Here is a 57,671-nt window from a genome sequence, read left to right as displayed (position 1 = left end):
AATGCCTCAACCTACCATTCAGCCCATCAATGCTCAAGCTCCCACTAATCAGTGATAACGAGGTCAAGATGGCAAATTCCGCGCTAAACAAACCGACGCACTCTGCGCTGGCAGGCTGGCTCAACGGCCTGCTGGGGGTAGTGATTTTCAGCGGCTCGTTACCCGCCACGCGCATCGCCGTGCTGGAGATGTCGCCCTTTTTCCTCACTTTTCTGCGCGCCTCGCTCGCCGGATTGCTGGCGATTCTCCTTGTTTGTGTTTTGCGCGAACCGCGCCCGCAGCGCGCGCAGCTTTTCCCCCTGCTGATCGTCGCCTGCGGCGTGGTGATTGGTTTTCCGCTTCTGACGGCGCTGGCGTTACAGCATGTCACTTCCGCCCACTCGATTCTCTTTCTCGGCCTTCTGCCGCTCTGCACGGCGATTTTTGCGGTGCTGCGCGGCGGCGAGCGGCCAAAGCGCGCCTTCTGGCTCTTCTCACTGCTTGGCAGCCTGCTGGTGGTGGCCTTCGCGCTGGCGCAGAGTCATGCCGTTTCGCTGACCGGCGATCTGCTGATGCTGGCAGCAGTGGTAGTGTGCGGGCTGGGCTATGCCGAAGGAGCAGCCTTAACCCGCACGCTTGGTGGCTGGCAGGTGATCTGCTGGGCGCTGATCCTGTCGCTTCCGGTGATGCTGCCCGCCGCCTGGCTGACGCAACCCGCAACGCTTGTTGATATCAGCGCGCAAGCCTGGTGCGCACTAGGCTACGTCTCGCTCTTCAGCATGCTGATCGGCTTCATCTTCTGGTACAACGGCCTCGCCCGCGGCGGGATTGCCGCCGTCGGCCAGCTACAGCTGTTGCAGCCCTTTTTCGGTCTTGCCCTCTCCGCCCTGCTGCTCAACGAGCGTGTCAGCCCGCTAATGTTACTGGTGACGCTGGGGGTTATCCTCTGCGTAATTGGATCGCGAAAGTGCGCCCGCTAATTCAGGCAGCTTATGCCGGGCGTCGATGATGGGTATAACGGTAGGGAAAGAGGTATACACCAGGAGAAGTAAATGATTTCAAAAGAGAATGCCGAGCACTATAACTGGGGCGAGGGGTGCGACGGCTGGTACCTGGTGAAGCGGCCAGAGATGATGATCATTCATGAGAAAATGCCCGCAGGGACACAGGAGCAGCGCCATTATCACTCCGTCTCGCGGCAATTTTTCTTTGTGCTCAGCGGCGTGCTGACAATGGAGCTGGAAGGTGAAAAGCAGCACATTGCTGCCCAGCAAGGGATTGAGATCCCGCCATTAGCGAAACATCAGGCGCGAAATGATTCTGATGCAGCGGTTGAGTTTATTGTCTTCTCTCACCCGACCCCGCGCGGTGACCGCACCGATGTCGCGGAGCAGTAAAAGGGTCAATGATGAACCAGAGCGCGGAAGCGATACGTATTCTTACTGCAAATATTCACGTGCAGTATGGCATTTTCAGCATCATTGACGGCAGCGGTTACTTTCCCCCGCAGGCCTTTCTGAATGCGTTCTTTTTACAAGGCTGCGATCCCTGCGACCAGGATTGCCGGATGGGCACCTGGCGCCCCTTTGCGCTCACTTCTGAGGAGTATGCCACCGTTAAAAAGTGGTGGCTGGAGACCAATGAAAACGCGGTGGTCGCAGACCTTGGCTGTGCATGCTGGGATGACTGGGTACAGGAGATTCTAAATAATTGAGTGTTTGGGTTACTCTTTTTTCAAGTTAAGGTATAAACATGATACGGAACTGAAGAGTAAGTGACCACCAGGAATAATAACGATGCTTGAACCGAAAAATATCAAATACATATTAACCGTCGGGCTAATTATTATTCTTACGTTCGTTATATTCCGCTCAAATACGTCCTCTAACAACAGCCAAATCATGGCTGTATTCAATGGTACTGTATTTATAAAAAACCCACCAACCACAGCAAAATCCAGGCTGGAGTGGTGGAGAGAAAATCAAACTAATCTTAAAGAAAAATATAAGGTAGTTCCGCAGAGCGGATTCTTCAGAGTTCCAGTGATGGATTTTGGCGAGGGTTACGTTGAATTACCTCATGCTAATTTCATAACCGGCGAAAGCGAAGATGATTATATTTGCAATAACGAAATCAAAACGGCTAAACGGTGCATAAAGAAAAATACACTCTTTGCAATTTCAGGAGATAGTAAAAATAAAATATCTTTCGATGTGGATGATGGCGGCCAATCTAACTAAAAACCATATAACCTTCCATTTAGGAATGAGCAAACCACGCACAGAGTATTATTTATAGAAATTAAATATCACATAATCACAGCAATGTAAGACTACTGTGATTATATTAATGGTTATCGGAGCTGCTTTATTGGGTAACTGTTTTCAGTAGCTGAACCATCACCATAGGCCTCTGTGATAGTTATGTTTTTTCCTTCAATAGAATATTTCACTACACTATCTAAAGGATCATCACGCCAGCGACCTGAGCTGTCCGGATTATCAGAAGCCCACATTACCTGATCACCGATTAGCTTGCACTTGATCGCCCAACGCGAATTGTCTTGCGGTCGAAAATAATGAACGTAGGCGATACCTGATTCAATTTTGTCGAGCTTCATGATTTTGTGATCGCGCCCAAACATCGAAGCCGCTGAGGCTTTACAAATTTGACCGACATCAACTTCTGCTGCATATACTGATGAACAGAACAGTAATGGTAAAAGTAGAATTCTTTTCATATCCCATTCCTTTTTATCTAGGTTTCTCCTTTATCGGCAAGTTGCTCGAAAACTTTATAGGTAGCGCATCTAACTTATATATTGCTAAAATTTAAAGTCATCCCTGATAAGATCCAAATAAAAAACATTATATATAATATATACATTACCTTCAATTTTCCGATCAGTAAGACAAAAACCATTACTATAGAGACCGGCATGTAACACAATTATTTTCCCTTTAAAAAACAAGAAAAACATATTCATTATGAAAAATGTAAAACCTGACAGATTCTTCTTATCTAGAACTATTGGTTTAAGCGTAAAAATGGAAACAATAAATGAGGCTATCGAAAATAAAAATTAAATAGAGAAAACATTGCCGCGAACTGCAAACAATGAGTAATTCCAAAAATCATTAACGCCATGCAAGTCAGCTACTCATCTCTGCTTATACCTCTATAAATCCCGCCCGGAACTCTGTACAATCCCTCGCCTAAGATCCTATAACTGATTACTTTTTGAACTATGAGCAATGTGAACCTGCAGCCGAAAATCGGCTTTGTCTCTCTTGGCTGCCCAAAAAATCTCGTCGACTCCGAACGCATCCTTACGGAGCTGCGTACCGAAGGTTACGATGTTGTCCCGAGTTACGATGATGCCGATATGGTGATCGTAAATACCTGTGGTTTTATCGACAGCGCCGTGCAGGAGTCGCTGGAAGCGATCGGCGAAGCGCTGAATGAAAACGGTAAAGTGATTGTCACCGGCTGTCTGGGCGCGAAAGAGGATCAAATCCGCGAAGTGCACCCGAAAGTGCTGGAGATCACTGGCCCGCACAGCTATGAGCAGGTTCTCGCCCATGTTCATCACTATGTGCCGAAACCGCAGCACAACCCCTTCTTAAGCCTGGTGCCGGAACAGGGCGTGAAACTGACGCCGCGCCACTACGCTTACCTGAAAATTTCCGAAGGCTGTAACCACCGCTGCACTTTCTGCATCATTCCGTCGATGCGTGGCGATCTGGTGAGCCGGCCGATTGGCGACGTGCTCTCCGAAGCGAAACGCCTGGTCGATGCTGGCGTTAAAGAGCTGCTGGTGATTTCGCAGGACACTTCCGCTTACGGCGTTGATGTGAAGCACCGCATGGGCTTCCATAACGGCGAGCCGGTGAAAACCAGCATGGTTGGCCTCTGCGAGCAGCTGGCCAAACTCGGCGTCTGGACGCGTCTGCACTACGTTTACCCCTACCCGCACGTGGATGACGTGATCCCACTGATGGCGGAAGGCAAAATTCTGCCCTACCTCGACATCCCGTTGCAGCACGCCAGCCCGCGCATTCTGAAGCTGATGAAGCGCCCTGGCGCGGTCGATCGCCAGCTGGCACGCATCAAGCGCTGGCGCGAAATCTGCCCGGAACTGACGCTGCGCTCCACCTTTATCGTCGGCTTCCCTGGCGAGACCGAAGAAGATTTCCAGATGCTGCTCGACTTCCTGACCGAAGCGCGCCTCGATCGCGTCGGCTGCTTCAAATACAGCCCGGTTGAGGGTGCCACCGCCAATGAGCTGGCGGATCAGGTGCCGGAAGAGGTGAAAGAGGAGCGCTGGAACCGCTTTATGCAGCTGCAACAGCGCATCTCCGCTGAGCGTCTGCAGGAGAAGATTGGTCGCGAAATCCTGGTGATGATCGACGAAGTGGATGAGGAAGGCGCGATTGGCCGCAGTATGGCCGATGCCCCGGAAATCGACGGCGCGGTCTACCTGAACGGTGAAACTAACGTCAAACCGGGCGATATAGTTCGCGTGAAAGTAGAGAATGCCGACGAGTATGACCTGTGGGGCACACGCGTTTAAGCGATAAAAAAACCCGGCGCCCGCCGGGTTTTTTGTGCTTATTGCCAGCGAATGGCTCAACGAACGCGTAGGCCGGATAAGCGTTTACGCGCCATCCGGCATTTGCCCACTTGTATCTGATGTTGCGGGACGTTCTTCGTGCAGGGAGATAAGGCCGAGGGTGAGTACCATGAGAGTCTGGTTTATGTCGGAGATGGACATTGTTGGCTTTGTGTTATGGTGTTAATCGAGGGTGGTTAGCGCGATGTGGGAGCTGCCTGATATCAATCAATAATGGGGAAGATGAATGACAAATGATGTGATCGCGCTTTCTGCTATTGGTGTAGCTATCTTGTTTGGCGCAATGAGCCCAGGAGTGAGCTTTCTTCTTGTTGCCCGAACGGCCATGTCCAGTTCGAGACGAGCCGCATTATCTGTTGCTGCAGGTATGGGTTTTGGTGCGTTTGTTTTTGCTGCCATCGCGTTAGCGGGTCTTCACACCCTGCTGACGTTGATCCCATCACTGTACACAGGACTGAAGGTTGCAGGCGGATGCTATCTTTTATGGCTGGCTTTGAAAATGTTTCGCCGTCCTTCAAATCGTTCTAATGATTTTACCGATGCCGCAGAAGTAAGCGCCTCAAAAGCTTTTATGACTGGCGTATTTACGCAAATCAGCAATCCCCATACGGCACTGGTATTTGCCAGTATTTTTTCTGCAGCGCTTAGCAAAAATATTCCGCCTGTTATGTACATCATCCTGCCAACAATGGCATTCGTTATTGATGTGCTCTGGTATGCCGTCGTTGCATGCTTATTATCAACTCACGGGCCACGCCTGGCTTACATTAAATACCGTAAGTTTATAGATAAACTAAGCGGAGGGATTATGGCCTTGCTTGGAATACGACTGCTGTTGAAGTAGGTCAGTCGAGCACGGGCTCTTCTACTGACACGTACTATACAGGTCCGCTCCTCGCTCAAAGCGGACCTTCTTTAAATTACCTTTTCCTTACTTCATTTCGTTGAATCTCATCTCAACGATTTTGTTGCCCGCGTTAGTTTTATTAACTCCGCCCCCTCACCCCTTAATTTTCGGGTCCAGCGCGTCGCGCAGCCCGTCTCCCAAGAGGTTAAACGCCAGTACCGTGACGAAGATCGCCAGCGACGGGAAGAGCGCCACATGTGGAGCGATGACCATATCCGCGCGCGCTTCGTTGAGCATCGCGCCCCACTCTGGCGTCGGTGGCTGCGCGCCGAGGCCAAGGAACGAGAGGCTGGCCGCTGAGATAATCGAGGTGCCAATGCGCATGGTGAAATAGACCACAATGGATGAGACCGTGCCCGGCAGAATATGGTGGAAGAGGATCACCGCGTCGCTGGCACCGATACTGCGTGCCGACTCGATAAAGGTTTGCTGTTTCAACACCAGCGTATTGCCGCGCACCAGCCGGGCAAACGCTGGCACCGAGAAGACCGCGACGGCGATAATCACATTCGCCATACCACTGCCCATTACCGCAACGACGGCAATCGCCAGCAGAATGCCGGGAAAGGCGAACAGTACATCGCAGATGCGCATAATGATGCGATCCCACCACCCTTCGTAGTAGCCCGCCAGCAGCCCCAGCACCGTGCCGATCGCCGCGCCAATCAGCACCGCGAAGACACCCGCTGCCAGCGAGATCTGCGCGCCCACCAGCACACGGCTAAAGATATCGCGCCCGAGCGAATCGACGCCAAACCAGTGCACCAGCGACGGCCCCTCATTCAGCCGGTCATAATCGAAGTAGTTCTCCGCATCAAAGGGGGCGATCCACGGCGCAATTACCGCCAGCAGGATCAGCAGCAGGACAAACAGCCCGGCGGTCATGGCCACGGGCTGACGGCAGAAGCGCCGCCAGAACTCATGCCACGGAGTGCGCACATGACCCGGTTTTACCGTGGGCATGGCATTTAAAATCGCCTGTCGACGCCAGTTTAACAATCGCATCCTTACTTATACCTGATAGCGGGATTTAGGGCGGCGTAGAGAACATCCACCACTAAGTTGATAAGAATAAACTCCAGCGAGAAGAGCAGCACTTCCGCCTGAATCACCGGGTAGTCGCGCATCTCCACCGAGTCGACCAGCAAACGACCAAGCCCCGGCCAGTTGAAGACCTTCTCCACCACAATCGATCCGCCGAGCAGGAAGCCAAACTGTAGCCCCATCATCGTCACCACCGGGATCATGGCATTGCGCAGGCCGTGCTTGAGGATCACCCACTTTTCGCTGACCCCTTTTGCCCGCGCGGTGCGCATATAGTCCTCATTGAGCACCTCGACGAAGGAGGCGCGGGTGAAGCGCGCCATCACCGCCGCCACCGCCGCGCCAAGAGTGAGCGACGGCAGAATATAGTGTTGCCAGCTCTCAGCGCCGACGGTTGGCAGCCAGCCCAGCTCAACGGAGAAGACCTGCATCAGCAGCATCCCCAGCGCAAAGGCCGGGAACGAAAGCCCCGTGACCGCCACCGCCATCCCCAGATGATCGGGCCAGCGGTTGCGCCACACGGCGGCGGCGATACCCGCGCCCAGCCCAAACAGCATCGCCCACAGCATGCTGGTAAGGGTGAGCAGGAAGGTCGGCATAAAGCGGCTGGCAATCTCTTCCACCACCGGGCGGCGCGACGCCATCGACACGCCGAAATCCCCCTGCAACACGCTGGTGACGTAGTGCAAGAACTGCACCCACAGCGGCTGATCCAGCCCGAGCTGTCGACGCACCAGTTCAATTACCTCGGCGTCCGCTTCCGGCCCGGCAATCAGGCGCGCCGGATCGCCCGGCAGTAGGTGGACAAACAGAAACACCAGCACGGCCACAATCAGCAGCGTCGGAATCAGGCCCAGCAAGCGTTTAATAATATAATTCAGCATCTCATCTTCCCTCACTCCGCCCCCTGTCCTGCAAGGCGGCGTGAGTTATCTATTGCAAATCGGCGTTATCAAAACTAAAGCCGGTATCCGGCATGATGTAAAAACCGGTCAGCTTTTTGTTATGAGCGGAAACCAGCTTCTCAACCACCAGCGGCACCCACGGCGACTCTTTCCAGAGGATATCCTGCGCCTCTTTATAGAGACGCGCTTTTTCATCTGTGCTGGTGGTTTTCAGCGCGTCGGCCAGATCTTTATCCACCTGCGGATTGCTGTAGAAGGCGGTGTTGAACTGCGTCGGCGGCCAGTTCCATGAGGCAAACAGCGGCGAGAGCGCCCAGTCCGCTTCGCCAGTCGAAGAGGTCCAGCCGGTATAGAACATACGCACCCCGCTCTGCTTCTGCCCTTTCGCTTCCACTTCCGCCGCGCGCTGTCCGGCATCCATCGCCGTCACCTGCACTTTGATCCCCACCTGCGCCAGCTGCTGCTGGGTAAATTGCAGTACCTTCTGCGCGGTGCTGTGATTATGGGAAGACCAGAGCGTGGTGGTGAAGCCCTGCGGATAGCCGGCCTCTTTCAGCAGCTCGCGCGCTTTAGCCGGATCGTACGGCCAGGGTTGATAGCTCTGCGAATAGGCAATGGTCGGCGGCAATACGCCGGTCGCTGGCGTGGCAAAACCGGCAAACGCCACTTTCACCAGCGCCTGGCGGTTAATGGCGTAGTTGATCGCCTCGCGCACTTTCGGGTTGTCGAACGGCTTTTGCGTCACGTTCATGCTGATGTAGCGCTGCATAATTGATGGGCTGGTGACCAGCTCAAGCTTACTGTTTCGTTTCAGCACCGCCGCCTGCTCATAGGGGATGGGGAAGGCGAACTGCGCCTCGCCGGTCTGCAACATCGCCGCGCGGGTGTTGTTATCCACCACCGGACGCCAGGTAATGGAGTCCAGCTTCGGCAGGCCTTGCTGCCAGTAGCCAGCAAACTTTTTCACCTTCACAAAATCGGTCTGGTTCCATGCTTCCAGCGTATAGGGGCCGGTGCCGACCGGGTGGAAGCCGATCTCTTTGCCATATTTTTTCAGCGCCGCCGGTGAAATCATCGCCGAGGCCGGGTGGGCAAGGATATTGATAAACGCCGAGAAGGGCTGCTTGAGGGTGATCTTCACCGTGCTCTCATCGACCGCCTCGGTGCTGGCAATATTTTTATAGAGGTTGTAGCGCTTAAGGCTGTTCGCCGGGTTGCTGGCGCGGTCGAGGTTCGCTTTCACCGCTTCGGCGTTAAAATCGGTCCCGTCCTGGAACTTCACCCCTTTGCGCAGCTTGATAGTGTAGACCAGTCCGTCGTCAGAGACGGTGTAACCCTCTGCCAGCACATTGACCAGCTTCATCTCTTTATCGAGGCCAAACAGCCCCTGATAGAAGGACTTAGCGACCGCCTGCGAGAGCGTGTCGTTGGCGTCATAGGGATCAAGGGTGGTGAAGTTGGAACCAACCGCTACCACCACATCTTTCGCGGCAAAAGCCGGGAGGGCGGTCAGCGCGACAACCACGCCTGCAACGGCCCGCCAGTGTCGGGAAATGATCTCTGTCATGCTGCTCTCCTGAAAAACCCTGTCTGTCATCAATTAAAAACGCGACTGCGTGCTGCCGGGCGTCGTTCTGGCGACGAAGTGCCCTGGCCCCACGTTTTGCAGCTGTACGCGCTGCATTGTTTCCCCGCGTTTACGAATATTACTCGGCATATCATCGGATAAGAGCACCCGCTGCGGCGGCTGGTGGGCAGGATCGGCCACCGGCACCGCCGACATCAGCTTGCGGGTATAGGGGTGCTGCGGATTTTCAAACACCGCGCGGCGCGGGCCGATCTCAACAATCTGCCCAAGATACATCACCGCCACACGGTGGCTGATCCGCTCCACGACCGCCATATCATGGGAGATAAAGAGAAACGCGATCCCCAACTCGCGCTGCAGATCGAGCAGCAAATTGATGATCTGCGCGCGAATCGAAACATCCAGCGCCGAGACGGACTCATCGGCAACTACCACGCGCGGGTTCAGCGCCAGCGCGCGGGCGATGCAAATACGCTGGCGCTGGCCGCCGGAAAACTCGTGCGGATAGCGCCAGGCGTGCTCCGGCTTCAGCCCGACGCGCTCCAGCAGCCACTCCACGCGTTGGTGGGCTTCCGCTTTGCCGAGAAGATTGTGCACGCGCAGCGGCTCAATAATCGAATCGCCCACCGTCTGGCGCGGGTCGAGCGAGGCATACGGGTCCTGAAAAATAAACTGAATGTCGCGGCGCACCAGCTTCATCTTGTGATCCGGCAGGGTGTCGATGCGCTCGCCGTTAAAGGTAATCGAGCCGCCCTGGCTCTCCACCAGCCGCAGCAGCGCGCGTCCGGTGGTTGATTTTCCGCTGCCTGATTCGCCGACAATCGCCAGCGTTTCGCCGGGCCAGAGATCGAAGCTGATGCCCTCCACCGCATGCACCTCTTTGGTGATGCGATTTAGCAAGCCGCCGCGCAGGGGGAAGCGCGCCACCAAGTCGCGAACCTGCAAAATCGGCTCGCCGGGCACCACAGTATCCTGCTCCGTTTCCGGCTCCTGCACCTGCGGATTTTTCGCCGAGATGAGTGGGAAGCGGCGCGGCAGATCGCTGCCATTCATCGCGCCAAGCTTCGGCACTGCCGCCAGCAGCGCTTTGGTATAGGGGTGCTGCGGGTTGCGGAAGACGCACTCGACGCTGCCAGTCTCCACCGCTTCGCCCTGGTTCATCACCAGCACGCGATCGGCGATATCCGCTACCACGCCCATATCGTGGGTAATAAAGATCACCCCCATCGACATCTCTTTTTGCAGCACGGCAATGAGTTGCAAAATCTGCGCCTGAATCGTGACATCCAGCGCGGTGGTTGGCTCATCGGCAATCAGCACCGCCGGGCGACATGAGAGCGCCATGGCGATCATCACCCGCTGGCGCATGCCGCCAGAGAGTTGATGGGGAAAACTGGAGAGAATGGATTGCGCTTCGGGAATGCGTACCAGGTCGAGCATACGCCGCGCTTCGCGCATCGCCTGCTCGCGGCCCAGTTTCTGATGGAGGCGAATCGACTCGGCAATCTGCTCACCAACCGGGAAAACCGGGTTGAGCGAGGTCATCGGCTCCTGGAAAATCATCGCGATATCCGCCCCGCGCACGCTGCGCATCTGCGAGGAGGAAAGTGTGTTGATATCGACCTTCTGGCGGTTGCGCCGCGTCAGGCAGATATGATCGCAGTTCACTTCGCCGCCCGCCTGCTCAATCAACTTGAGCAGCGAGAGCGCGGTAACCGACTTCCCGGAGCCAGATTCGCCGACAATCGCCAGCGTTTCGCCCCGTTTCAGATTAAAAGAGAGGTTACGTACCACCGGGGTAAGCTGCTTCTCATGGCTAAATGCGATATTCAGATTGCTGACGTCAAGAACCACGTCTGCCTCTGGTTCAAAGCCTTGCGACACCCCACTCTCCTTTTTTACGATAGCTGCCTTTGGGAAAGACGATTTCTGAATATAGGAAGTCGTTACAACGATGTAAAGCAATGTGATAACAATGAGGTAGACGCAAGTCATATTGACCCCACCCCTTTTCTGCCATAATGGCCGCTTCTCGCGTTGACTGGATAGAAATTATGGAATCTGCAAATGGCCTGATCTCGCTGGAGACGGCGCTGTCGAAAATGCTGTCACGCATTTCACCGCTCACTGAGCATGAAACCCTGCCGCTGCTCGCCTGTTTTGGCCGTGTAGTCGCGCAAAATATTGTTTCGCCGCTGAATGTCCCCGGTTTTGATAACTCAGCGATGGACGGCTATGCCGTGCGCCTGGCGGATCTCAACGGCGGCAACGCGCTGCCGGTGGCGGGCAAAGCCTTTGCCGGGCAGCCCTTTAACGGCGAGTGGCCGCAAGGCACCTGCATACGCATTATGACCGGCGCACCGATCCCGGCGGGCTGCGAGGCGGTGGTGATGCAGGAGCAGACGGAGCAGAGCGACGACGGCATCCGCTTTACCGCCGAGGTGCGCGCTAATCAGAACATTCGCCGCGCGGGCGAAGATATCGCCAAAGGCGCCAGCGTCTTTACGGCGGGCACAAAACTGACCGCCGCCGAGCTGCCGGTGCTCGCCTCCCTCGGCATCGCCGACGTGAGCGTGGTACGCAAAGTGCGCGTAGCCCTCTTCTCTACCGGTGATGAGCTGCAACTGCCGGGCCAGCCGCTGGCTGACGGGCAGATTTATGACACTAACCGCCTGTCAGTCCACCTGATGCTGGAACAACTTGGTTATGAGGTGATTAACCTCGGGATTGTGCCGGACGATCCGCAGAAACTGCGCGACACCTTTATCGCCGCCGACAGCCAGGCGGACGTAGTGATCAGCACCGGCGGCGTGTCGGTGGGCGAAGCGGACTACACCAAAACCATTCTTGATGAGCTGGGTGAAATCGCCTTCTGGAAGCTGGCGATCAAACCGGGCAAACCCTTTGCGTTCGGCAAGCTAACAAATAGCTGGTTCTGCGGCCTGCCGGGCAACCCGGTCTCCGCCGCCCTCACCTTCTACCAGTTGGTGCTGCCATTGCTGGCGAAACTAAGCGGCAATGGCGCGGATGTGACGCCACTGCGTTTTCGCGCGCGCGTTATCGGCGGGCTGAAAAAGTCGCCGGGGCGTCTCGATTTCCAGCGCGGGATTGTCAGCCGTGGCGAAGATGGCACGCTCGAAGTGCGCACCACCGGCCACCAGGGCTCGCACATTTTCAGCTCCTTCAGCCAGGGCAACTGCTTTGTGGTGCTCGAGCGCGAGCGCGGCAACGTGGCGGCGGGCGAATGGGTGGATGTGGAGATGTTTAACCATCTCTTCGGAGGCTGACGATGGCAGAAGAGCTCAGCGACAGCGAGATGATGCGCTACAACCGGCAGATTACTCTGCGCGGGTTCGATTTTGACGGCCAGGAGCGGTTAAAAGCCGCGCGCGTACTGGTGGTCGGGCTCGGCGGCCTTGGCTGCGCGGCAGCGCAATATCTGGCGGCAGCGGGCGCAGGCACCATGACGCTGCTCGATTTTGATACGGTAGCGCTGTCAAATCTGCAGCGCCAGACGCTGCACGGCGATGCGGATATCGGTAGCGCTAAAGTGGACTCTGCCCGCGAATCGCTGCTGCGTATCAACCCGCATGTCGAGTATGTCACCGTTAATGCCCTGCTTGATGAAGCGGCGCTGTTCGCGCAGATTGCCGCGCACGATCTGGTGCTGGACTGCACTGACAATGTGGCGATCCGTAACCAGCTCAACGCTGGCTGTTTTCAGCATAAAGTGCCGCTGGTCTCCGGCGCGGCGATCCGCATGGAGGGGCAGATCAGCGTCTTTACCTGGGCGGACGGCGCGCCGTGCTATCGCTGTTTGAGCCGCCTGTTTGGCGAGAATGCGCTGACCTGCGTGGAAGCAGGCGTGATGGCGCCGCTGGTCGGCGTTATCGGATCGATGCAGGCGATGGAAGCGATTAAGGTGTTGACCCATTACGGCACGCCCGCCGCGGGCAAGATCGTGATGTACGATGCGATGCAGTGCCAGTTCCGCGAGATGAAGCTTATGCGTAACCCGCAGTGTGAAGTGTGCGGCGATGGCGCATCGCCCGCGGCTTAATTGCCGGATGGCGGCGTAAACGCCTTATCCGGCCGACGGGTTTGCGGACCTCTTTTTGCCGGATGCCAGCGTAAACGCCTTATCCGGCCTACGGAATTGCGGACATCTTTTTGCCGGATGGCGGCATAAATGCCTTATCCGGCCTACGGGTTTGCGGGCCTCTTTTTGCCGGATGGCGGCGTAACGCCTTATCAGGCCTACGGGTTTGCGGGCTTCTTTTTGCCGGATGGCGGCGGTTTTGTAGGCCGGGTAAGCGCAGCGCCACCCGGCAATCTCCCTGTCAGGCACAAGGCGTAAACCGCGAACCCCATCACAGCAACTTTCATTCGAAAGTTATTTAATCTCCATATGAAATATGTGGAGATGGTCGATGATTTTTAATATTCAGCGCTACTCAACCCATGACGGCCCCGGCATTCGCACGGTGGTGTTTCTGAAAGGGTGCCCGCTGCGCTGCCGCTGGTGCCAGAACCCGGAAAGCCGTACCCGCTCGCGCGACCTGCTGTTTGACCCGCGCCTCTGCCTTACCGGCTGCGATTTGTGCCAACGCGCTGCGCCTGCGGTAATTCAACGCGCGCAAAATCATCTCTTGATCCAGCGTGAAAAGATCACCGATGCAGCGCTGGATGCCCTCATCGGCTGCTGCCCGACCGAAGCGCTGAGTATCTGTGGCGAAGAGAAATCCGTGGCGGAGATGATGGCGACTTTGCTGCGCGACAAACCCTTTTACGATCGCAGCGGCGGCGGCGTGACGCTCTCCGGCGGCGAGCCCTTTATGCACCCCGAACTTTCAGAAGCACTGCTGCGCGAGAGCCATCAGCACGGCATCCATACCGCCGTTGAGACCTGCCTGCATGTGCCGTGGCGTTATATCGAACCCTCGCTGCCGTGGGTAGATCTCTTTCTCGCCGATCTTAAACATGTCGATGAGAATGCCTTTCGTGCCTGGACGAACGGCTCTGCCGCGCGCGTGCTCGATAATCTGCAACGCCTCGCCCGCGCCGGGAAAAAGATGATTATTCGCGTGCCGCTGATCCCCGGCTTTAACGCCGATAAAGCCTCCATTGAAGCGATTACCAACTTTGCCGCCGACCAGCTGCGCGTCGGCGAGATCCACTTTCTGCCCTATCACACGCTAGGCATGCAGAAGTTTGACCTGCTCGGCGAACCCTATACCGCCCCTGAAAAACCGCTCGACGACCCTGAACTGCTGGCATTCGCCGCGGCATTTGCCCGCCAGAAAGGGCTGGCGACGACACTGCGAGGATAAGATTATGACTCTGATGCAACTCAACACGCTGCCTGAACGCATCCGCGCGCATAAACAGGCGCTGATCTCGGTTGTAAAACCGCCGATCTGCACCGAACGTGCGCTGCACTATACGCAGATTTACCAGCAGCATATGGATAAGCCGCTGCCAGTGCGCCGCGCGCTGGCATTAGCCCATCACCTGGCGCAGCGCACAATCTGGATCAAACATGACGAGTTGATTATCGGCAACCAGGCAAGCGAAGTACGCGCCGCGCCGATCTTCCCCGAGTACACCGTTTCCTGGATTGAGAAAGAGATTGATGAGCTGGCAGATCGCCCCGGTGCGGGCTTTGCGGTCAGCCAAGCGAATAAGCGCGTTCTGCATGAAGTCTGCCCGTGGTGGCGCGGCCAGACGGTGCAGGATCGCTGCTACGGCATGTTTACCGACGAACAAAAAGCGCTGCTTGCGAGCGGCATTATCAAAGCCGAAGGCAATATGACCTCCGGCGATGCGCACCTGGCGGTGAACTTCCCGCTGCTGCTGGCAAAAGGGCTGGATGGCCTGCGTGAGCAGGTGCGCGAGCGCCGCACGCGGATTGATTTGACGCAGCTTGACGATCTGCACGGCGAGCAGTTCCTGAAAGCGATTGATATCGTGCTTGAGGCCGTCAGCCTGCATATTGTGCGTTTTGCCGACCTTGCGCGCACCATGGCGGCTGACGAGTCGCGCGAAAGCCGCCGCGACGAACTGTTGGCTATCGCCGAGAACTGTGAGCTTATTGCCCACCAGCCGCCGCGCACCTTCTGGCAGGCGCTGCAACTCTGCTACTTTATCCAGCTACTGTTGCAGATTGAATCCAACGGCCATTCCGTGTCGTTTGGTCGAATGGATCAGTATCTCTACCCCTTCTGGCGTCGCGATGTCGAGCTGCAACAGACGCTACACCGCGAGCAGGGTATTGAGCTGTTGCAGAGCTGCTGGCTGAAGCTGCTGGAGGTGAACAAAATCCGCTCCGGCAGCCACTCGAAAGCCTCGGCGGGCAGCCCGCTCTACCAGAATGTCACCATCGGCGGGCAAATGTGGCACAACGGCCAGATCCATGACGCGGTTAACCCGCTCTCTTACGCCATCCTCGAATCCTGCGGGCGGTTGCGCTCCACCCAGCCCAACCTCAGCGTGCGCTATCACGCCGGAATGAGTGACGATTTTCTCGACGCCTGCGTGCAGGTGATCCGCTGCGGGTTTGGCATGCCGGCGTTTAATAACGATGAGATTGTCATTCCGGCCTTTATCGCGCTGGGCGTGGAGCCTGCCGATGCTTACGACTACGCGGCGATTGGCTGTATCGAAACCGCCGTCGGCGGTAAATGGGGTTACCGCTGCACCGGCATGAGCTTTATCAACTTCGCCCGCGTGATGCTGGCGGCGCTGGAGGGCGGGCGTGACGCCACCAGCGGCGAGGTTTTCCTGGCGCAAAAAGAGGCGCTGTCGGCAGGCAACTTCCGCCATTTTGATGAGGTGATAGAAGCATGGGACCGGCAGATCCGCTACTACACGCGCAAATCAATCGAGATTGAGTATGTTGTCGACACTATGCTTGAGGAGAACGTGCCGGATATTCTCTGCTCGGCGCTGGTCGACGACTGCATTGAGCGGGCGAAGAGCATCAAACAGGGCGGCGCGAAGTATGACTGGGTCTCCGGCCTGCAGGTGGGCATCGCCAATCTTGGTAACAGCCTCGCGGCGGTGAAAAAGTTAGTGCTTGAGCAGTGCCTTATCGGCCAGCAGCAGCTGGCCGAGGCGCTGGCGGCAGATTTCGACGGCCTGAGCCACGAACAACTACGCCAGCGGCTTATCAACAGCGCGCCGAAGTATGGCAATGATGATGAGAACGTCGATGCCCTGCTGGTGCGCGCGTATCAGACCTATATCGACGAGCTAAAGCAGTATCGCAACCCGCGTTACGGGCGTGGGCCGATTGGCGGCAAATACTACGCCGGTACCTCGTCGATCTCCGCCAACGTGCCGTTTGGCGCGGCAACCATGGCCACGCCGGACGGGCGCAAAGCCCATACGCCGCTGGCAGAGGGGGCAAGCCCGGCCTCCGGCACCGACCATCTTGGGCCGACGGCGGTGATAAACTCAGTGGGCAAACTGCCGGTTGGCGCGATCCTCGGCGGCGTGCTGCTTAACCAGAAGCTCAACCCCTCGACGCTTGAAAATGACGGCGACCGGCAGAAGCTGATGGCGCTGCTGCGCACCTTTTTTGAGGTGCATAAAGGCTGGCATATTCAGTACAACATTGTCTCGCGCGAGACGCTGCTCGCCGCGAAGCAGCACCCGGATCAATATCGTGATTTGGTAGTGCGCGTCGCCGGGTATTCAGCGTTTTTCACCGCCCTGTCGCCGGATGCGCAGGACGATATTATTGCCCGCACCGAACATACGTTGTGATGTTAAGGTTAGAAACCATTCCGCTTTAACCAGGTATTTCGAATCGCAGGAAGGCGGCAAGGTGGCGCATCCCCGGGAGTTTACAAAAAGTAAATGACCGGGGTAAGCCATCGCCGCCAACACACCTGCGGCTCGAAAGAGGACGGTTAAACTTTCGAATGAAATAAAATTTGTGTAACTCATCACATTCTCTCTAGAATGTTGCTCCTCGTTATGACATTCAGGAGCGCTATATATGACCGTCAAAGTTATCGTCACTGATATGGACGGAACTTTCCTTGATGACGCCAAAAAGTACGATCGCACGCGGTTTATGGCGCAATTCGAGCAACTCCAGCAGCGCAATATCGAATTCGTGGTTGCCAGCGGCAACCAGTACTACCAGCTCATCTCCTTCTTCCCGGAGCTTAAGGATCGCATCTCCTTCGTCGCCGAAAACGGCGCGCTGGTCTACGAACACGGCCAACAACTGTTCCACGGCGAACTGACCCGCCACGAATCCCAGGTGGTGATGGGCGAGCTGTTAAAAGGCGGCGGCCTGAACTTTGTCGCCTGCGGGCTTGAAAGCGCCTATATCAACGAAGCCGCGCCGCAAGAGTTTGTCGATCTGATGGCGGAACACTATCACCGCTTAAAGCCGGTGCGCGACTTCACGCAGATTGACGATACGCTGTTTAAATTCTCCCTGAATCTGCCGGACAGCGAGATCCCGGCGCTGGTTGATGAACTGCACACCTCGCTCGACGGGATTATGAAACCGGTAACCAGCGGCTTCGGCTTTGTCGATCTGATTATCCCCGGCCTGCATAAAGCCAACGGTATTTCGCGTCTGCTCAAGCGCTGGAACCTCTCCCCGCAAGCGTGTGTGACGCTGGGCGATAGCGGAAACGACGCCGAAATGCTGCGCATGACCGACTACTCTTTCGCCATGGGCAACGCCACCGACGCGATTAAAGCCATTGCTCGTCACCAGACCGATGACAACAACCACCACGGCGTGCTGAATGTGATTCAGGCGGTGCTGGATAACACTGCCCCGTTCGACCGCTGATCCCCCTGCCGACGCCCCGCCGTCGGCACTCTCCCTCGGCCTTCTCCCGCTTTGTGCAATCCATCAAGTTTTTAAACTTGCATTAACTTATTTTTAACTTAGATTGTCATTTGTAATCTTAATTACTTTCGAATGAAAGAAAGAGGTGCCTATGACGTTTACCCATGAAACCCTTCCTGCCGACCACAAAACCGCCATCCGCCAGATGAAACAGGCGCTGCGGGCGCAAATTGGCGATGTACAACAGCTGTTCGATCAACTCAGCGCGCGTATTAGTGAGCGCGTGGAGGAGATTAAGGCGATAAAAGCCCGCGGCGAATCTGTCTGGCCGCAGCTTAACTATGCCGATCTCGCCAACGGACGCGTGACCGAGGCACAGCGCGCGTTGATCAAACGTCGCGGCTGCGTGGTGATTAAAGGCCATTTCCCGCGCGAGCAGGCGCTGGGCTGGGATCGCGCGATGCTCGACTACCTGGCGGAAAACCATTTTGATGAGGTCTATAAAGGCCCGGGCGACAGCTTTTTCGGCACGCTGGAGGCTTCGCGCCCGGAGATCTACCCGATCTACTGGTCACAGGCGCAGATGCAGGCGCGCCAGAGCGATGAAATGGCGGCCGCGCAATCTTTCCTCAACCGGCTGTGGCGGTTTGAGAGCGAGGGGCGCACGTGGTTTAACCCCGATGTTAGCGTCATCTACCCGGATCGCATTCGCCGCCGCCCGCCGGGCACCACCTCGAAAGGGCTGGGGGCGCATACGGATTCCGGCGCGCTGGAGCGCTGGCTGCTGCCGGCCTATCAGCGCGTCTTTGCCAACGTCTTTAACGGCAAACTGGATCAATATGATCCATGGGATGCGGCGCACCGCACCGAGGTGGAGGAGTACTCGGTTGAGAACACCACCAAATGTTCAGTGTTTCGCACCTTCCAGGGCTGGACGGCGCTGTCGGATATGATCGCTGGTCAGGGGTTGCTGCACGTGGTGCCGATCCCCGAGGCGATGGCCTACATTCTGCTGCGCCCGCTGCTGGATGATATCCCGGACGATGAGCTGTGCGGCGTGGCACCTGGCCGCGTGCTGCCGGTTTCAGAGAAGTGGCACCCGCTGCTGATGGAAGCGCTGAGCAGCATTCCTCCCCTTGAAGCGGGCGATTCCGTCTGGTGGCACTGCGATGTGATCCACTCAGTCGCCCCGGTGGAAAACCAGCAGGGCTGGGGCAATGTGATGTATATCCCCGCTGCCCCGCTGTGTGAGAAGAACCTGGCTTATGCCCGCACGGTGAAGGTCGCACTGGAGCAAGGCAGCTCGCCCGGGGATTTTCCGCGCGAGGATTATGAGCGCGACTGGTCAGGCCGCTTTACGCTCAGCGATCTGAATGCGCACGGTAAGCGCGCGCTGGGGATGGAGAGTTAAGCATCATACAGCCCGTCACCAGCCACGGCGGTGCGTCGCTGCCCCGGGCGTATCCGCCGCACCGACTCGCGCACTGCCAGCGTGCCGTTTAACAGCAGCGAGCCGGTCGGTGCCTGTGGGCGGATCAGGCGCTGCTGCAATAGCTGCACCGCTTCCGCGCCCAGCTCATCGCGCGGAACATGCACCGCGGTGAGCGGCACATCCTGAATTGCCGCGAGGTTAAAGGCGTCAATACTCATCACCGACACATCCTGCGGCACGCGCAAACCCCGCTGCAGCAGCGCCTGCACCGTCCCCTGCGCCATAAAATCGCCGCTGACCAGAAATGCGGTCGGCGGCGTTTTGTTTGCCGGATCGTCCAGCCACTCCGCCACCCGCAGCGCCGCCTCTTTGGCGCTAAAGCTGGGTACGGTGATGAGATCCCGTTTGCTGTTAAAACGCAGGTTCTGCTGCTGCCACGCTGCTTTAATGCCTGCGAGGCGCAGATCCATGGTGTAACGGCGCAGGCACATCACATTCACCACATCGCGGTGGCCCATATCAAAGAGATAGCGGGCAGCAAACTCGCCGATGGTGCGGTGATCCGGCGCAATCGAGGGCAGGCGCATACGCCCATCGCGGCAGTTGATCAGCACGCAGGGTTTGCCGATATCCGCCGCCAGCTCGTGAATATGGGTATCGTCAATGCCGAGCAGGATCGCCGCCTGGGTTTCGGCTGCATTCATACGCGCCAGAAATTCATTGGCATCGCTGTCCAGCTCCTCCAGCGCGCAGTAGCGCAGCCGCACGTCGTGAGGCTCCAGTGCCTTATTGATGCTCTGAATGACACGGTAGTAGAAGATATCGGAGCGCTCATCAAAGGCGCGCTGCGGCGCAAAGACAATCAGGTTATTGAGCAGCAGCCGTCCGGCGGCAATCCCCTCCATCACCCCCAGTTCACGGGCGCAGGCCAGCACCGCCGCGCGCGCTTTTTCGCTGGTGTTGGCTTTTCCCGCCAGCACCCGCGAAACGGTGCTGGTCGACAGATTTGTGCGCCGGGCAATTTCGCTGATTTTGAGCTTTTTATCCATTCTGTGATCTTGCTCCGTTTGTGAAATGGGAAAATTTTCATAGAGCAGAAAGCCTGATATTTATGGCTTCGATTGCAGTCTGCCGCAATATTCGGTCAATTGATGAGAATCCTTGCACAAAATCGACTTTAGCCGCGCTTTTTTCTCCCCTACGGTAAATGTGTCATACAACTTCCATACTAGTTGTGTGTGTTCTTAAGACAAAAACCAAGAAAAAAATCATCACGCGCGCCTGGCGGTATAACAACTTTTCACCCGGCCGCGATAACGCAACGTCCCTACAAAACGATGAGCGGAGAACACCATGAGCCAGGGGATTAACAACGACGTGGCGGCCACCAGCAGTCGCCGGATCTTCAAAAAATTACGCTGGTGGATGCTGGTACTCTTTCTGTTTGGCGTGACGGTGAACTACATCACCCGTAACTCGCTGGGCATCCTGGCACCGGAACTGAAAACCAGCCTCGGTATTACTACCGAACAATATTCATGGATTGTCGGCGCATTTCAGCTGGCGTATACCCTGTTCCAGCCGCTGTGTGGCTGGTTAATCGATGTGATTGGCCTGAAAGTGGGCTTTATGGTCTGCGCGATCATCTGGGCGCTGGCCTGTATGTTCCATGCTGGCGCAAGCAGCTGGATCCATCTGGCGATTTTGCGCTTTACCATGGGCGCGTCGGAAGCGGCGGCAACGCCCGCTAACGCCAAAACAATCGGCGAGTGGTTCCCGAAATCGGAGCGTCCGGTCGCCGCTGGCTGGGCGGGCGTCGGCTTCTCCATCGGCGCGATGCTGGCACCGCCAATCATCTACTTCGCCCACGCCTCGTTTGGCTGGCAGGGGGCATTTATGTTTACCGGCGTGCTGGCGCTGCTGTGGGTGATTTTGTGGTGGGCGTTTTATCACAACCCGGACAAGCACCCGAATCTGAGCCGCGAAGAGCTGGCCTTTATTCAGCAGGATAATGAGCCGCCAGCAGTGAAACTGCCCTTCCTTACCGCGCTGAAAAACGTATCGAAAAACAAACGCTTCTACGGCATCGCCATTCCGGCCTTTATGGCGGAACCGGCGTGGGCGGTGCTGAGCTTCTGGGTGCCGCTCTATCTGGCGAAAGAGCACGGCATGGATCTGAAACAGATTGCGATGTTCGCCTGGCTCCCCTTCCTCGCCGCCGATCTCGGCAGCGTCGCCAGCGGCTATCTCACCAAACTCTATACCCGCTGGTTCGGCTGCTCGCGCGTCAACTCGGTAGTTGCCAGTTCCCTGACCGGCGCGTTCCTGATGATCTCGCTGGCCATTGTTGCGATCACCCGCGATCCCTATATCACCATTGTGCTGATCTCGATTGGCGGCTTCGGCCACCAGATCATCTCCTGCATGTTGAGCGCGCTGGTGGTTGAGTCATTCGACAAAGGCCAGATGGCAACCGTCAACGGCATGCGCGGCTCGGCGGCGTGGATCGCCAGCTTCCTCTTCTCACTGCTGATTGGCGTTACCGCCGACAAGATTGGCTTCAACCCGCTGTTTATTGCCATGGGTTTCTTTGACCTGATTGGCGCTATTTTCCTGGTGGCATTTATTGCTGAACGTCGCGCAAAACGCGCCTGATTGTGGAAGTCTGCTATGAAAACGCTGAAGAACTGGACGTTACAAAAACAGAGCGCTCATCACGTTGAGCTATTGGTTGATGAGCAACATACGCTCTGCCTCTATGTGCTGGAAGCGAACCTGTTTCGCGTGCTGATTAAGCGCAAGGGCGAACTGGCGCTGGCGCGCACCTGGAGCATCGCGCCAGGTGAGGATGTGCCGTGGGAGGGGCGCAGCCGTGAGGATCTGAGCGGTTTTAGCCTGCCTGAGTGGAAGCTTGAACAGCAGCAGGAGACGCTGACCGTTGAGAGCGAGCAACTGCGAGTGACGGTGCACCAGCCGTTATGGCTGGAGTGGCACTACCGTAATGAAGCGGGCGAGTGGCAGTGGCTGGCAGGCGATCGCCCCACCAGCGCTTATCAAATCAATGCTCACGGTGACGGCGTGGCGCACTACCTCAGCCGTAAAAAGGAGGAGCGTTTCTACGGCCTCGGCGAGAAAGCGGGCAACCTGCAACGTACCGGCCAGCGCTATGAGATGCGCAACCTCGATGCGATGGGCTACAACGCGGCGAGCACCGACCCGCTCTATAAACATGTCCCTTTCACCCTCACCCGCCGGGATGATGTCAGCTACGGGCTGTTTTACGACAACCTCAGCAGCTGCTGGCTGGATCTCGGGAATGAGATCGATAACTACCACACCGCCTATCGCCGCTGGCAGGCGGAAGCGGGCGATATCGATTACTACATTTTTACCGGCGCGCGCGCGCTGGATGTCACCAAAGCCTTTGTGCGCCTGACGGGCAAAACCCTCTTCGGGCCGAAGTGGAGCCTCGGCTACAGCGGCTCGACCATGCACTACACCGATGCGCCGGATGCGCAAAACCAGCTGATGAACTTTATTCGCCTGTGTGAAGAGCATGCGATCCCCTGCGACTCGTTCCAGCTCTCATCGGGTTACACCTCGATCAACGGCAAACGCTACGTTTTTAACTGGAACTACGACAAAGTGCCGCAGCCCAAGGAGATGAGCCAGGCGTTTCACGATGCCGGGCTGAAGCTAGCAGCCAATATCAAACCCTGTCTGTTGCAGGATCATCCGCGCTATCACGAAGTGGCGGAAAAAGGGCTGTTTATCCGCGATTCGGAAAACCCCGGGCCGGAGCGCTCCAGCTTCTGGGATGACGAGGGTTCGCATCTCGATTTCACCAACCCGCAGACCATCGCCTGGTGGCAGGAGGGCGTGACCACGCAGCTGCTGGAGATGGGCATCGACTCCACCTGGAACGACAATAACGAGTTTGAAGTGTGGGATGGCGAAGCGCGCTGCGCCGGTTTTGGTCAGGAGATCGCCATCAAGCATATTCGCCCGGTGATGCCGCTCCTGATGATGCGCGCCTCGATGGAAGCGCAGCAACGTTTCGCTCCGGACAAACGCCCCTATCTGATCTCCCGCTCCGGCTGTGCCGGGATGCAGCGCTATGTGCAGACCTGGAGCGGCGATAACCGCACTAACTGGCAGACGCTGCGCTACAACACCCGCATGGGGCTGGGGATGAGTTTGTCCGGGCTTTATAACGTCGGGCATGATGTCGGCGGCTTCTCCGGTGATAAACCCGATGCCGAGCTGTTTGTGCGCTGGGTGCAAAACGGCGTGATGCATCCACGTTTCACCATTCACTCCTGGAACGATGACCAGACGGTGAATGAGCCGTGGATGTACCCGGCGGTGACGCCGGCGATCCGCAGCGCGATTGAGCTGCGCTACCGCCTGCTGCCCTATCTCTACACTCTGCTGTGGCAGGCGCATGCCGATGATGAGCCGATGCTGCGCCCGACCTTCCTCGATCATGAAAACGATGCGCAGACTTTTGAGGAGTGCGACGACTTCCTGCTCGGGCGCGATCTGCTGGTCGCCAGCGTCGTTGAGCCGGGTCAGCGCGAGCGTTCTCTCTGGCTGCCCGCCAATGAGAGTGGCTGGTACGATTTTTATACCGGAGCGTGGTACGCGCCGGGTCAGTGGGTGACGCTGGATGCTCCGCTAGAAAAATTGCCGCTGCTGGTGCGCGCCGGTGCCGGTTTACCGCTGAGCAACCGCATTCGTCATGTAGAGGCGAAAAGCGACACCTTCCGCGAACTGCAACTCTTCCCGCTGAAAGGCACCGGGCGTTCCAGCGGCCTGCTGTTTGAGGATGATGGCGAGTCGTGGGGTTATAAAGAGGGCAATGCGCTGTGGTTAAGCTGGGAGATGGTGTGCGACAGCGAAACCATTAACCTTGAGGTTACCGCGCGCGGCGATTACCGCCCGACGTGGCAGACGCTGAATGTCACCTTGCCCGCCGGGGAAAAACGCCGGTTAATGATTAACGGCGAGCCGGCAACGGCGTGGTCTTTCAGGTAAAAAAATGCCGGATGGCGGCTTACGCCTTATCCGGCCCACAAAAGCAGTAACAATCCCGTAGGCCGGATAAGCGTTTATGCGCCATCCGGCATCTGCTCCTTTGCCGGATGGCGGCTTCGCCTTATCCGGCCTACAAAGCATAGCGATCCCGTAGGCCGGATAAGCGTTTACGCGCCATCCGGCATCTGCTCCTTTGCCGGATGGCGGCTTCGCCTTATCCGGCCTACAAAAGCAGAGCGATCCCGTAGGCCGGATAAGCGTTTACGCGCCATCCGGCAATCCGTTCCTTTATCTGCTCAGCATTTACCTAAGTATTTCGCGTTGCAGGAAGGCGGCAAACCTGAGTATCCCCGGGAGCTTACTGAAGTAAGTGACCGGGGTACGAAGGTGCAGCCAACGCACCTGCGGCGTGAAAGACGACGGTAAAGACGGTAAATTTATTCGATACCTTTGGTACGCAGATAATCTTCATAGTTACCGGTGAAATCGACCACGCGCTGCGGCGTAATCTCAATCACGCGGGTTGCCAGCGAGCTTACGAATTCACGGTCGTGCGAGACGAAAATCAGCGTGCCCTGGTACATTTCGAGCGCCATGTTCAGCGATTCGATCGACTCCATATCCAGGTGGTTGGTCGGTTCGTCCATCACCAGAATATTCGGTTTTTCCATCATCAGCTTGCCGAACAGCATACGGCCCTTCTCGCCGCCGGAGAGTACCTTCGCCGGTTTCTTGATATCGTCCTGGCTGAACAGCAGACGACCCAGGATGCTGCGCACCGCCTGCTCGTCATCGCCCTCTTGCTTCCACTGGCTCATCCAGTCGAACACTGTCAGATCGTTATCGAAATCCGCCGCGTGATCCTGCGCGTAGTAGCCGATGCGGGCGTTTTCCGACCACTTCACCGTGCCGCTCTCAGGCGTAAGCTCGCCGACCAGCGTTTTCAGCAGCGTGGTTTTACCGACGCCGTTAGTACCGAGGATGGCGACTTTCTCGCCCACTTCCATCAGCATATTGAAGTTTTTAAACAGCGGGCCGTTATCGAAACCTTTTGTCACCTGCTCCACTTCCAGCGCGTTACGGAACAGTTTCTTATCCTGCTCGAAGCGGATGAACGGGTTCTGACGGCTGGAGGCTTTCACTTCGTCGAGCTTAATCTTATCGATCTGGCGGGCGCGGGAAGTTGCCTGACGCGATTTAGAGGCGTTGGCGCTAAAGCGGCTGACGAAGGATTGCAGTTCGGCAATCTGCGCTTTCTTCTTGGCGTTATCCGACAGCAGACGCTCGCGCACTTGGGTGGCGGCAGTCATGTATTCGTCGTAGTTGCCCGGGTAGACGCGCAGCTCGCCGTAGTCGAGATCCGCCATATGGGTGCAGACCATGTTCAGGAAGTGACGGTCGTGCGAAATGATGATCATGGTGCTGTCACGCTCGTTCAGCACCTGCTCCAGCCAGCGAATGGTGTCGATATCCAGGTTGTTGGTTGGTTCATCGAGCAGCAGAATATCGGGGTTAGCGAACAGCGCCTGGGCCAGCAGCACACGCAGTTTCCAGCCGGGGGCAACTTCGCTCATCGGGCCGTAATGCTGCTCTACCGGAATACCAACGCCGAGCAGCAGTTCGCCCGCGCGCGCTTCCGCCGAGTAGCCATCCATTTCGCCATACAGCACTTCGAGATCGGCCACTTTATAGCCATCTTCTTCGCTCATCTCGGCGAGGCCGTAAATGCGGTCGCGCTCCTGCTTCACTTCCCACAGTTCGGCGTGGCCCATGATCACCGTGTCGAGCACGCTGAAGGCTTCGAAGGCGAACTGATCCTGACGCAGCTTACCGATGCGCTCGTTCGGATCGAGAGAGACGTTACCCAGCGACGGCTCTAAGTCGCCGCCGAGGATTTTCATAAAGGTGGATTTACCACTCCCGTTCGCGCCGATCAGGCCGTAACGGTTGCCGCCGCCAAATTTGACGGAAATGTTTTCGAACAGCGGCTTACTGCCGAACTGCATGGTGACGTTGCTGGTGACTAACACGGCGATATCCTGAAATATGTGACAAACGCCATAGTATGCCACAATTCCGAATTAGATTCTTGCCCCCTGTCAGGCCGCTACACTGCAAACAACGGGAAAAAAGTGTGATTTCGTCAACATCTGAATTCCCTGGACGGGGGAATGCACATATAATGCGCTTCCTGCATTCTCAACCCAACGGCCAGTGTGGCAATAATCTCGCACAACATGAATATGAAATTAAGAACTCTCTTCGCGGCGGCCTTTGCTGTCGTGGGATTTTGCAATAGCGCGTCTGCTGTGACTTATCCGCTGCCGACTGATGGCAGCCGTCTGATCGGTCAGAACCAGGTCGTAACCATTCCTGAAGGCAATAACCAGCCGCTGGAATACTTTGCGGCTGAATACCAGATGGGTCTCTCCAACATGCTGGAAGCTAACCCGGGCATTGACGCCTATCTGCCGAAAGGTGGCACGGTAATGAACGTTCCGCAGCAGCTGATCCTGCCGGATACCGTTCATGAAGGGATTGTGATTAACAGTGCGGAGATGCGCCTCTACTACTATCCGAAAGGCACCAACACGGTGATCGTGCTGCCAATCGGTATCGGTCAGTTGGGCAAAGATACCCCGATTGCCTGGACCACCAAAGTCGAGCGTAAAAAAGCCGGTCCGACCTGGACACCGACGGCAAAAATGCACGCCGAATATCAGGCAATGGGTCAACCGCTGCCGCCGGTAGTACCGGCAGGCCCGGATAACCCGATGGGTCTCTACGCGCTCTATATTGGCCGCCTGTATGCGATCCACGGCACTAACGCCAACTTCGGTATCGGCCTGCGCGTGAGCCACGGCTGTGTGCGTCTGCGTAACGACGACATCAAATTCCTGTTCGAGAACGTGCCGGTTGGCACCCGCGTACAGTTTATTGATGAGCCGGTAAAAGCGACCACCGAACCGGATGGCAGCCGCTATATCGAAGTTCACAACCCGCTCTCCACCACTGAAGCGCAGTTTACCGGCGGCGAAATCGTGCCGATCGCGCTGACCAAAGCGGTGCAGACGGTGACCAGCCAGGCGGACGTTGATTCAAGCGTGGTTGACCAGGCGATCCAGAACCGTTCCGGTATGCCGGTACGTCTGAACTGATTGGCGGTCGGTTTGAATGCCGGATGGCGCTGCGCTTATCCGGCCTACAACTGATTTAAAAAGCGGAGCTTCGGCTCCGCTTTTTTTATGTTGGTTGCCGGATGGCACAAGCAATCAGTGTTGATGTATCGCGTAGGCCGGATAAGGCGTAGCCGCCATCCGGCAATAATAAAAACAGCGCTTTTATCCGTGGTTAACCACAATCACCCCGCCGTGATCGTAGCGGTAATGGCAATGGGCATACTCCAGCGGCGTGCCATCCTCCAGGTAGATAACCTGCTCCACCTCCAGCACCGGATCGGTCTCGTCACAATTGAGGTACTGCTTATCTTCCTCGCACGGCTTCAGCGCGCGAACAATGCGGTACGACCCCATAATTTTTAGCGCCAGATCGTCCTGCACATAGCGAAACACCGAGCTTTCGAGATGGCTGCGATTGAGCCCCGGCACCAGGTTTACCGGCATCAGTGTGAACTCCAGCGACACCGGTTCGCCCTCCAGCAGACGCAGGCGTACAAAGTCATACACCGGCTCATCCGGCCCCACCAGCAGCGAAGCCTGCTCCTTTTCGCTGGCAAAACGCAGATCGAAGCGCACGATCTTGCTCGTCACTTCGCCAACGTTCTCCCAGGTTTTGGTGGCACCAAAATAGTCGCTGCCCGGCAGATCCCAGCGCGACAGCTGAAGGAAATTTTTGCGGATAAAGGTGCCCTGCCCCTGGCGGGTATAGACCAGCCCCTCAACAATCAGCTGACGCATCGCCTGCTGGATGGTCATGCGGCTGGTATTAAACTCTGCCGCCAGCGCGAACTGGTCCGGCAGCGGCGCGCTGGCAGGATACTGCTGGCTAAGAATGCGCCGCTTAATTTCCCGCGCGATGGTGATATATTTTGCCGCCATGACCCGTCCCGGTAATTTAGTCTATCCCATTGTTTCTTAAGGCCACTCTCTCGGCAATTTTGAGGAAAGGCAGGTAGAAGAATACACCAAAGATGATGATTATCAACTGAACCACCACCGCCCGCCAGTCGCCCGCCGTCGCCAGCCAGGCGCTTAAAATTGGCGGGGTAGTCCACGGGATCATTACCACGCAGCGCGCCATCCAACCCATCGTGGTGCAAAACCAGGCAAACCAGATACCCAGCGCCGGCAGCAGCACAAAGGGGATCATCAGCGGCAGGTTAAAGACAATCGGCAGGCCGAAAATCACCGGTTCATTGATATTAAACAGCCCCGGCGAAATGGCCAGCCGCGCCACCTGCTTTGCCGACTGCTGCTTTGCGAAGATAAAGATAGCGATCAGCAGCGAGAGCGTGCTGCCAGTCCCGCCAATCATGCCAAAGGTCGGAACAAAAATACTGTTGATGATATGCGGGATCGGCTGGCCGTTGGCAAAGGCGAGCATATTCTCATTGGTGTTAATCAGCAGTAGCGGTTCGAGGATCACGCCGTTGACCACCGTCTGGTGAATACCGAGCGTAAAGAGGAAATTGCCGAAGCTGTAGATAAACAGCGTGCCCGGCAGGCTGGTGTTGATCTGGCGCAGCGGCTGCTGAATCAGGGTGGTGATGAGATGGATCAAATCCGTATGCAGCAGGTTCGCCAGCAGTGCCGCCACCATCGCGAAGAGCGACAGGGTAATGATCGTCGGGATCAGCGCCGAGAAGGATTGCCCCACCGCCGACGGCACATTGTCGCCGAGAGAAATGGAGAAGCGCTTCACGCTGGCAACGCGGATAAACAGCTCCGTCGAGAGCAGGCCGATAATCACCCCGGCAAAGATGCCGGTGGTGCCGATATTGGCAAACGACAGCATCTGCACGACGCTCACCGTCGTTTTACTCCCCACCGGCACCACGTCCAGCTGCATTGGCATCATGATGATAAAACTGGCAATCGCAATGACTACCGCTGAGACCGGGTTCCCGAAGTTCTTATTGCGCGCCAGCGACCAGGCGGTCATTGGCGCAATCAACAGAGCCGCGATATTCAGCGTGCCGTTAATGACCGCTTCGCCCCACACCTTAAAGCGTGCCAGCGTCTCGCCCTCCAGCACCCAGGGGAAAATGACGTTATTGATCAACACCGCCAGCCCGGCAAGGATGAATATCGGCATCACCGCCGCGAACGCGTCGCGCAGGGATCGCAGATGCACCTGGTTTGCCAGGCGGGCGGAGAACTCCACGAACTTATCGACGAATAACTGCATTTTCGGCGTGATTTTTGTCTCAGACATTGCGCTGCCCTCTTATCACTGCGTTACATGTCACGCCCGTTGCTACGGATCACCCGTTGCAGCCAGCGGTAGCTCTTTTTCGGTACGCGTCGCATATCTTTCAGGTCGTGGTTATCGCGGTTGACGTAGACCACGCCGTAGCGTTTACGCATATCGCCCTGGGAACTGAGAATGTCGATAAGCCCCCAGCCGAGATAGCCAATCACCTGCGCGCCATCTTCAAACATCGCATCCTGCATCGCCTGCAGGTGATCGCGGTGATAGGCAATACGGTACTCATCATCAATCGGGTTGACGCCGTCCCACTCCTCAATCACACCGATGCCGTTCTCAATCGGGAAGACCGGCAGCCGCCAGTCGTTGTAGTAGCGGGTAATGATGGCGCGAAAACCGAGCGGATCGATCTGCCAGCCCCACTCCGTCGCTTCAAGGTAAGGGTTAGGCTTGTCGCCTTCGTGCAGGTAGTAGTTGACCGGCGTATCCGTGCCAATGGCGTCACTATCCAGCGTTTTGCTGGCGTAGTAGCTAAAGGCCATAAAGTCGTTTTTAACGCGCGCAATCTGCGCCAAATCCTCATCACGGTAGATATCGCCGAAGCCCTCTTTTTCCACCACCGCCATCACCGCCGGGCTGTAACCCTGCCCGGCGTAGACGCGCAGCAGGTTCTGATTGAGGAATTCGTCATACTGCATGGCACAGAAGATATCGCGCGGTTTGCAGGTAGCCGGGTAGATCAACTGGTGCGCCAGCATGCCGCCCATCAGTTTGCCGGGCTGGGTATCGTGCAGATAGTGCGTCAGCAGCACGTGCGCCATCATCACGTGGTGCTGGATCTGGTAAAGCTCACGCAGGGTTTTCTCGCCCTGCATATAGCCGCCAACCTGAAACGCGCCGGGCATATGGTAGATATTCTGCTCGTTGAAGGTGAGCCAGTACTTCACCTTGCTGCCGAAGCAGTCGATCATCTTCTGGCCGTAGCGCACAAAGGCGTCCAGCACGTGGCGATCGACAAAACCGTTATACTTTTCCGCCAGCGCCAGCGGCATATCGAAATGGTAGAGGCAGACCATCGGCTCAATGCCGCGCGCCAGCAGACCATCAATAAAGCGCGCGTAAAAATCGATGCCCTCCTGATTGAATTCACCATCGCCCTCAGGGCAGACGCGGCTCCAGGCGATCTGAAAGCGGTAGCAGTTCATGCCCAGATCCTGCATCAGGTCGAAATCTTCCTCGTAACGGTGATAGGAGTCGGTGGCGACTTTCCAGTCGGAGGCAAATTCGCTGGCCTCGCGGATATCGTAGACCGACATCCCTTTTCCGCCCTCATTCCACGCCCCTTCGGTCTGCATGCTGGAGACAGAGTTGCCCCATAAAAAACCGGTCGGTAATGTTCTGCTCATTGCGCTTTCTCCATGACTAGTCATTTCGTGTATATGACTAGTCATATAGCGAATGGCGAAAAAACAGGCAAAGAGAGAAACGCGGTTTTGTGACGCTTTTCGAAAGAATTGTGCGAAACGGGGAAGATGAAGGGTGGAAGAGGCAACAGGCCGGATAGCGCGAACGCTACACTGGCCTGTGATTTATGCTTGAAGGGAAATTACTGCTGATTCAGTTGATTACGGCGATACTCGCCCTGACGCTCCAGCATCCAGCCGGGGTATTCGCCTGGCAGCGCGCTGACGGCATCAAGCTGTTTAAGCTCCTCGTCGCTCAACTGCACGGTGGTTGCGGCGAGGTTATCATCCAGCTGTTCCGGGCGTTTCGCGCCGATAATCACGCTGGTCACCGCCTGCTGATGCAGCAGCCAAGCCAGCGCGATTTGCGCCACGCTAACGCCTTTGCTGTCGGCGATAGTTCGCATCACATCCACGCAGTCGAAGGCGCGATCTTTATTCACCGGCGGGAAGTCAAACTCCACCCGGCGACCGCCCGCTTCGGCTTTGCCGTCGCGGCTATATTTGCCGCTCAGCAGGCCGCCTGCCAGCGGGCTCCAGACCATCAGCCCGACATTTTCGCTCTGCATCATCGGCACCAGCTCGCGCTCCAGATCGCGCCCAGCAATGGTGTAATAAGCCTGTAGCGAAGCAAAACGCGCGAGGCCCAGGCGCTCAGAGATGCCCAGCGCTTTGGCAATCTGCCACGCCGCCCAGTTGGAGACGCCGATATAACGCACATGCCCGTGCTGCACCAGCGTATCGAGGGCGTAAAGCGTCTCCTCCATCGGCGTCGCCGGATCAAACCCGTGCAGCTGGTAGAGATCGATATGATCGAGTTGCAGGCGCTTGAGGCTCGCTTTCACGCTCTGAATAATGTGAAAGCGCGAACTGCCGCGCGAATTGACGCCTGCGGTGCCGGTTTCGCCGAAGACTTTGGTGGCCACTACCACGTTCTCACGCGGCACCTTCAGGTTTTTTAACGCCTGCCCGGTGATCTCTTCCGAACGTCCACCGGAGTAAACATCAGCGGTATCAATAAAGTTGATCCCGGCATCGAGAGCGCGGCCGACCAGCTCTTCAGCCTGTGCCTGCTGTAGCTGGCCGATTTTGCCCCACATATCCTCCTGACCGCCGAAGGTCATGGTGCCGAGGCAGAGTTCAGAAACAAACAGTCCGGTATTGCCCAGTTTTTTGTAGCGCATGGTAGCGTCTCCTCATCGGTTGTTTGACGCAATCAGTTATACGCTCCGTACCTGCGCGGCGAATGTGGGGATCCTGCCTGTTTCTTGCCCAATCCTCTGATTATCCGCGCGGCGCGTCGCCAAAGACTTTGTAATCAGGCAGTTGCACGTTCTGGTACGGCTCCCAGCCGCCGCCGAGGGCTTTGTAGAGCGCGACGAGATCGAGGCTGCTCTGCACCCGCGCCTGCTCGCGCTGCTGGCTCGCCTGCGCCAGCTGGCGCTGGGCGTCGAGCACATCGAGGAAGCTGGCAATCCCTTTGCGGTAACTGTCGCTGGCAAGCGAAAAGGCGTTCTGCAACGCTTCCAGCGTCTTATCGAGGCTCGCTTCACGCTGCTGATCGGCACGGTAGCTGACCAGCGCATTCTCGACATCGTTCAGCGCGCTGAGCACCGTCTGGCGATAGTTGAGCACCGCGGCACCCTGCTGCGCGCGCGCCAGCTTGACGCTCGACACCAACCGTCCGCCCTGGAAAATAGGGATTGAGACCTGCGGGCCAAAGCTGTAGAAGTGGCTGCTCCAGTCCGTCAGCCAGTTGGTTTCGCTATTGCGCAGACCAAACTGGCCGCTAAGCGTCAAGCTCGGGAAGAGCTGCGCGACGGAGACGCCGATTTGCGCGGTCGCCGCATGCAGCGTCGCTTCCGCTTCGCGCACGTCCGGGCGACGGCGCGCTAAGGTGGAAGGAATGCCGGTTGGCACCACGTCCGGCAAGGCCGGGAGCGGCTGCGTGCCGCGCAGTTCGCTATCCAGCGCGCCCGGCGTTTTGCCGAGCAGCACCGCCAGCGCATTCATCGCCTGGCGCTCCTGTGCCTGGTACTGCGGCAGCTGCGCTTCGAGGTTCGCTGCCTGGGCGCGGGCATTCTCCACATCCAGCTGCGGCGATAGCCCGCCCTGCTGGCGGTTTTGCGTCAGGGTGAATGTCTCCTGCGCACTCTGAATCTGCGTATTCAGTGAGGCGATGATGCTCTGCGCGCCGCGCAGTTGCAGCCAGGCGCGCGCCACTTCCGCTTCCAGCGACACCAGCGCATCGTTGCGCTGCTCAATCGCCTGCTGCTGCTGGGCGGTGGTGGCCTCGACCTGACGGCGCACTTTGCCCCACAAATCCAGCTCCCACTGGGCATCAAAGCTGCCCTGGTAGAGATTGACCGGCTGGGTTAAGGCACCCAGCGCGCCGCTGACCGCCGGGTCGGCATTCTGCAACTGGCCGTAGACATCATGGGATTTCAGCTCCCCTTCCAGCCCCAGCTGCTGCCGCGTCGCCTGTAGCGAGCCATTCACCGCTGGCAGAAACGCGCCGCCCGCCTGGTTGATCTGCTCACGGGCACCGGCAATGCGCAGCACCGTCTGTTGCAGGGATAGATTCCCGGCAATCGCCCGTTCAATCAGGCTGTTAAGCTGCGGCGAGTTAAAGGTCGTCCACCAGCGCGGGTTGACCGCCTGCGGCGTCGCCCGGGATTTTACCGACGCATCACCCGGATCGTTCCAGCGCGCCGGGGTTTGCGGCTGCGCGGGCTGGTAATCTGGCCCGACCGCGCACCCGGCAAGGCACAGTGATAGAAAGGTAACGGGAAAATGACGCCATGCCATATTAATGTGCTCCTGCGCTGCCTTCGCTCTTGATCGGCGAAAGCAATAGACAAAATGGGATCAACAGAACCGCCACCACACTGAGGATGGTAAAGACATCGATGTAGGCCAGAATGCGCGACTGGGCGACCATCGCTTTGTACATCTGTCCGGTGGCGTTAGAGAAGGGATCGCCCGCCAGACTGGTAAAGTTGCGCACCGACTCCGCCATTGACCGCAGCGCCAGCTGAAACTGCTCATTAAAGGGCGACGTGTGTTCGGAGAGGTGCGACATATGCGCCTGCGAACGCTCGGTGATCGCCGCCGTTGAGAGCGAAATGCCGATCGATCCCGCCACGTTACGGAACATGGTAAACAGCGCTGCCGCATCGGCATTGAGTTGCCGCGGAATGGTGATAAAGGCGATGGTGGTGAGCGGCACAAACAGGAAGCCCAGACCAATCGACTGCGCGCTGCGGAACAGCACCAGCGTTTCAAAATCGACATCAGGCGTCAGCGAGCGCGTCCACCAGAAGGAGGCCGCCAGGCAGAAGAAGCCGAAGGCGATGATCCAGCGCGTCTGCACCACCGGCATCAGCTTCAGCACCAGCGGAATGGTTAACACAATCAATATGGCCCCCGGCGAGAGCACCAGCCCTGACCAGGTAGCGGTGTAACCGAGATCCTGCTGCGCCAGCTGCGGGATCACCACCGAGCTGCCATAGAGGATCATCGCCATCCCGGCCATCAACAGGCTGGAGACGGTAAAGTTTTTATCGGCCATGCAGCGCAGATCCACCACCGGCTTTTTGGCATACATCAGCCAGTAGATCGCGCCGACAATGCCTACCGCCGTCAGCACCGCAAAGATGCGGGTGAAGTCGGAGTTAAACCAATCCTCATCTTCCCCGCGATCGAGCATCACCTGCAGGCAGCCAAGACCGAGGGCGATCAGGCCAATGCCTGGCCAGTCGATGGAGAGTTTCTGTTTTGATTTACGCTCCCACGGCGGATCTTCCAGCAACTGGTAGATCGCCAGCACCGTAACGATGCCCACCGGGATATTGATAAAGAAGACCCAGCGCCAGGAGTAGTTATCGGTGATCCAGCCGCCCAGCGTCGGGCCGAGCACCGGGGCGACGATAATGGCGATGGAGGAGAGACCAAAGGCTTTGCCGCGATCCTCCGGTTTAAAGTAGTCCAGCAGCACCGACTGCTGCGTCGGTTGCAGGCCGCCGCCGAAGAAGCCCTGCAAAATACGAAACAGAATGATCTCCCACAGCTCGGTGGCGATACCGCACAGGAAGGAGCAGACGGTGAACATCACAATGCAGATAAGGAAAAACTGTTTGCGGCCAAAGGTACGGCTAAGAAATGCCGAGATGGGCAGCACAATACCGTTCGCCACCAGGTAGCTGGTCAGCACCCAGGTGGATTCGTCATAACTGGCGGAGAGCGACCCGGCAACGTGCGGCAGCGCCACGTTGACGATGGTGGTGTCGAGGATCTCCATAAACACCGCGAGGGTGACGACCCACGCCACCGCCCACGGGTTACTGGCCGGACGCCAGTTTTCATGACTGTGGTCGGTCATTCCAGCGTAACCTTCGGTTCAACTGAGAGGCCGAGCGGCAGCGGTTTGTTCGGGTCCAGCCCCTTATCGATAACGATCTTTACCGGCACGCGCTGAACAATCTTCACAAAGTTACCGGTGGCGTTTTCCGACGGGAAGGCGGCGAACTTCGAGCCACTCCCCTGTTGGATACTGTCGACATGCCCTTCCAGCTCCAGATCCGGCCAGGCATCGACGGTGACTGTCACTTTATTACCCGGACGCATGCGCTCCAGCTGCGACTCTTTAAAGTTCGCCGTCACCCACACCTCCTGGGAGACCAGCGAAAAGAGCGCGCTTCCGGCCTGCACCAGCGTACCGGTTTGCACGTTACGCTTGGTGACATAACCATCGAACGGCGCGCGGACGTTAGTCCACGAGAGGTTAAGATTGGCGGTTTCCAGCTGCGCCTTCGCCTGCGCGACCTGCTGCTCGCGCGCCTCGACGTTGGTCTCCTGCTGGCGGATCTGCAACTGCACCTGCTCGGCTACTTCCAGCTGCGCCTGCGCGCTGGCAAGCTGCGCCTGGGCACTGCGCAACTGGGCATTAGCGGTATCAATGTTTTGTTGGGTGGTCGCGCGGGGATCGACACCGCGTTGACGTTTATAAGCGGCTTCGGCGTTAGCCAGGTCGGCCTTCGCTTTCAGTACCTGCGCGCGGGCTTCATCCCGCTGCGCCGGGTACTGCACTTTGGAGAGCGCGAGCTGCGCCTGCGCCTGGTGAAGCTGCGCGGTCGCCAGCCCAAGCTGGGCCTGCGCCTGATCGCGCTGAGCGGTGGCATCGCGCGGATCGATCACCACCAGCAGATCGCCCTTTTTCACCCGCTGGTTATCTTTCACCCGCAGATCGGTGACGTAACCCGCCACTTTTGGCGCAATGGTCACCGCATCGCCGTCGGTGAAGGCGTCATCGGTGGTCTCCTGGTTGCGGGTTAATAACCACCACACCAGCGCCACAACAACCATCACTACGACGACAATGCCGAGAATAATCAGCGGCTTCTTTCCGGGGCGTTTGCGGGGTTTGTCGTCTTGCTGCTCTTTTTCGTCGTCCTGAACGTCGTCAGGTTGAGTTCTCTTTTCTGCCATAATCTCGCAACGTTCCTGTCAGGTAACGGCGCCGAGGGTGCGCCGTTTACTAAACTTAGGCGGTTGCTATACATTTGCCAGGATAAACTGACAAATCAGCACTATATGACTAAGAGTAATCCGTATCCCACCAGCGCAGCCCACACCAGCAGCGGCATGGAGTAGAGATGGAAGCGCCACCAGATGCGACGATTATTCGCCATACGCAGGGCGATCAGGTTCGCCAGCGATCCCGGCAGCAGGCCAAAACCACCGACGTTAACCGCCCAGGCGAGCAGCGTATCGGGCGGCACATAGTTGAGCAGCAAAATGGTCGCTGGCACATTGCTGATAAATTGCGACAGGCCAATCGCGGTCAGCCATAGGCCCGGCTGTGAGAGCTGGCCGGTGCTGGCAAGCGTCGCGTGCAGCGCGGGCAGCTGGGTCAGCAGATGGACGTCGATAAACATGGCGATAAAGACCAGCAGCAATGTCCAGTCGACACTGAACACCACCCGGCGCGCCAGGAAGAGGAAGCCGACGGCGATTATCGCCAACCCCCACAGCTCCTGCTTCAGCTCAAGCGCGGTGATAAAGACCAGGTAGAAGCCAAGGCAGCTCCAGACCAGCTTCGGTTTCCACTCGCTCGAACTCTGCCCGCTATGGTAAGTCAGCGCTTTCGCGGAGAAGCAGAACCAGCACAGCACCAGCAAGGTGATCATCATGGCCAGCGCCAGCGGTGCCATCTGCCAGATGAAGGCCGGGAAAGAGAGCCCCGAACGGCCCCAAATCAGGATGTTCTGCGGGTTACCGATGGGCGTTAAAAGCGATCCGGCGTTGACCGCCAGCGCTTCGAAGATGATCAGCCGGTTAACCGGGATTTCGCACAGCTTCTTTAGCGTGATGGTCAGCGGCACGACAATAAAGAGCGCCACATCGTTAGTCAGGAAGGTAGAGAGCACCGCCGCCGCCAGCACGAGGAAAATAGCCAGCTGACGCTCGTGCTGAAAACGGCGCACCATGCGTCGGCCAATTACATCAAAATAGCCGCTCAGCTCCACCCCTTTGGTCAGCAGCATTAACCCACTGAGGGTAATAATGGTGTGCCAGTCGATGGCACCGGGCCACTTCTTTGGCGCAAAGGGCACAAAGAAGCATAAGGCGACGCCAATTAACAGTAACAGGTGGAGAAAGCGGTCACGCGCCAGGGCGCGAATAAAAGGGAGGTTCATTCAGATGGCGTCTCGTGTTGCTGCGTGAAACGACGGAAACATTCAAGGGTCTCTTCGCTGACGTGGTGCTCCATCCCTTCCGCATCGCGCCGGGCGATATCCGGGCTGACGCCTAACACCAGCAGGAAACTCTCAACGATTTGGTGACGCTCGCGGCTCTCCTGCGCCAGCCTCTCCCCTTCGGCGGTGAGAAAGACGCCGCGCCATGGGATCTGCTCAATAAGACCGACCGAGGCGAGCCTTTTTAACATCTTCGCCACCGTCGGCTGCGACACGCCGAGGCGCGCAGCCATATCCACCTGGCGGGCTTCCCCCACTTCGCGGATCAGATCGGAGATGAGTTCAACATAGTCATCAATCAGTTCGCGGCGGTGCGCTTCGCGGACCTGGCGGAAACCTTCGACATGCTCTTCGACATTAACCAGCGTCACTTTTTTTATTGTTTGCTTACCTGCGCGACGGTTCATAGTGCTTCCCCTGACGGTGAGACGCTGTGCAGCATCATATAAGAGAGGCGCATTGTAAACCATCCGTGAATCAGTACAAAAAATTAACGTATTAGCCGTAGCTATGTAATATAGCCTGTGCTATATCTGTATGTAATGCGTTCACCTTTCATGGATCGAAGGGGTCCTAATCATCAGGAGGTGACAATGAATGAGTTCAAGAGGTGTATGCGCGTGTTTAGCCACTCTCCCTTTAAAGTCCGTTTAATGCTGCTCAATATGTTGTGCGATATCGTCAACGGTAAGCCGCAGCCGAACGAAGATAAACCTACCCACTGATGCGGCGTCGCGGTACGCCGCTTCATTTTTCTGTCATCTTATCGCTTCATACTGACCTGTTTTCCCCAAAATCCGCGTAATTTTGCTGGATTTGCAATCACTCTCGCAAAACAATCTCTTAGCTGCTGTTGACCTTAAACCCGCCGCGCTTTATCTTTGCGCAGCCCTGCACTCAATGCGCACCGCAGACGCGGATCCCCTCCCCCTCTCAGCGCGCTGTCCGGCAGGTTTTGACCCTTACGCCAGGGTGAGCACATGGCGTTTCACGAAATCATCTATGAGCGTAATCCTTAAAGAGTCCGTTGCCCTGCGCGGTCAGTCGATCAATCCGTGGATTGGTTTCTATTTCCTGCAGTCACTATTAATTAACTTTGCCCTTGGCTACGAATTCAGCGTGCTCTATGCAGTGGTCTCCACCTGCGCGCTCTGCGTGCTCTGGCGTCATGCGCCGCGTGCGCAAAAAATCTTTCTGACCATCACCACGCTGGTCGCCGCCAGCTACTTTCCGTTTGGCCAGGCTTATGGCGCGCCCAACTTCAACACCCTGCTGGCGCTGCGTTCGACCAATATCGAAGAGTCGTCAGAAATTCTGACCATCTTCCCGTGGTATCACTACGTTATTAGCGTTGGCATCCTCGCGCTGGGTGTGATTGCGCTGCGCCGTCGGGTGTTGGTGCCTTCGACGCCGTGGCTGAAGTGGGACACGCTGGGTGTGCTGTTTTGCGTCGCCTCCTACTTTATCGGCCCGGTACAGAACCACTTTCGCGGCTTTGAGTTCCGCCTGATCGACACCGGCGTGCCGGTGCTGCGCTTTGTGCGCGATGTCGCCTATAACTACCACGAAGTGAAGGTAGAAGAGGAGAACATGGCGCAGCTCTCCGGGATGAAAGATACCTGGACGGTCACCGCAGTTAATCCGAAGTATCACGTCTATGTGGTGGTGATTGGCGAGAGCGCGCGCCGCGATGCGCTAGGCGCTTTTGGTGGGCACTGGAACAATACGCCGTTTGCCAGCCAGGTGAATGGCGATCTCTTTACCGACTATATTGCCGCCAGCGGATCGACACAGAAGTCCCTCGGCCTGACCTTAAACCGTGTGGTCAACGACAAGCCGCAGTATCAGGATAACTTTGTCACGCTGGCGAGCCGCGCTGGTTTCCAGACCTGGTGGTTCTCAAACCAGGGGCAGATTGGCGAATATGACACCGCCATCGCCAGCATTGCGAAGCGCGCCGATGAAGTGCAGTTCCTGAAACGGGGCGACTTTGAAGCGGATAAAAACACCCGCGATGAGGATCTGTTAAAGCTCACCAACCAGGTGCTGAGCGTGCGGCGTAATCAACCGCAGCTGATTGTGCTGCATCTGATGGGGTCGCATCCGCAGGCGTGCGATCGCACCGGCGGCAAGTACAACGAGTTTGTGCAGTCGAAAGAGACCTCCTGCTACCTCTACTCCATCACGCAAACCGACGATCTGCTGGGCAAGATCTACTCCCAGCTGCGCAACAGCGGCGAGAGCTTCTCGATGGTCTACTTCTCCGATCATGGCCTGGCGTTTAAAGAGCGCGGCAAAGAGGTGCAGTATCTCGCGCATGACGACCATTTTCAGCAGAACTTCCAGGTGCCGTTTATGGTGGTCTCAAGCGATGCGACAAAACATCGTCTGATTAAAGCGCGCCGCTCCGCCAACGACTTTTTGAGCTTCTTCTCGCAGTGGACCGGAATTACCGCCACGCAGATCAAAAATGCCTACCCGTTTATCTCGGGGAAAAAAGCGGGGCCCGTCTACGTGACCAACTTTAAGTTACAGAAAGTGGACTATAACCATCTAGGGACCGACCTGTTCGACACGCGCAGCACCCGTTAACGGTCTATGCTTTTTGCAGGCAAAAAAAAATCCGCCCCTTGAGGCGGATTTTTATTATCGCAAAAGCGATTAGAAGCGGTAACCAACACCAGCGATCCAGGTGCCAACGTCAACGCTACGGATACGGCTCTGCTCGTAGGAGAAGTCCAGAGCAACGTTTTCCATCGGGTTGAACTGCAGACCAGCACCGTAAGAAACGCCGTAGTCGCTGGTGTCAGACACTTTAGCAACGTCAGCAGTCTGCTGGAATTTACCGTAACCAACACCAACTACACCGTAGATGCTCGCCCAGTCATTGATGCGGAAAGCCGGACCAGCAGTGATGCCGTAGTACTGAGCTTTGTTATAAACGCCTTCACCGGTAGTACGATCTTTTTCGGTGTAGGTGAAGGAACCGATAACGCCCAGCGGGTTGTTATCCTGCTCGTAACGGTATTTCAGGTTGAAACCGTTGGTTTTGTTAGCAATACCCTGAGCGTCGCTCTGAGCATAACCGCCGGAAACAGTAGAAGTTGATGCTACTGCGGAACCTGCAGAAACCGCCAGAAGAGCGGCCAGTGCTGAAAGACATGCAATTTTTTTCATAATCCACCTCAAATGTGCTTCAAGAAATCCTGGGTACTACGCATTTAAATATATCAAAAATTATAAGGAAACTCTTTGAGAGAAATAGAGTCTAAAGCGTTCTTTCATGTAACAGAAAGTTTCCGCTCCTTAACAACCCATTCATTAAAAAGCACTTTTCTCAAGAGTCGGACTATTATGGTACCTGTTCTGGAATTCGTTCATCCAGATTATTCTTAAATAAACAGGCCAATAATCGACCGCCCGACGGCCATTATACGGATTTTTTCAGCCTTTTTTACAACCAACCATCAACCGTCTGAATACTATTTCAAGTAGACTGACGGCTCTGCCTCATTTGACACTTAACGGAGAAGGGATGCCTGTTTTGCCGCGTAAACTGCCGGTGTGGGTACCGGTTATCATTCTGCTTATCGCGATGACCTCGATTCAGGGAGGGGCGTCGCTGGCGAAATCGCTCTTTCCTCTGGTTGGCGCGCCCGGCGTCACCGCGCTGCGTCTTGCACTCGGCACGCTTATCCTGGTGATTGTTTTTAAACCCTGGCGTTTGCGCTTTACCCGTGAACAGCGATTGCCGCTGCTCTTTTATGGCCTGTCGCTCGGCGCGATGAACTACATGTTCTATCTGGCGATCCAGACCGTGCCGCTCGGCGTGGCCGTGGCGCTGGAGTTCACCGGTCCGCTGGCCGTCGCCCTCTTCGCTTCGCGACGGGCGGTCGATTTTATCTGGGTGATCCTCGCCGTGCTCGGGCTGTGGTATCTGCTGCCGCTGGGCCAGGATGTGGCGCATGTTGATTTAACCGGCGCGGCATTTGCACTCGGCGCGGGGGCCTGCTGGGCTATCTATATTCTGAGCGGGCAACGCGCGGGCGAGGATCACGGCCCGGCGACGGTGGCGCTGGGTTCGCTGATTGCCGCAATCGTCTTTGTCCCCCTTGGCGCGTTCCAGGCGGGCGACGTGTTGTGGCACTGGTCGATTTTACCGCTCGGCATTGCGGTGGCGATTCTGTCGACTGCGCTGCCCTACTCCCTTGAGATGATCGCCCTCACCCGTTTGCCGACGCGCACCTTCGGCACGCTGATGAGCATGGAGCCGGCACTCGCGGCCGTCTCGGGCATGATCTTCCTCGGTGAGACGCTTGCGCTCCAGCAGGTGCTGGCCTTAATGGCGATTGTGATTGCCTCGATGGGGTCGACATTAACCCTGCGCCGCGAGACCACAATAAAAGAAGTGGATATAGGTAAATAATAATTATTCAGCATGAGATTTCGCTCATGCTGAATATTCATTCAGACCTTTGACATTATTTTTTACGCTTTAAGTAAATTCTTTATTAATTAGAATTATTCTTAGTTATCTGCTGTCTCTTTATTAGATTTATCTTACATTTCATTCGATTAGTTGCGCGTTTTCGAAATCGTGACCTATATTTAAATCACGCTATCGAACTGATAGGCATAGCCAAAACCGACGACGGTTAATCTGGTGCTATACTTAGTCCCGGTAATTACCTGGGACACAAACATCAAGAGGATATGGATTATGAGTACCGCTAAACTGGTAAAAACGAAAGCGTCTAATCTGCTTTATACCCGTAACGATGTATCGGACAGCGACAAACAAGCGACCATTGAGCTGCTGAATCGCCAGGTGATCCACTTCACTGACCTGTCTTTGATCACCAAGCAGGCCCACTGGAACATGCGCGGCGCGAACTTTATTGGCGTGCACGAAATGCTGGATCAGTTCCGTACTTCGCTGGTAACGCACCTTGATACCATGGCAGAGCGCGCGGTTCAGCTGGGCGGTGTTGCACTGGGTACCACTCAGGTGATCAACAGCAAAACGGCACTGAAAAGTTACCCGCTGGACATTCATAGCGTGCAGGATCACCTGAAAGAGCTGGCCGATCGTTACGCGGTTGTCGCGAACGACCTGCGTAAAGCCATCACCGAAGCGAAAGATGAAGATACCGCAGATATCTTTACCGCCGCCTCCCGCGATCTGGATCAGTACCTGTGGTTTATCGAAGCTAACATCGAATAAGCCAGATCTTTTTGTTATCGCTCTGACCCCTGCGCCTCTGGTGCGGGGGTTTGCACTTTTATGGTGCAACACTTCTCCCCCTTCCCGCCAGAAAGTTACCGCTTCGTAATTATCTCATCACAAAATTGTTAATAAGTGATTGTTTATCGCCCACGTTGTGCGCTAAATAGCAGCACTGCCGACAATCGCGCGCGAGCGCACCAAAAGAGTGACTCAAAATGGTGCATTGCGGTGTCATTGCTACACTTATTGTGCAACCGGTTAAAGCTTCGCCTTTACAAAACAATAGGTTGTAAACCTGGCATGATTTTTTCATACTGCGTTCATTCTCGCAGGGGCTCGCTCCCCCGATACAAAAGGAAACACTATGAAGTCTGTATTGAAATTCTCCCTTGCCGCACTCGCTCTCGCCTTTGCTGTTTCTTCTCAGGCTGCTGATAAAAAACTGGTTGTGGCTACCGATACTGCATTCGTTCCTTTCGAATTCAAAAAAGGCAATGAGTACGTTGGTTTCGACATCGACCTGTGGGCTGCCGTGGCGAAAGAGCTGAAGCTGGATTATGAACTGAAGCCGATGGACTTCAGCGGCATCATCCCTGCGCTGCAAACCAAAAACGTTGATGTTGCACTGGCGGGCATCACCATTACTGAAGAGCGCAAAAAAGCGATCGACTTCTCTGACGGCTACTACAAAAGCGGCCTGCTGGTGATGGTGAAAGCCGACAACAATGACGTTAAAAGCGCGAAAGATCTCAACGGTAAAGTGATCGCAGTTAAGAGCGGCACCGGCTCCGTGGATTACGCGAAAGCGAATATCAAAACCAAAGATCTGCGCCAGTTCCCGAACATCGATAACGCCTACATGGAACTGGGTACCGGTCGCGCTGACGCGGTTCTGCACGACACGCCAAACATCCTCTACTTCATCAAAACTGCCGGCAACGGTCGTTTTAAAGCGGTAGGCGACTCTCTGGAAGCGCAGCAGTACGGCATCGCCTTCCCGAAAGGCAGCGACGATCTGCGTGAGAAAGTGAACGGCGCGCTGAAAACCCTGCGTGAGAACGGTACGTACAACGAAATCTACAAAAAATGGTTCGGTTCTGAGCCTAAATAATTATTAAAAAGTAACAGGTTAAACGTCGGGGGCGGCTTTCGTCCCCGCGCTATTTGTCTCTTCTACGGTATACAGGAATTAATCACATGCAGTTTGACTGGAGCGCCATCTGGCCCGCCATTCCGCTTCTACTGGACGGGGCCAAAATGACCTTGTGGATCTCGATCCTCGGTCTGGCTGGCGGTATCGTTATCGGCCTGATGGCTGGTTTAGCCCGTACCTACGGCGGGTGGATCTCAAACCACGTCGCCCTCGTGTTTATTGAAATTGTCCGCGGCACGCCGATTGTCGTGCAGGTGATGTACATCTACTTCGCCCTGCCGATGGCGCTGCCGGATCTGCGCATCGACACCTTCACCGCCGCGGTGGTGACGATCATGATCAACTCCGGCGCCTATATTGCCGAGATCACCCGTGGTTCGGTGCTATCGATCCATAAAGGCTTTAGCGAAGCGGGCATGGCGCTCGGTCTGTCGCGCCGCGAAACCATTCGCCACGTCATTATGCCGCTGGCACTGCGCCGTATGCTGCCGCCGCTTGGCAACCAGCTGATCATCAGTATCAAAGATACCTCGCTGTTTATTGTTATCGGCGCGGCTGAATTGACCCGCCAGGGCCAGGAGATCATCGCCGGGAACTTCCGCGCACTGGAGATCTGGACCGCCGTCGGGGTTATCTATCTCATCATTACCCAGGCACTGAACATCGTGCTTCGCCGTCTTGAAAAAAGGATGAAAATCCTGTGATTGAATTTAAAAACGTTTCCAAGCACTTCGGTAAAACCCAGGTGCTGCATGATATCGACCTCAACATTACCCAGGGCGAAGTGGTGGTGATTATCGGGCCGTCCGGCTCCGGTAAATCGACCCTGCTGCGCTGCATCAACAAGCTGGAAGAGATCACCAAAGGCGATCTGATTGTTGATGGTCTGAAGGTCAACGACCCGAAAGTGGATGAGCGCCTGATCCGCCAGGAAGCGGGCATGGTGTTCCAGCAGTTTTACCTCTTCCCGCACCTGACGGCGCTGGAGAACGTGATGTTTGGCCCGCTGCGCGTGCGCGGCACCAACAAAGCGGAAGCGGAAAAGCAGGCGAAAGCGCTGCTGGCGAAAGTGGGTCTTGCCGAGCGCGCCCATCACTACCCGTCAGAGCTCTCCGGCGGCCAGCAGCAGCGCGTGGCGATTGCCCGCGCGCTGGCGGTCAAACCGAAGATGATGCTGTTTGATGAGCCGACCTCGGCGCTCGATCCGGAGTTGCGTCACGAAGTGCTGAAAGTGATGCAGGATCTGGCCGAAGAGGGGATGACGATGGTGATCGTGACCCACGAAATCGGCTTTGCCGAAAAAGTGGCCTCGCGTCTGATTTTCATTGATAAGGGCCGCATTGCCGAAGATGGCAACCCGCAGCAGCTGATTGAGAATCCGCCCAGCCAGCGTTTGCAGGAGTTCCTGCAGCACGTCTCCTGACAGCCAACCCCTCCAGCCGGAGGGGTTTTTCTTTTGCGGATTGTGCGCAATTTTATCCCGCCCTCCCCCGGCACCTATACTTATCCCTTTGCGGGATTTTCTCACCGGAGGAGCTATGCCGTGGATTTTGTTACTGATTAGCCTGCTGTGCGCGCCGCTTCAGGCCGCGACGATACCCGGCGTTACCGCCGCAACCACTACTCACACTTCTGCGCAAACCAGCGAACCCGATGTTGAACAGAAAAAAGCGGCCTATGGCGCGCTGGCCGATGTGCTGGAGAATGATGAATCACGCAAAGAGCTGATCGACCAGCTGCGTAAAGTCGCCACCACGCCGCCGCAGGAGCCAGTGCCGGTCATCTCGCCGCCCGCCATTGAAGAGCAGAAAACGGTGCTGGAGAAGGTTACCGAAGTGGCGGATTACTATGGCGAGGCGCTCTCGACCCGTTTTGCCCAGCTGTGGCGCAATATTACCGGCTCGCCGCACAAAGCCTTTAACCCGCAAACCTTCACCAATGCCGCCAGCCACTTCATGCTGCTCGCGGTGCTGGTCTTCGCCTTCTGGTGGACAGTGCGTTTCTGCGTCTCGCCGGTTTACCGCCGCATGGGCGCCTGGGGGCGGCGTAAAAACCGCGACAGTAGCAACTGGTTACAGCTGCCGTCGATGATCGTCGGGGCTTTTATTATCGACATCATGCTGCTGGCGCTGACGCTATTTGTCGGCCAGGTACTGCGCGCCAATCTTACCGGCGGTAACAGCACTATCGCTTTTCAGCAGAGCCTGTTTCTTAACGCCTTCGCGCTGATTGAGTTTTTCAAAGCGATTCTGCGGCTTATCTTCTGCCCGCGCATTCCCGATCTGCGCCCGTTTCATATTCGCGATGAGACGGCGCGCTACTGGCACCTGCGTTTGAGCGCGCTCAGCAGCCTGATTGGCTATGGGCTGCTGGTGGCGGTGCCGATTATCTCCAATCAGGTGAACATTCAGTTCGGCGCGCTCGCCAACGTGGTGATCATGCTCTGCATTACCCTCTGGGCGCTCTACCTTATTTTCCATAACAAGCGCGAGATCCAGCACAACCTGATCCTGCTGGCAGACCGCTCGCTGGCCTTCTTCAGCCTCTTTATTCGCGCCTTTGCGCTGGTGTGGCACTGGCTCGCCAGCGCCTACTTCATCGTGCTCTTCTTCTTCTCGCTGTTCGATCCGGGCAACAGCCTGAAGTTTATGATGGGCGCCTCGTTGAGCAGCCTGGCGATCCTTAGCGTCTCCGCGTTTATCTCCGGCGTGCTGTCGCGCTGGCTCGATAAAACCATCACCCTGTCGCCACAGGTGCAGCGCAACTACCCGGAGCTGCAAAAGCGGCTTAATGGCTGGCTATCCGCCTCGATGAAGACCGCCCGTTTCCTGGTGGTCTGCACCACCATCCTGCTGCTGTTAAGCGCGTGGGGGCTGTTCGATTTCTGGCACTGGCTCAATTATGGTGCCGGAGAGAAGGCGGTCGATATTCTGATCCGCATTGCGCTGATCCTCTTCTTCTCCGCCGTCGGCTGGACGCTGCTGGCGACGATTATTGAGAACCGGCTGACATCCGATATTCACGGCCGCCCGCTGCCCAGCGCGCGCACGCGTACCCTGCTGACGCTGTTTCGCAACGCGCTGGCGGTGGTGATCAGCACCATTACGGTGATGATTGTGCTTTCAGAGATTGGAGTGAATATCGCGCCGCTGCTGGCGGGTGCCGGGGCGCTGGGGCTGGCGATCTCGTTTGGTTCGCAAACCCTGGTGAAGGATATTATCACCGGCATATTTATTCAGTTCGAGAATGGGATGAACACCGGCGATCTGGTGACCATCGGCCCGCTTACCGGCACGGTGGAGCGGATGACTATTCGTTCCGTCGGCGTGCGTCAGGATACCGGCGCGTACCACATCATCCCGTGGTCATCGATCACCACCTTCGCCAACTTTGTGCGCGGGATTGGCTCAGTGGTGGCGAACTATGATGTCGATCGTCATGAGGATACCGATAAGGCCAATCAGGCGCTGAAAGATGCGGTGGCGGAGCTGATGGAGCAGGAGGAGATTCGCGGTTTGATTATCGGCGAGCCGAACTTTGCCGGGTTAGTCGGGCTGACCAACACCGCCTTTACGCTGCGTGTCACCTTCACCACCCTGCCGCTAAAACAGTGGACGGTGCGTTTCGCCCTCGACACGATGGTGAAAAAGCATTTCGACCTTGCCCACGTACGCCCGCCGGTGCAGACCTACCAGATGGTGTCGGCACCGGAAGGGATCGGGCAAGCGCAACCGGCGGCGAATGCCGGTACGCCGCCCGCACAACCTACCCTCTAAACCGGCTCTGTGCCCAGCGTTTACGCTGGGCCTCGTCGAGGAAGGTCCAGGCGATAAAGCGGCTCTGCTTCTGCCCCTGCGCCATCTCCTTTTTCACCACTTTTACCGCGCCGACCTGCGTCAAGGCGCGGTAGAGTTCCGGCAGGTTGTCGCCGCGCGACACCAGCGAGGTGAACCACAGCACCTGGCGGGCAAACTGCTTGCTCTCGGCAATCATCGTCTTGATAAAGGCCACTTCGCCGCCTTCACACCACAGCTCCTGCTGTTGGCCGCCGAAGTTCGCCGCGTCCGTCACAGACTGGCCAAGGTTGCGTCGCTTGCGCTCGCTGTTTGCCTGCGCGCTCTGCGCCGAGTCATGGAAAGGTGGGTTACAGATAACGGCATCGTAAGATTCATTTTTATGAATGATGCCGGTGAGGATCGCCGCCATATCTTTCTGGCGACGCAGACGCACCGCGCGGGTCAGGCCAGGGTTGGCGGCAATGATTGCCTGCGCGCTGGCAAAGGCTTCGGCGTTGACTTCACTGCCGGTGAACCGCCAGCCATATTGATGGGCGCCAATCAGCGGATAGATGCAATTCGCACCGGTGCCGATATCGAGCACGCTGGCCTGTGCCGGAATAGTGCCGTTATCGCTCTCTGCCAGTAGATCGGCGAGGTGGTGCAGATAATCCGCGCGGCCCGGCACCGGCGGGCAGAGAAAGCCGTCCGGGATATCCCACTCGCGCACGCCGTAGAAATGCGCCAGCAGCGCCTTGTTCAGGGCTTTCACCGCCTGTGGATCGGCAAAGTTAACGGTCTCTTCCCCGTTCGGATTGCGCGTGATAAAGGCGCGCAGCGACGGGTTGACGGCGCACAGGGCGTCGAGGTCGTAGCGGCTATGGTGGCGGTTACGCGGGTGCAGACCCGGCTTCTGGGCATTCATGGCATTCTCCTGTTAACAGCGGCGTAAGATACCCGTTGACGCCAGCCGGGTAAATAAGGGAGCCTGAAGAAACTTTTTGCCATCAGGAGACGCTATGTATTTTTATGAGCCCGCGAAAGGTCATGGCCTGCCGCACGACCCGCTGAATGCCATTGTCGGCCCGCGCCCTATCGGCTGGATCGCCTCGCTGGACGGGCAAGGCCGCCGCAACCTGGCGCCCTATAGCTTCTTCAACTGCTTTAACTACCGCCCGCCGATCATTGGTTTCGCCAGCAGCGGCTGGAAAGATAGCGTGCAGAATATCGTTGAGAGCAAAGAGTTTGTCTGGAACTTAACCACCCGCGATCTGGCGGTACAGATGAATGAGACCTCCGCATCGCTGGCGCACGGCGAAGATGAGTTCGCCCGCGCCGGGCTGACCCCGGCAGAGAGTCGACTGGTGCGCGCCCCGCGCGTGGCGGAAAGCCCGGTTAACTTTGAGTGCCGTCTTTCGCAATGCATTCAACTCACCGCCGCCGATGGCAGCCCGATTGAGAGCTGGTTGGTACTGGGGGAAGTGGTGGCGGTGCATATTGATGAATCGCTGCTCGAAGAGGGCATCTACCAGACGGCGAAGGCGCAACCGGTGCTGCGCGCCGGAGGACCGTCCGCTTATTACGGTATTAGCGAGGATCAGCGTTTCGATTTAGTCAGGCCGGATAATCGTTAATCAACGCCGCCAGGCTATTAAAACGATTATCTCTGAAACGGCGTAGGCCGGATAAGCGTGTAACGCGCCATCCGGCAATGGGATTACCTCGGTGGAATGGTTCCGTTCACCAGAGATTGGGGAGTTTCATTAATCTCTTATGCGGTGAACGGGACAAGGGGGGGACCGCTCCCCCCTTGTCAATCCCCGCGGCCCCGCGAGGAAATCGGTGCTGCGCACTGCGCTCACCTCCCGCGTGCCTGACTGCGGCCGGCTCGACTCGACATCCTGTCTCGGTTCGCCTCTGTCCGCCATCCATGGCGTCCAGACCTTGTCATTCACGCTTCGGTTCGCCGATTTCAGCGGGGGTCAACACCGTCGCTGCGAGACCGCAGGTAAAAGCAATATTGGTGTGGCTGTAGGCTCGTTTTGGTAGGCCGGATAAGGCGCAGCCGCCATCCGGCAATTGTGCCGCGAAGATAATGCCGGATGGCGCGTAAACGCTTATCCGGCCTACGCCGTTCCAGCGGCTTCATTCCCTTACGCCTTATCCGGCCTACAACTTCATGCCACCTTATAGCGTCTATACTTAATAGCTATACAGGAGGAAATTATGGCTTCAGGTTGGGCAAACGACGATGCAGTACAGCAGCAGATCGACAGCACCATTGAGGATGCGGTCGCCCGTGCGCGCCGGGATATTCCGGGTGGTGAGAGCCTTACAGAGTGCGAAGAGTGCGGTGAAACCATTCCGGAAGCGCGGCGAAAAGCGATTCCCGGCGTGCGGCTGTGCGTGAAATGCCAGCAGGAGAAAGATTTACATAACTCGACATATTCAGGATATAATCGCAGAGGATCGAAGGATAGCCAGCTGCGCTGACTTTTCCTGACGCTTCGCGGCAGGATAAGCACTTACCTTTACCTTCACACTTTTCCGCTTCGCTTGTCGCAAAATGTGCCGCTTATCTCCGCGTGGCGAGGTAGTGCTCCCATTTCCTGCTTTTTTATCTTTTTAACCTTTATGCTTCAAAAACTTAACTATTGTTCAATTTTTTAGAACAAGGCTTTCAATTCTCTTCGATTTTCTCGCTGATAAAAAACTGTGATACTTATCACATCGACGGAACATCGTCCCAAATTCAGTATAACCTGCGAGAGAAACCCTATGAACGCCATTAAATATGCTGTTGCTGCTGTCGCATTATCCACCCTCTCTTTCGGTGCTTTTGCGGCTCAGTCTGTTAACCCTGCTCAGGCAGGCGAGCTGAACAAAATCGGTGTGGTATCCGCCCACGGCGCAACCACGCTGGACGGCCTTGAAGCACGCCTGGCAGAGAAAGCCAAAGCGGCAGGTGCTTCTGGCTACAGCATTCTGTCTACCACTGGCAATAACAAGCTGAGTGGCACAGCGGTTATCTATAAGTAACCTGACCCGCGTTTTACCCCGGCATTTTAACCCTCTGCCGGATGCACCACCCTCATTGACCCTTATTGCCCTTTGCATGGCCCGTCCAGGATTGTGACGGGCTTTTTTTTATCCAAATGTCGCCGCGACGTGCGCCAGCCCCTCTTCCAGCGTCTGCGCTTCACCGCTTGCCATCAGGCAGCAGGCCAGCTGCACCTTTAATGACTCCGGTATTGCTTCGCGTCCGCTCAGGCAACCCTCGATCCAGCGCGCGGTGCTGTCGGCATCTTTCGCCGCACCCGCAGCAGCAGGTTCAACCACCGCATCACTGCGGGCAAAAAGCACGCGCTCGCCCACGGGATCGATCAGGTTCATCTGCGGGCAGCGCTGCGGGTTGGCGTACACTTCCCCTTCGGTGCCCTGCATCAGCAGCCCGCGCCCGCCGATATCAGCGAAAAATTTCCCTACGCGGGTGAGGTACTCCGGGTGCGACACGCTGGAGAGGCGCAACGCCGCCTCTTCGGCAAAGGGGGTCGCCAGCTTCGCCAGCGTGTGCGCGCTGTTACGAACGCCCATACGCCAGCGTAGACCCAGCTGATCCTCCAGCGGCGGGCAGAGGGCGCTTACCGGAATATAGACCGGCTGATGCCCCTCCAGCTTCGCCTGCGCCTGGCCAGCAAGCGTGGTGGCTTCAATGCCCAGCAGGGCGAAAATCGTCTCACTGACGACGCGGGTCGGATCTTCACTGACGCCGTGCACCACCACCGGAAAGCCCAGTTTGTTGAGCAGAATCGCCAGCAGCGGCGTCAGGTTCGCCTGCTTGCGCGCGCCGTTATAGCTCGGGATAACAATCGGCATCGGTTTCGCCACCGGCGGCGTCAGCTTCATTGTCCGCTCCTGCATCGCCGCGTAGAAGCCGCGCATTTCGGCCTCGCCTTCCCCTTTAATACGCAGCGCAATCAGGATCGCGCCCATCTCCAGTTCCGGTACCTCGCCGTTGAGCATCCTCGCGTAGAGGCTGCGGGCGGTGTCAATATCAAGGTCGCGGGCGTGATTTTTGCCCCGGCCAACCTCTTTAATGATGGTGCGGTAATCCATGGACTCTCCTTGCGTGCTCACATCGTTAACGGCGCTTGCGGCGCTTCTGTTCTGGTTTCTTCACTATAACGTCAGGCATCGGCGGTTGGGAAATTGGAAATATTGGCAGTGCATCAAGCAGGCGTTTCCCATAACTCTTGGTCAACAGCCGCTTATCGTAGATCACCACTTCACCGCGACACTCATGGCTGCGGATCAGGCGCCCGACCTGCTGAATCAGGTTAAACGAGGCGCTCGGCAGGCTCTGCACTTCAAAGGGATAACGCTTGAGGCTTTTGAGCCACTCGCCTTCGGTGATCACCACCGGGCTGTCGATGGGCGGGAAAGCAATCTTATGGATATGCACCTGGGTGAGGTAATCCCCCTTCAGATCCAGCCCTTCAGCAAAGGATTGCAGGCCAACCAGCACGCTGCGTTCACCGCCGTCGATGCGTTTTCGGTGCGACTCCACCAGCCGGTAACGGGGCTGATCGCCCTGCACCAGCAGCAACAGACGCAGATCGGGCACATAGGTAAGAAAGAGCTGCATCGCGCGCTGGCTGGCGAATAGCACCAGCATTCCGCGGTGCGCTCTGCTCTCCACCTGTTCACGAAACCAGGTCGCCATCTCGGCGATATGCTGCTCTTCGTTCTCCATCAGCGGCTCGTAGCGCATCTGCGGAATAATAATCTTCCCCTGATCGACATGGTTGAACGGCGAGTCGAGGCTGACAAAGCGGTCGCCCGCTTTCTCCTTCAGCCCGCTCATCTCCTGCAAGCGGTTGAAGCTGTTGAGCGAGCGCAGGGTCGCCGAGGTGACGACGATATGCGGCACGCTGCGCCAGAGCAGCTTTTCCAGCTGGTCGCTGACGCGAATGCCGACGCAGTGAAACTGCAGGTGCAACTGCCCGTCGCGCACGTCGCGCGTTACCCACTTGGAGACCGGGGCGCCGGAGGCTTGCGCCATCGATGCCAGCCGCCAGAGCTTGCTCTGACTCTCAAACATCCCAAGCGCCCGGTTCATCTGCAAAATCACCCGGTGCAGACGCACAACGTCATGGCTGCCGGTTTTCTCGCTGAGATCGTTGAGAAACAGCTCCGCCAGCCCGCGCAGCATCTCGGTCAGTTTCGCCAGCCGCTGGCAGATCTCCATCACTTCATCCGGCAGTTCGCCCATCGTAAAGCGGTGTTCTGCCTCCTGCCCGGCGGGAAGATAGAGATTGAGAATGGCGTTGAGGGAGGAGATCAGTTCAAACAGCTCTTCGCAGTGGGCGTTGAGCCGCTCGGGCGTGGCCAGCGGCGGCAGGGTTTTTGGGCGAAACTGCTCAAGGCAGGTCGCCACCAGTTTGGTGAAGAGATCGAGTTGCAGCTGATACCAGCCTGCGGTGATCTCTGCCGACATCTCCAGCGCATCGCGGGCTACATCCGGCAGATGGTGGCCCTCATCGAGCACCAGCAGCAGGTTTTTCGGCTCCGGCAGCACCGCTTCGCTCTCCATCGCCGCCATCACCAGCGCGTGGTTGGCAACCACCACTTCCGCTTCCTGGATCTCCCGACGCGCCACAAAGAAGGGGCACTCGCGGTAGTAGTGGCAGTTACGGTTCAGGCAGCCTGCTTTATCGGTGCTCAGGCGTCGCCAGAGATCGTCGCTGATGGCTTTATCGGTGTGATCGCGCAGGCCATCCCACTTGTAGCTGTCGAGATCGGCTTTCAGCGATGCGCAGCGCGTCTGCTCCTCTTTGTTGCCGGGCGTCAGTTCGTCATCAAGAAAGGCCAGCAGATCCTGCTGATTGGGATCGCTGCTGGCGAGTGCGGCAAGATTGCGCGGGCAGACATAGCGCCCGCGGCCAAAGGCGGCGGTAAAGCGTAAATCGGGAATAATTTTGCGCAGCAGCGGCAGATCTTTACTGAAGATCTGATCCTGTAGGGCGACGTTGGCGGTGCTGACCACCAGCGTTTTCTGCTCTTCACGGGCAATGGCAATGCCCGGAATAAGGTATGAGAGGGTTTTACCGACCCCGGTCGGCGCTTCAATCGCCAGATGGCGGCCCTCATCGCCCGCCAGCGTTTTTGCCACGTCAGCAATCATCTGACGCTGCGGCGCGCGGGGAATAAAGTCCGGGATCTGTTGTTGCAACGCCTTATACCAGGCGGCAATTTGCGCTTTTAACGCGGCGGTAAGGGCCATTCGATAACCTGAAGTACTGTATAAACGGCCACTATTGTGGCACTTTTTCGCCCGCAGGGGCGAACGCTTTTTGCCGTTATGGAAGCCTGCTCGTAAATCGCACGTCAGGCAGACGATACTTTTCGCAAAGCCGATCACAAATTGGCAGATCCATTTATGAAACCGCTTCCCGACGCGTTGAACATTTATATGGTCAATGCTAGCTTTTTATCTGCATTACGCTTGTTACCGAATATCGGGCAAAACCTAAATGCAGACTGAGGGGATCAATCCGTCCCTGGCTGTATTTATGTTTTGCCCGTTTTTGTTTGCAGGAGTTGGCGATGCTGGTCAAACAAATATTAAATAATAACGTTGTCAGCGCCCTCGATGAGCACGGCTTTGAGGTAATTCTGACCGGGCGCGGCCTCGGGTTTAATACCCAGAGCGGTGACCGCGTCAATATGGACGCCATTGAGAAGATATTCCACCTGAAAGACTCCCAGCTCTCGGCCCGTTTTAAAGATCTGGTGAGCGAAGTGCCGGTGGAAATTGTCCAGTTAACCGCGGATATTGTCGCCCTCGCGTGCGAAACCCTGCCGCATAAATTAAGCGACGGGCTGTATGTCACCCTTGCCGATCACCTCCATTTTGCCCTGCAACGCAGTGAAAAAGGCGAGAGTTTAGCCAACCCGCTGGAGTGGGAAGTGCGCCACTTTTACACCGCCGAGTACGCCATTGGCCGCCAGGCGCTGGGCATGGTGGTGGCGCGCACCGGCACGCTGTTACCGGACAGCGAAGCGTGCAGTATCGCCCTGCATATTGTGAACGCCGGGCTGAACGATACGATGGGAAAAACCACGCAAATTACCCGGCTTATTTATCAGCTGCAAAATATCGTCAGATACTTTTTTACCCTGCCGCCCGATGAGCACACCCTCAATTACCAGCGCTTTATTACTCATTTAAAATTTTTCGCGCAGCGGGTGATTGCCGGGGAGGTATTAAACAACGATGACGAGGAGTTATTTGCCATGGTTGAGCGCCGCTATCAAACGACGCTGAAGTGCGTTAACGCCATCAGCGAGTTTGTCGGCAAACATTATCACCACACCATGAGCAACTCCGAGAAGCTTTATCTGACCGTGCATATCGAAAACGTGGTGCAACGGTCGGCGTAATTCACCCGGCAGGCAGATATGCCTGCGGCGTGAAAAATGAATTCCATCCAGGCTTGTTACTGTTAAATCAGGCAAACCCCAGAGGAAACAAGGTATCGGCCGGGGCCGATGTTTGTTGATGACGCCAGAAAATCGGCGTCTGTCTGGAGGAATGAGCATGAACTACCCGCAAACCGCGCAGAAGATCATTGCGCATATCGGCGGCAAGGAGAATATCCTGTCGCTGTTTCACTGCATCACCCGCCTGCGTTTTCTCCTTCACGACCATGACAAGGTCGACCGCGCGGCGCTGGAAGCGCTGGATGGCGTGATCGGCGTGAATATCTCTGGCGATCAGTACCAGCTGATTATCGGTAATGAGGTCGCCCCACTCTGCGAAGCGCTGCTGGCGCAACTGCCAGGCGTCTCGTCCAGTGCCAGCAGCAGCAAACGGCGTAACCTGGTGTCGGTGGTGCTGGAGGGGTTATCGAGCATCTTCTCACCGATCATTCCGGCAATTGCCGGAGCCGGGATCCTGAAAGGGGTGCTGGCACTGATGGTCGCCATGCAGTGGCTTCAGACCAGCAACCAGACCTACCAGATCCTGCTCGCCATCAGCGACGGCGTCTTCTACTTTATGCCGCTGGCGCTGGCTTTCAGCGCCGGGAATAAGTTTGGTGCCAACCCCTACGTCGCCGTGGCGCTCGCCGCCACCCTCTTCCACCCGGCGATCCAGACGCTGTTTAAATCCGGCGCGCCGGTGAGCTTTCTCGGCCTGCCGGTGCCAACGGTCAATTACGCCTCGACGGTGATCCCGATTCTGCTGGCGGTGTGGCTGTTAAGCCGGGTGGAGAAGCTGATTGACCGCATCATGCCCGGCGTGCTGAAAACGATGTTTGTGCCGCTACTGAGCCTGGTGATTGTCGCGCCGATTACGCTGATGGTTATCGGGCCGCTCGGTATTTTCGCCGGCAATGCGCTCTCCGGCGGCATTATCTGGCTGGTGGAGAACATGGGCATCGTTGCGGGCGTGGTGGTGGGCGGCACGCTGTCGATGATCATCATTACCGGCATGCACTATGTGCTGGTGCCAATCATGATCAACAACATCAGCACCATGGGTTTCGACCCGTTCAAAATCCTCTTTTATGTCGCCAACCTCGGCCAGGCGGGCGCGGCTTTCGGCGTGTTTATTCGCGCACGCGATAAGAAGCTGAAGTCGCTGGCGCTCTCCACCAGCTTCAGCGCGATGATGGGCATCACCGAACCGGCGATGTACGGCGTCAATATCCGCTACAAACGCCCCTTTGCCGCCGCGCTGCTGGGCGGCGCGATTGGCGGCGGCTTTGCGATGGCGATGGGGGTGAAAACCTACGCCTTTGCCCTCAGCGGCTTGCCCGGCCTGCCGGCGCTGGTCGGCCCGACCTTTCTCTGGGCGATTGTCAGTATCGCGCTCTCCTTTGTCTCCGCTGCCGTGCTGACGGTGATCCTCGGTTTCGAAGAGAAGGTGGTTGCAGGCGTCAGCCCGGTGAAGATTGCGCGCGAGGAGGAGCGACTCTTCGCCCCGGTTAGCGGCACGCTGAAAGCCCTCAACACCCTGAGCGACCCGGTCTTTGCCGATGAGATTTTCGGCAAGGGGCTGGCTATCGACCCGAGCAACGGCGAGCTGCGTTCGCCGGTCAACGGCAAGGTGGAGTCGCTGTTTGAAACCCACCACGCGCTGGCACTGGAGAGCGATACCGGCGCCGAAATTCTCATCCACATCGGTATCGACACGGTGAAACTCGGCGGCAAGCACTTCACCAGCCATATCGAGGCCGGGCAGAACGTGGAGGTGGGCGATCTGCTGGTCAGCTTCGATCTCGCCGCGCTGCGGGCAGAGGGGATCGATCCGAGCGTGATCGTGGTGGTCACCAATAGCGAACAGTACGGCGATATCAGCCCGGTGAAAACAGATGGCGATGTCGCCAGCCGGGACGCATTTCTCACATTGACCGCAAGCGCGGCCTAAGGAGCACATCAGTGGCTTATTCGAAATCATTTCCGGAAGGGTTTTTATGGGGCGGCGCAACGGCGGCCAACCAGCTTGAAGGGGCATGGAATGTCGACGGCAAAGGGCTCTCCGTCTCCGATGTCTACAC

Annotated in this window: 49 protein-coding genes (1 of these 49 running past the window's edge); 29 read left to right on the top strand and 20 right to left on the bottom strand. The window is 56.9% G+C overall.

From position 1 onward, the window contains the following. Positions 1-68: 68 nt before the first annotated feature. The 4 genes from BWI95_RS13020 (at position 69) to BWI95_RS13005 (ending at position 2,219) form a co-directional block, all read left to right on the top strand. Positions 69-959, top strand: a complete 891-nt coding sequence (locus tag BWI95_RS13020; protein ID WP_054804104.1) for a DMT family transporter — start codon at positions 69-71, stop codon at positions 957-959. A gap of 72 nt (positions 960-1,031) precedes the next feature. Further along, a complete protein-coding gene (locus tag BWI95_RS13015; RefSeq protein WP_054804094.1) occupies positions 1,032-1,376 on the top strand; it encodes a cupin domain-containing protein in 345 nt (114 codons plus the stop codon). Between the two features lie 8 nt (positions 1,377-1,384). Beyond that, positions 1,385-1,693: a hypothetical protein gene (locus BWI95_RS13010; RefSeq protein WP_232374354.1), complete on the top strand. Its 309-nt coding sequence runs from the start codon at positions 1,385-1,387 to the stop codon at positions 1,691-1,693. An 82-nt stretch (positions 1,694-1,775) separates the two neighbouring features. Next, entirely contained in the window at positions 1,776-2,219 is a 444-nt protein-coding gene (locus BWI95_RS13005; protein WP_054804093.1) for a DUF943 family protein, read from the top strand. Between the two features lie 113 nt (positions 2,220-2,332). Here the strand turns inward: BWI95_RS13005 and BWI95_RS13000 are convergent, their stop codons facing one another. Continuing rightward, positions 2,333-2,719, bottom strand: a complete 387-nt coding sequence (locus BWI95_RS13000; RefSeq protein WP_076769608.1) for a hypothetical protein — start codon at positions 2,717-2,719, stop codon at positions 2,333-2,335. A 507-nt stretch (positions 2,720-3,226) separates the two neighbouring features. Between BWI95_RS13000 and rimO the strand changes: the two genes are divergently transcribed. Both rimO and BWI95_RS12990 read left to right on the top strand, forming a co-directional pair. Beyond that, positions 3,227-4,552, top strand: a complete 1,326-nt coding sequence (rimO, locus tag BWI95_RS12995; RefSeq protein ID WP_042716724.1) for a 30S ribosomal protein S12 methylthiotransferase RimO — start codon at positions 3,227-3,229, stop codon at positions 4,550-4,552. A 286-nt stretch (positions 4,553-4,838) separates the two neighbouring features. After that, positions 4,839-5,456, top strand: coding sequence for a LysE family translocator (locus BWI95_RS12990; RefSeq protein WP_076769607.1), 618 nt, complete (start codon positions 4,839-4,841; stop codon positions 5,454-5,456). 156 nt (positions 5,457-5,612) lie between these two features. Here the strand turns inward: BWI95_RS12990 and gsiD are convergent, their stop codons facing one another. Genes gsiD through gsiA form a run of 4 tightly spaced genes read right to left on the bottom strand, consistent with a single transcriptional unit; the run spans position 5,613 to position 10,940 of the window. Then, positions 5,613-6,524, bottom strand: a complete 912-nt coding sequence (gene gsiD, locus BWI95_RS12985) for a glutathione ABC transporter permease GsiD (protein ID WP_034813897.1) — start codon at positions 6,522-6,524, stop codon at positions 5,613-5,615. Between the two features lie 2 nt (positions 6,525-6,526). After that, on the bottom strand, positions 6,527-7,447 hold the full coding sequence (gene gsiC, locus BWI95_RS12980; RefSeq protein ID WP_054804092.1) for a glutathione ABC transporter permease GsiC: 921 nt from the start codon (positions 7,445-7,447) through the stop codon (positions 6,527-6,529). A gap of 49 nt (positions 7,448-7,496) precedes the next feature. After that, positions 7,497-9,035, bottom strand: coding sequence for a glutathione ABC transporter substrate-binding protein GsiB (gene gsiB, locus BWI95_RS12975; RefSeq protein WP_076769606.1), 1,539 nt, complete (start codon positions 9,033-9,035; stop codon positions 7,497-7,499). 33 nt (positions 9,036-9,068) lie between these two features. After that, the gene (gene gsiA, locus BWI95_RS12970) at positions 9,069-10,940 is read right to left on the bottom strand and encodes a glutathione ABC transporter ATP-binding protein GsiA (protein WP_076769605.1); all 1,872 of its coding nucleotides are present in this window, start codon (positions 10,938-10,940) and stop codon (positions 9,069-9,071) included. Positions 10,941-11,110: 170 nt separating this feature from the next. Between gsiA and moeA the strand changes: the two genes are divergently transcribed. From moeA to BWI95_RS12940, 6 genes are all read left to right on the top strand, one after another. Then, positions 11,111-12,343 (top strand): molybdopterin molybdotransferase MoeA, encoded by a 1,233-nt coding sequence (moeA, locus tag BWI95_RS12965; protein WP_054804091.1) that lies wholly within the window; start codon positions 11,111-11,113, stop codon positions 12,341-12,343. Positions 12,344-12,345: 2 nt separating this feature from the next. Further along, positions 12,346-13,116, top strand: a complete 771-nt coding sequence (gene moeB / locus BWI95_RS12960; protein WP_054804090.1) for a molybdopterin-synthase adenylyltransferase MoeB — start codon at positions 12,346-12,348, stop codon at positions 13,114-13,116. Between the two features lie 370 nt (positions 13,117-13,486). Continuing rightward, a complete protein-coding gene (locus BWI95_RS12955) occupies positions 13,487-14,386 on the top strand; it encodes a glycyl-radical enzyme activating protein (protein WP_076769604.1) in 900 nt (299 codons plus the stop codon). Between the two features lie 4 nt (positions 14,387-14,390). After that, a complete protein-coding gene (locus BWI95_RS12950) occupies positions 14,391-16,823 on the top strand; it encodes a formate C-acetyltransferase/glycerol dehydratase family glycyl radical enzyme (protein WP_076769603.1) in 2,433 nt (810 codons plus the stop codon). A 235-nt stretch (positions 16,824-17,058) separates the two neighbouring features. After that, positions 17,059-17,874 carry a Cof-type HAD-IIB family hydrolase gene (locus BWI95_RS12945; RefSeq protein ID WP_054804089.1) on the top strand — a complete coding sequence of 272 codons (816 nt, stop codon included), beginning with the start codon at positions 17,059-17,061 and terminating at the stop codon, positions 17,872-17,874. 151 nt (positions 17,875-18,025) lie between these two features. Next, complete coding sequence (locus tag BWI95_RS12940; RefSeq protein WP_076769602.1) at positions 18,026-19,285, top strand: DUF1479 domain-containing protein; 1,260 nt, start codon at positions 18,026-18,028, stop codon at positions 19,283-19,285. Here BWI95_RS12940 and BWI95_RS12935 read toward each other — a convergent pair. Beyond that, complete coding sequence (locus tag BWI95_RS12935; RefSeq protein ID WP_054804088.1) at positions 19,282-20,355, bottom strand: LacI family DNA-binding transcriptional regulator; 1,074 nt, start codon at positions 20,353-20,355, stop codon at positions 19,282-19,284. The two genes, BWI95_RS12940 and BWI95_RS12935, sit on opposite strands and share 4 nt — an antisense overlap. 304 nt (positions 20,356-20,659) lie before the next feature. Between BWI95_RS12935 and BWI95_RS12930 the strand changes: the two genes are divergently transcribed. Further along, entirely contained in the window at positions 20,660-21,961 is a 1,302-nt protein-coding gene (locus BWI95_RS12930; protein WP_023481536.1) for an MFS transporter, read from the top strand. Between the two features lie 15 nt (positions 21,962-21,976). After that, positions 21,977-24,343 carry a glycoside hydrolase family 31 protein gene (locus BWI95_RS12925; protein ID WP_076769601.1) on the top strand — a complete coding sequence of 789 codons (2,367 nt, stop codon included), beginning with the start codon at positions 21,977-21,979 and terminating at the stop codon, positions 24,341-24,343. A gap of 437 nt (positions 24,344-24,780) precedes the next feature. Here BWI95_RS12925 and BWI95_RS12920 read toward each other — a convergent pair whose 3' ends face one another. Further along, entirely contained in the window at positions 24,781-26,373 is a 1,593-nt protein-coding gene (locus tag BWI95_RS12920) for an ABC-F family ATPase (protein WP_023481823.1), read from the bottom strand. 207 nt (positions 26,374-26,580) lie between these two features. Here BWI95_RS12920 and ldtB point away from each other — a divergent pair, with 207 nt between their 5' ends. Beyond that, complete coding sequence (gene ldtB / locus BWI95_RS12915) at positions 26,581-27,501, top strand: L,D-transpeptidase (protein ID WP_076769600.1); 921 nt, start codon at positions 26,581-26,583, stop codon at positions 27,499-27,501. Positions 27,502-27,684: 183 nt separating this feature from the next. Here ldtB and BWI95_RS12910 read toward each other — a convergent pair whose 3' ends face one another. From BWI95_RS12910 to mntR, 9 genes are all read right to left on the bottom strand, one after another. Next, complete coding sequence (locus BWI95_RS12910) at positions 27,685-28,401, bottom strand: GntR family transcriptional regulator (protein WP_054804087.1); 717 nt, start codon at positions 28,399-28,401, stop codon at positions 27,685-27,687. Between the two features lie 16 nt (positions 28,402-28,417). After that, positions 28,418-29,737: a PTS sugar transporter subunit IIC gene (locus BWI95_RS12905; RefSeq protein WP_054804086.1), complete on the bottom strand. Its 1,320-nt coding sequence runs from the start codon at positions 29,735-29,737 to the stop codon at positions 28,418-28,420. A gap of 23 nt (positions 29,738-29,760) precedes the next feature. Further along, complete coding sequence (locus BWI95_RS12900; RefSeq protein ID WP_076769599.1) at positions 29,761-31,137, bottom strand: glycoside hydrolase family 1 protein; 1,377 nt, start codon at positions 31,135-31,137, stop codon at positions 29,761-29,763. Between the two features lie 200 nt (positions 31,138-31,337). Next, the gene (locus BWI95_RS12895) at positions 31,338-32,378 is read right to left on the bottom strand and encodes an aldo/keto reductase (protein WP_076769598.1); all 1,041 of its coding nucleotides are present in this window, start codon (positions 32,376-32,378) and stop codon (positions 31,338-31,340) included. Positions 32,379-32,478: 100 nt separating this feature from the next. Beyond that, positions 32,479-34,002 (bottom strand): efflux transporter outer membrane subunit, encoded by a 1,524-nt coding sequence (locus BWI95_RS12890; protein ID WP_076769597.1) that lies wholly within the window; start codon positions 34,000-34,002, stop codon positions 32,479-32,481. Position 34,003: 1 nt separating this feature from the next. Continuing rightward, positions 34,004-35,575, bottom strand: a complete 1,572-nt coding sequence (locus BWI95_RS12885) for a DHA2 family efflux MFS transporter permease subunit (RefSeq protein WP_076769596.1) — start codon at positions 35,573-35,575, stop codon at positions 34,004-34,006. Next, positions 35,572-36,681, bottom strand: a complete 1,110-nt coding sequence (locus tag BWI95_RS12880) for an HlyD family secretion protein (protein ID WP_076769595.1) — start codon at positions 36,679-36,681, stop codon at positions 35,572-35,574. The genes BWI95_RS12885 and BWI95_RS12880 overlap by 4 nt, the downstream gene beginning before the upstream one ends. Before the next feature lie 101 nt (positions 36,682-36,782). Continuing rightward, positions 36,783-37,892, bottom strand: coding sequence for an anion transporter (locus BWI95_RS12875; protein ID WP_054804084.1), 1,110 nt, complete (start codon positions 37,890-37,892; stop codon positions 36,783-36,785). Next, positions 37,889-38,359, bottom strand: coding sequence for a manganese-binding transcriptional regulator MntR (mntR, locus tag BWI95_RS12870; protein WP_023481508.1), 471 nt, complete (start codon positions 38,357-38,359; stop codon positions 37,889-37,891). The genes BWI95_RS12875 and mntR overlap by 4 nt, the downstream gene beginning before the upstream one ends. A 186-nt stretch (positions 38,360-38,545) precedes the next feature. Between mntR and mntS the strand changes: the two genes are divergently transcribed. Beyond that, complete coding sequence (gene mntS / locus BWI95_RS12865) at positions 38,546-38,677, top strand: manganase accumulation protein MntS (RefSeq protein WP_054804083.1); 132 nt, start codon at positions 38,546-38,548, stop codon at positions 38,675-38,677. A 277-nt stretch (positions 38,678-38,954) separates the two neighbouring features. Then, the gene (locus BWI95_RS12860) at positions 38,955-40,544 is read left to right on the top strand and encodes a phosphoethanolamine transferase (RefSeq protein WP_076769594.1); all 1,590 of its coding nucleotides are present in this window, start codon (positions 38,955-38,957) and stop codon (positions 40,542-40,544) included. Between the two features lie 69 nt (positions 40,545-40,613). Here the strand turns inward: BWI95_RS12860 and ompX are convergent, their stop codons facing one another. Further along, complete coding sequence (ompX, locus tag BWI95_RS12855) at positions 40,614-41,129, bottom strand: outer membrane protein OmpX (protein WP_023481426.1); 516 nt, start codon at positions 41,127-41,129, stop codon at positions 40,614-40,616. Between the two features lie 358 nt (positions 41,130-41,487). Between ompX and rhtA the strand changes: the two genes are divergently transcribed. From rhtA to ybiO, 6 genes are all read left to right on the top strand, one after another. Next, the gene (gene rhtA, locus BWI95_RS12850) at positions 41,488-42,378 is read left to right on the top strand and encodes a threonine/homoserine exporter RhtA (RefSeq protein WP_076769593.1); all 891 of its coding nucleotides are present in this window, start codon (positions 41,488-41,490) and stop codon (positions 42,376-42,378) included. Between the two features lie 294 nt (positions 42,379-42,672). Then, positions 42,673-43,176, top strand: a complete 504-nt coding sequence (gene dps / locus BWI95_RS12845; RefSeq protein WP_023481476.1) for a DNA starvation/stationary phase protection protein Dps — start codon at positions 42,673-42,675, stop codon at positions 43,174-43,176. Between the two features lie 367 nt (positions 43,177-43,543). Next, a complete protein-coding gene (gene glnH, locus BWI95_RS12835; RefSeq protein WP_076769592.1) occupies positions 43,544-44,290 on the top strand; it encodes a glutamine ABC transporter substrate-binding protein GlnH in 747 nt (248 codons plus the stop codon). An 86-nt stretch (positions 44,291-44,376) separates the two neighbouring features. Next, positions 44,377-45,036, top strand: coding sequence for a glutamine ABC transporter permease GlnP (gene glnP / locus BWI95_RS12830; protein ID WP_023481646.1), 660 nt, complete (start codon positions 44,377-44,379; stop codon positions 45,034-45,036). Next, positions 45,033-45,755, top strand: a complete 723-nt coding sequence (gene glnQ, locus BWI95_RS12825) for a glutamine ABC transporter ATP-binding protein GlnQ (protein ID WP_023481528.1) — start codon at positions 45,033-45,035, stop codon at positions 45,753-45,755. The genes glnP and glnQ overlap by 4 nt, the downstream gene beginning before the upstream one ends. A 115-nt stretch (positions 45,756-45,870) precedes the next feature. After that, complete coding sequence (gene ybiO, locus BWI95_RS12820; RefSeq protein WP_076769591.1) at positions 45,871-48,108, top strand: mechanosensitive channel protein; 2,238 nt, start codon at positions 45,871-45,873, stop codon at positions 48,106-48,108. Here ybiO and rlmF read toward each other — a convergent pair. Further along, positions 48,098-49,033 (bottom strand): 23S rRNA (adenine(1618)-N(6))-methyltransferase RlmF, encoded by a 936-nt coding sequence (rlmF, locus tag BWI95_RS12815; protein ID WP_054804080.1) that lies wholly within the window; start codon positions 49,031-49,033, stop codon positions 48,098-48,100. The genes ybiO and rlmF overlap by 11 nt on opposite strands. 94 nt (positions 49,034-49,127) lie before the next feature. Between rlmF and BWI95_RS12810 the strand changes: the two genes are divergently transcribed. The 3 genes from BWI95_RS12810 (at position 49,128) to ybiJ (ending at position 51,147) form a co-directional block, all read left to right on the top strand. Then, a complete protein-coding gene (locus tag BWI95_RS12810; protein WP_054804079.1) occupies positions 49,128-49,742 on the top strand; it encodes a flavin reductase family protein in 615 nt (204 codons plus the stop codon). A gap of 592 nt (positions 49,743-50,334) precedes the next feature. Beyond that, entirely contained in the window at positions 50,335-50,601 is a 267-nt protein-coding gene (locus tag BWI95_RS12805; RefSeq protein WP_042713286.1) for a DksA/TraR family C4-type zinc finger protein, read from the top strand. Between the two features lie 285 nt (positions 50,602-50,886). After that, complete coding sequence (gene ybiJ / locus BWI95_RS12800) at positions 50,887-51,147, top strand: DUF1471 family protein YbiJ (protein ID WP_054804628.1); 261 nt, start codon at positions 50,887-50,889, stop codon at positions 51,145-51,147. Positions 51,148-51,255: 108 nt separating this feature from the next. On the opposite strand, the gene ybiB is transcribed toward ybiJ, so the two are convergent. Beyond that, positions 51,256-52,224, bottom strand: coding sequence for a DNA-binding protein YbiB (ybiB, locus tag BWI95_RS12795; protein WP_076769590.1), 969 nt, complete (start codon positions 52,222-52,224; stop codon positions 51,256-51,258). 25 nt (positions 52,225-52,249) lie between these two features. Then, positions 52,250-54,391 (bottom strand): ATP-dependent DNA helicase DinG, encoded by a 2,142-nt coding sequence (dinG, locus tag BWI95_RS12790; protein ID WP_076769589.1) that lies wholly within the window; start codon positions 54,389-54,391, stop codon positions 52,250-52,252. Between the two features lie 323 nt (positions 54,392-54,714). On the opposite strand from dinG, the gene licT reads away from it, so the two are divergent. The 3 genes from licT to BWI95_RS12775 form a co-directional block, all read left to right on the top strand. After that, positions 54,715-55,551: a BglG family transcription antiterminator LicT gene (gene licT, locus BWI95_RS12785; RefSeq protein ID WP_076769588.1), complete on the top strand. Its 837-nt coding sequence runs from the start codon at positions 54,715-54,717 to the stop codon at positions 55,549-55,551. 157 nt (positions 55,552-55,708) lie between these two features. Further along, on the top strand, positions 55,709-57,541 hold the full coding sequence (locus tag BWI95_RS12780; protein ID WP_054804629.1) for a beta-glucoside-specific PTS transporter subunit IIABC: 1,833 nt from the start codon (positions 55,709-55,711) through the stop codon (positions 57,539-57,541). A gap of 11 nt (positions 57,542-57,552) precedes the next feature. Continuing rightward, positions 57,553-57,671, top strand: partial view of a glycoside hydrolase family 1 protein gene (locus BWI95_RS12775; protein WP_054804630.1) — the start only. Its footprint extends 1,354 nt past the window's final position; only the first 119 of its 1,473 coding nucleotides appear in the window; the start codon lies at positions 57,553-57,555; its stop codon lies beyond the right edge, outside the window.

The sequence above is a fragment of the Kosakonia cowanii JCM 10956 = DSM 18146 genome, assembly GCF_001975225.1.
Taxonomy (GTDB): domain Bacteria; phylum Pseudomonadota; class Gammaproteobacteria; order Enterobacterales; family Enterobacteriaceae; genus Kosakonia; species Kosakonia cowanii.
The sequence above is the reverse complement of the archived record's forward strand: the minus strand, read 5'-3'. Positions and strand labels throughout refer to the sequence as shown.

Excerpts from the sequence above, each read along its gene's own strand:
- dinG (WP_076769589.1), bottom strand. The coding sequence starts at position 54,391 with ATGGCCCTTACCGCCGCGTTAAAAGCGCAAATTGCCGCCTGGTATAAG.
- BWI95_RS13005 (WP_054804093.1), top strand. The coding sequence starts at position 1,776 with ATGCTTGAACCGAAAAATATCAAATACATATTAACCGTCGGGCTAATT.
- mntR (WP_023481508.1), bottom strand. The coding sequence starts at position 38,359 with ATGAACCGTCGCGCAGGTAAGCAAACAATAAAAAAAGTGACGCTGGTT.
- ybiJ (WP_054804628.1), top strand. The coding sequence starts at position 50,887 with ATGAACGCCATTAAATATGCTGTTGCTGCTGTCGCATTATCCACCCTC.
- BWI95_RS12875 (WP_054804084.1), bottom strand. The coding sequence starts at position 37,892 with ATGAACCTCCCTTTTATTCGCGCCCTGGCGCGTGACCGCTTTCTCCAC.
- gsiC (WP_054804092.1), bottom strand. The coding sequence starts at position 7,447 with ATGCTGAATTATATTATTAAACGCTTGCTGGGCCTGATTCCGACGCTG.
- glnP (WP_023481646.1), top strand. The coding sequence starts at position 44,377 with ATGCAGTTTGACTGGAGCGCCATCTGGCCCGCCATTCCGCTTCTACTG.
- BWI95_RS13010 (WP_232374354.1), top strand. The coding sequence starts at position 1,385 with ATGATGAACCAGAGCGCGGAAGCGATACGTATTCTTACTGCAAATATT.
- mntS (WP_054804083.1), top strand. The coding sequence starts at position 38,546 with ATGAATGAGTTCAAGAGGTGTATGCGCGTGTTTAGCCACTCTCCCTTT.
- BWI95_RS13015 (WP_054804094.1), top strand. The coding sequence starts at position 1,032 with ATGATTTCAAAAGAGAATGCCGAGCACTATAACTGGGGCGAGGGGTGC.
- BWI95_RS12810 (WP_054804079.1), top strand. The coding sequence starts at position 49,128 with ATGTATTTTTATGAGCCCGCGAAAGGTCATGGCCTGCCGCACGACCCG.
- BWI95_RS12880 (WP_076769595.1), bottom strand. The coding sequence starts at position 36,681 with ATGGCAGAAAAGAGAACTCAACCTGACGACGTTCAGGACGACGAAAAA.
- BWI95_RS12950 (WP_076769603.1), top strand. The coding sequence starts at position 14,391 with ATGACTCTGATGCAACTCAACACGCTGCCTGAACGCATCCGCGCGCAT.
- rhtA (WP_076769593.1), top strand. The coding sequence starts at position 41,488 with ATGCCTGTTTTGCCGCGTAAACTGCCGGTGTGGGTACCGGTTATCATT.
- gsiD (WP_034813897.1), bottom strand. The coding sequence starts at position 6,524 with ATGCGATTGTTAAACTGGCGTCGACAGGCGATTTTAAATGCCATGCCC.
- BWI95_RS12935 (WP_054804088.1), bottom strand. The coding sequence starts at position 20,355 with ATGGATAAAAAGCTCAAAATCAGCGAAATTGCCCGGCGCACAAATCTG.
- BWI95_RS12895 (WP_076769598.1), bottom strand. The coding sequence starts at position 32,378 with ATGCGCTACAAAAAACTGGGCAATACCGGACTGTTTGTTTCTGAACTC.
- glnH (WP_076769592.1), top strand. The coding sequence starts at position 43,544 with ATGAAGTCTGTATTGAAATTCTCCCTTGCCGCACTCGCTCTCGCCTTT.
- BWI95_RS12990 (WP_076769607.1), top strand. The coding sequence starts at position 4,839 with ATGACAAATGATGTGATCGCGCTTTCTGCTATTGGTGTAGCTATCTTG.
- rlmF (WP_054804080.1), bottom strand. The coding sequence starts at position 49,033 with ATGAATGCCCAGAAGCCGGGTCTGCACCCGCGTAACCGCCACCATAGC.
- BWI95_RS12940 (WP_076769602.1), top strand. The coding sequence starts at position 18,026 with ATGACGTTTACCCATGAAACCCTTCCTGCCGACCACAAAACCGCCATC.
- BWI95_RS12905 (WP_054804086.1), bottom strand. The coding sequence starts at position 29,737 with ATGTCTGAGACAAAAATCACGCCGAAAATGCAGTTATTCGTCGATAAG.
- gsiB (WP_076769606.1), bottom strand. The coding sequence starts at position 9,035 with ATGACAGAGATCATTTCCCGACACTGGCGGGCCGTTGCAGGCGTGGTT.
- dps (WP_023481476.1), top strand. The coding sequence starts at position 42,673 with ATGAGTACCGCTAAACTGGTAAAAACGAAAGCGTCTAATCTGCTTTAT.
- moeA (WP_054804091.1), top strand. The coding sequence starts at position 11,111 with ATGGAATCTGCAAATGGCCTGATCTCGCTGGAGACGGCGCTGTCGAAA.
- BWI95_RS12910 (WP_054804087.1), bottom strand. The coding sequence starts at position 28,401 with ATGGCGGCAAAATATATCACCATCGCGCGGGAAATTAAGCGGCGCATT.
- moeB (WP_054804090.1), top strand. The coding sequence starts at position 12,346 with ATGGCAGAAGAGCTCAGCGACAGCGAGATGATGCGCTACAACCGGCAG.
- licT (WP_076769588.1), top strand. The coding sequence starts at position 54,715 with ATGCTGGTCAAACAAATATTAAATAATAACGTTGTCAGCGCCCTCGAT.
- BWI95_RS12780 (WP_054804629.1), top strand. The coding sequence starts at position 55,709 with ATGAACTACCCGCAAACCGCGCAGAAGATCATTGCGCATATCGGCGGC.
- ybiO (WP_076769591.1), top strand. The coding sequence starts at position 45,871 with ATGCCGTGGATTTTGTTACTGATTAGCCTGCTGTGCGCGCCGCTTCAG.
- BWI95_RS12890 (WP_076769597.1), bottom strand. The coding sequence starts at position 34,002 with ATGGCATGGCGTCATTTTCCCGTTACCTTTCTATCACTGTGCCTTGCC.
- BWI95_RS13000 (WP_076769608.1), bottom strand. The coding sequence starts at position 2,719 with ATGAAAAGAATTCTACTTTTACCATTACTGTTCTGTTCATCAGTATAT.
- rimO (WP_042716724.1), top strand. The coding sequence starts at position 3,227 with ATGAGCAATGTGAACCTGCAGCCGAAAATCGGCTTTGTCTCTCTTGGC.
- BWI95_RS12805 (WP_042713286.1), top strand. The coding sequence starts at position 50,335 with ATGGCTTCAGGTTGGGCAAACGACGATGCAGTACAGCAGCAGATCGAC.
- ompX (WP_023481426.1), bottom strand. The coding sequence starts at position 41,129 with ATGAAAAAAATTGCATGTCTTTCAGCACTGGCCGCTCTTCTGGCGGTT.
- BWI95_RS13020 (WP_054804104.1), top strand. The coding sequence starts at position 69 with ATGGCAAATTCCGCGCTAAACAAACCGACGCACTCTGCGCTGGCAGGC.
- BWI95_RS12930 (WP_023481536.1), top strand. The coding sequence starts at position 20,660 with ATGAGCCAGGGGATTAACAACGACGTGGCGGCCACCAGCAGTCGCCGG.
- BWI95_RS12925 (WP_076769601.1), top strand. The coding sequence starts at position 21,977 with ATGAAAACGCTGAAGAACTGGACGTTACAAAAACAGAGCGCTCATCAC.
- BWI95_RS12945 (WP_054804089.1), top strand. The coding sequence starts at position 17,059 with ATGACCGTCAAAGTTATCGTCACTGATATGGACGGAACTTTCCTTGAT.
- BWI95_RS12885 (WP_076769596.1), bottom strand. The coding sequence starts at position 35,575 with ATGACCGACCACAGTCATGAAAACTGGCGTCCGGCCAGTAACCCGTGG.
- BWI95_RS12860 (WP_076769594.1), top strand. The coding sequence starts at position 38,955 with ATGAGCGTAATCCTTAAAGAGTCCGTTGCCCTGCGCGGTCAGTCGATC.
- ybiB (WP_076769590.1), bottom strand. The coding sequence starts at position 52,224 with ATGGATTACCGCACCATCATTAAAGAGGTTGGCCGGGGCAAAAATCAC.
- ldtB (WP_076769600.1), top strand. The coding sequence starts at position 26,581 with ATGAATATGAAATTAAGAACTCTCTTCGCGGCGGCCTTTGCTGTCGTG.
- BWI95_RS12955 (WP_076769604.1), top strand. The coding sequence starts at position 13,487 with ATGATTTTTAATATTCAGCGCTACTCAACCCATGACGGCCCCGGCATT.
- BWI95_RS12900 (WP_076769599.1), bottom strand. The coding sequence starts at position 31,137 with ATGAGCAGAACATTACCGACCGGTTTTTTATGGGGCAACTCTGTCTCC.